This is a genomic window from Telluribacter roseus (genome assembly GCF_017355915.2).
Taxonomy (GTDB): domain Bacteria; phylum Bacteroidota; class Bacteroidia; order Cytophagales; family Spirosomataceae; genus Telluribacter.
The window spans coordinates 252,529-310,199 of the sequence record NZ_JAFEUV020000003.1; the positions used below are offsets into that span (position 1 = coordinate 252,529).

The 57,671-nt window shown below is 52.8% G+C and carries 49 protein-coding genes and 1 pseudogene (2 of these 50 only partly in view); 21 read left to right on the forward strand and 29 right to left on the reverse strand.

Going from position 1 to position 57,671, the window contains the following annotated elements:
* Positions 1 to 121 carry the start of a chemotaxis protein CheB gene (locus tag JTN23_RS07230; protein ID WP_247233422.1) on the reverse strand. The gene continues 4,355 nt to the left of window position 1, outside the view, so only the first 121 of its 4,476 coding nucleotides appear in the window; it begins with the start codon at positions 119 to 121; its stop codon lies off the left edge, out of view.
* Between the two features lie 554 nt (positions 122 to 675).
* On the opposite strand from JTN23_RS07230, the gene JTN23_RS07235 reads away from it, so the two are divergent.
* The 5 genes from JTN23_RS07235 to JTN23_RS07255 all read left to right on the forward strand — a co-directional run bounded on the left by JTN23_RS07235 (position 676) and on the right by JTN23_RS07255 (position 5,215).
* Complete coding sequence (locus JTN23_RS07235) at positions 676 to 936, forward strand: hypothetical protein (protein ID WP_247233423.1); 261 nt, start codon at positions 676 to 678, stop codon at positions 934 to 936.
* 186 nt (positions 937 to 1,122) lie between these two features.
* On the forward strand, positions 1,123 to 1,734 hold the full coding sequence (locus JTN23_RS07240; RefSeq protein ID WP_247233425.1) for an EF-hand domain-containing protein: 612 nt from the start codon (positions 1,123 to 1,125) through the stop codon (positions 1,732 to 1,734).
* 219 nt (positions 1,735 to 1,953) lie between these two features.
* Complete coding sequence (locus JTN23_RS07245; protein ID WP_247233427.1) at positions 1,954 to 4,425, forward strand: glycoside hydrolase family 2 TIM barrel-domain containing protein; 2,472 nt, start codon at positions 1,954 to 1,956, stop codon at positions 4,423 to 4,425.
* 75 nt (positions 4,426 to 4,500) lie between these two features.
* Positions 4,501 to 4,731, forward strand: a complete 231-nt coding sequence (locus tag JTN23_RS07250) for a hypothetical protein (protein ID WP_247233429.1) — start codon at positions 4,501 to 4,503, stop codon at positions 4,729 to 4,731.
* Positions 4,732 to 4,852: 121 nt separating this feature from the next.
* Positions 4,853 to 5,215 (forward strand): hypothetical protein, encoded by a 363-nt coding sequence (locus tag JTN23_RS07255; protein WP_247233431.1) that lies wholly within the window; start codon positions 4,853 to 4,855, stop codon positions 5,213 to 5,215.
* Between the two features lie 41 nt (positions 5,216 to 5,256).
* On the opposite strand, the gene tnpA is transcribed toward JTN23_RS07255, so the two are convergent.
* From tnpA to JTN23_RS07270, 3 genes are all read right to left on the reverse strand, one after another.
* Positions 5,257 to 5,736, reverse strand: a complete 480-nt coding sequence (tnpA, locus tag JTN23_RS07260; RefSeq protein ID WP_247233432.1) for an IS200/IS605 family transposase — start codon at positions 5,734 to 5,736, stop codon at positions 5,257 to 5,259.
* Between the two features lie 470 nt (positions 5,737 to 6,206).
* Complete coding sequence (locus tag JTN23_RS07265; RefSeq protein ID WP_247233434.1) at positions 6,207 to 7,226, reverse strand: patatin-like phospholipase family protein; 1,020 nt, start codon at positions 7,224 to 7,226, stop codon at positions 6,207 to 6,209.
* A 30-nt stretch (positions 7,227 to 7,256) separates the two neighbouring features.
* Positions 7,257 to 7,802, reverse strand: coding sequence for a hypothetical protein (locus tag JTN23_RS07270; RefSeq protein WP_247233436.1), 546 nt, complete (start codon positions 7,800 to 7,802; stop codon positions 7,257 to 7,259).
* A 420-nt stretch (positions 7,803 to 8,222) separates the two neighbouring features.
* Here JTN23_RS07270 and JTN23_RS07275 point away from each other — a divergent pair, with 420 nt between their 5' ends.
* From JTN23_RS07275 to JTN23_RS07290, 4 genes are all read left to right on the forward strand, one after another.
* On the forward strand, positions 8,223 to 8,708 hold the full coding sequence (locus JTN23_RS07275) for a hypothetical protein (protein WP_247233438.1): 486 nt from the start codon (positions 8,223 to 8,225) through the stop codon (positions 8,706 to 8,708).
* Positions 8,709 to 8,844: 136 nt separating this feature from the next.
* Positions 8,845 to 9,675, forward strand: a complete 831-nt coding sequence (locus JTN23_RS07280) for an endonuclease/exonuclease/phosphatase family protein (RefSeq protein WP_247233440.1) — start codon at positions 8,845 to 8,847, stop codon at positions 9,673 to 9,675.
* 253 nt (positions 9,676 to 9,928) lie between these two features.
* The gene (locus JTN23_RS07285) at positions 9,929 to 11,710 is read left to right on the forward strand and encodes a restriction endonuclease (protein ID WP_247233441.1); all 1,782 of its coding nucleotides are present in this window, start codon (positions 9,929 to 9,931) and stop codon (positions 11,708 to 11,710) included.
* Positions 11,711 to 12,000: 290 nt separating this feature from the next.
* Positions 12,001 to 15,360 carry a S41 family peptidase gene (locus JTN23_RS07290; RefSeq protein WP_247233443.1) on the forward strand — a complete coding sequence of 1,120 codons (3,360 nt, stop codon included), beginning with the start codon at positions 12,001 to 12,003 and terminating at the stop codon, positions 15,358 to 15,360.
* Positions 15,361 to 15,544: 184 nt separating this feature from the next.
* On the opposite strand, the gene JTN23_RS07295 is transcribed toward JTN23_RS07290, so the two are convergent.
* Positions 15,545 to 16,399 (reverse strand): NmrA/HSCARG family protein, encoded by an 855-nt coding sequence (locus JTN23_RS07295; protein WP_247233445.1) that lies wholly within the window; start codon positions 16,397 to 16,399, stop codon positions 15,545 to 15,547.
* A gap of 144 nt (positions 16,400 to 16,543) precedes the next feature.
* Between JTN23_RS07295 and JTN23_RS07300 the strand changes: the two genes are divergently transcribed.
* Both JTN23_RS07300 and JTN23_RS07305 read left to right on the forward strand, forming a co-directional pair.
* Positions 16,544 to 17,527, forward strand: coding sequence for an AraC family transcriptional regulator (locus JTN23_RS07300; protein ID WP_247233446.1), 984 nt, complete (start codon positions 16,544 to 16,546; stop codon positions 17,525 to 17,527).
* 552 nt (positions 17,528 to 18,079) lie between these two features.
* Complete coding sequence (locus tag JTN23_RS07305; RefSeq protein ID WP_247233447.1) at positions 18,080 to 18,901, forward strand: EF-hand domain-containing protein; 822 nt, start codon at positions 18,080 to 18,082, stop codon at positions 18,899 to 18,901.
* A 162-nt stretch (positions 18,902 to 19,063) separates the two neighbouring features.
* Here the strand turns inward: JTN23_RS07305 and JTN23_RS07310 are convergent, their stop codons facing one another.
* Together JTN23_RS07310 and JTN23_RS07315 are read right to left on the reverse strand one after the other, a co-directional pair.
* A complete protein-coding gene (locus JTN23_RS07310) occupies positions 19,064 to 19,507 on the reverse strand; it encodes a response regulator (RefSeq protein ID WP_247233448.1) in 444 nt (147 codons plus the stop codon).
* A 160-nt stretch (positions 19,508 to 19,667) separates the two neighbouring features.
* Positions 19,668 to 21,221, reverse strand: a complete 1,554-nt coding sequence (locus JTN23_RS07315) for a glycoside hydrolase family 32 protein (RefSeq protein ID WP_247233449.1) — start codon at positions 21,219 to 21,221, stop codon at positions 19,668 to 19,670.
* A 220-nt stretch (positions 21,222 to 21,441) separates the two neighbouring features.
* Here JTN23_RS07315 and JTN23_RS07320 point away from each other — a divergent pair, with 220 nt between their 5' ends.
* Together JTN23_RS07320 and JTN23_RS07325 are read left to right on the forward strand one after the other, a co-directional pair.
* On the forward strand, positions 21,442 to 22,029 hold the full coding sequence (locus tag JTN23_RS07320) for a hypothetical protein (RefSeq protein WP_247233450.1): 588 nt from the start codon (positions 21,442 to 21,444) through the stop codon (positions 22,027 to 22,029).
* 79 nt (positions 22,030 to 22,108) lie between these two features.
* Positions 22,109 to 23,660, forward strand: a pseudogene (locus tag JTN23_RS07325) (calcineurin-like phosphoesterase C-terminal domain-containing protein).
* A 58-nt stretch (positions 23,661 to 23,718) separates the two neighbouring features.
* Here the strand turns inward: JTN23_RS07325 and JTN23_RS07330 are convergent.
* From JTN23_RS07330 to JTN23_RS07355, 6 genes are all read right to left on the reverse strand, one after another.
* Positions 23,719 to 24,177, reverse strand: a complete 459-nt coding sequence (locus JTN23_RS07330; RefSeq protein ID WP_247233451.1) for a hypothetical protein — start codon at positions 24,175 to 24,177, stop codon at positions 23,719 to 23,721.
* A gap of 327 nt (positions 24,178 to 24,504) precedes the next feature.
* Complete coding sequence (locus JTN23_RS07335; protein WP_247233452.1) at positions 24,505 to 26,310, reverse strand: RagB/SusD family nutrient uptake outer membrane protein; 1,806 nt, start codon at positions 26,308 to 26,310, stop codon at positions 24,505 to 24,507.
* A 24-nt stretch (positions 26,311 to 26,334) separates the two neighbouring features.
* Positions 26,335 to 29,967, reverse strand: coding sequence for a TonB-dependent receptor (locus JTN23_RS07340; protein WP_247233453.1), 3,633 nt, complete (start codon positions 29,965 to 29,967; stop codon positions 26,335 to 26,337).
* Positions 29,968 to 30,155: 188 nt separating this feature from the next.
* Positions 30,156 to 31,277, reverse strand: a complete 1,122-nt coding sequence (locus tag JTN23_RS07345) for a FecR family protein (protein ID WP_247233455.1) — start codon at positions 31,275 to 31,277, stop codon at positions 30,156 to 30,158.
* A 98-nt stretch (positions 31,278 to 31,375) separates the two neighbouring features.
* Positions 31,376 to 31,990, reverse strand: a complete 615-nt coding sequence (locus JTN23_RS07350; protein ID WP_247233456.1) for an RNA polymerase sigma factor — start codon at positions 31,988 to 31,990, stop codon at positions 31,376 to 31,378.
* 296 nt (positions 31,991 to 32,286) lie between these two features.
* Entirely contained in the window at positions 32,287 to 33,231 is a 945-nt protein-coding gene (locus JTN23_RS07355) for a lytic transglycosylase domain-containing protein (protein ID WP_247233457.1), read from the reverse strand.
* A gap of 310 nt (positions 33,232 to 33,541) precedes the next feature.
* Here JTN23_RS07355 and JTN23_RS07360 point away from each other — a divergent pair, with 310 nt between their 5' ends.
* The gene (locus tag JTN23_RS07360) at positions 33,542 to 34,426 is read left to right on the forward strand and encodes a PA4824 family protein (protein WP_247233458.1); all 885 of its coding nucleotides are present in this window, start codon (positions 33,542 to 33,544) and stop codon (positions 34,424 to 34,426) included.
* A gap of 113 nt (positions 34,427 to 34,539) precedes the next feature.
* Here the strand turns inward: JTN23_RS07360 and JTN23_RS07365 are convergent, their stop codons facing one another.
* Entirely contained in the window at positions 34,540 to 34,923 is a 384-nt protein-coding gene (locus JTN23_RS07365) for a DUF3037 domain-containing protein (protein ID WP_247233459.1), read from the reverse strand.
* The gene (locus JTN23_RS07370; protein WP_247233460.1) at positions 34,901 to 35,701 is read right to left on the reverse strand and encodes a HipA family kinase; all 801 of its coding nucleotides are present in this window, start codon (positions 35,699 to 35,701) and stop codon (positions 34,901 to 34,903) included. Before JTN23_RS07370 ends, JTN23_RS07365 begins: the two co-directional genes overlap by 23 nt.
* 315 nt (positions 35,702 to 36,016) lie before the next feature.
* Between JTN23_RS07370 and JTN23_RS07375 the strand changes: the two genes are divergently transcribed.
* Positions 36,017 to 37,039 carry a L,D-transpeptidase gene (locus JTN23_RS07375; RefSeq protein WP_247233461.1) on the forward strand — a complete coding sequence of 341 codons (1,023 nt, stop codon included), beginning with the start codon at positions 36,017 to 36,019 and terminating at the stop codon, positions 37,037 to 37,039.
* A 74-nt stretch (positions 37,040 to 37,113) separates the two neighbouring features.
* Here the strand turns inward: JTN23_RS07375 and JTN23_RS07380 are convergent, their stop codons facing one another.
* The 4 genes from JTN23_RS07380 to JTN23_RS07395 form a co-directional block, all read right to left on the reverse strand.
* Positions 37,114 to 38,544, reverse strand: a complete 1,431-nt coding sequence (locus tag JTN23_RS07380; RefSeq protein ID WP_247233463.1) for a serine hydrolase domain-containing protein — start codon at positions 38,542 to 38,544, stop codon at positions 37,114 to 37,116.
* 33 nt (positions 38,545 to 38,577) lie between these two features.
* Positions 38,578 to 39,018 carry a MarR family winged helix-turn-helix transcriptional regulator gene (locus JTN23_RS07385; RefSeq protein ID WP_247233465.1) on the reverse strand — a complete coding sequence of 147 codons (441 nt, stop codon included), beginning with the start codon at positions 39,016 to 39,018 and terminating at the stop codon, positions 38,578 to 38,580.
* A gap of 171 nt (positions 39,019 to 39,189) precedes the next feature.
* Positions 39,190 to 41,394, reverse strand: a complete 2,205-nt coding sequence (locus JTN23_RS07390) for a xanthine dehydrogenase family protein molybdopterin-binding subunit (protein WP_247233466.1) — start codon at positions 41,392 to 41,394, stop codon at positions 39,190 to 39,192.
* Between the two features lie 24 nt (positions 41,395 to 41,418).
* Positions 41,419 to 41,886, reverse strand: coding sequence for a (2Fe-2S)-binding protein (locus JTN23_RS07395; protein ID WP_247233467.1), 468 nt, complete (start codon positions 41,884 to 41,886; stop codon positions 41,419 to 41,421).
* 468 nt (positions 41,887 to 42,354) lie between these two features.
* Here JTN23_RS07395 and JTN23_RS07400 point away from each other — a divergent pair, with 468 nt between their 5' ends.
* Together JTN23_RS07400 and JTN23_RS07405 are read left to right on the forward strand one after the other, a co-directional pair.
* Positions 42,355 to 42,618: a perphorin family protein gene (locus JTN23_RS07400; RefSeq protein WP_247233468.1), complete on the forward strand. Its 264-nt coding sequence runs from the start codon at positions 42,355 to 42,357 to the stop codon at positions 42,616 to 42,618.
* A 255-nt stretch (positions 42,619 to 42,873) separates the two neighbouring features.
* Positions 42,874 to 43,584, forward strand: coding sequence for a hypothetical protein (locus JTN23_RS07405; RefSeq protein WP_247233469.1), 711 nt, complete (start codon positions 42,874 to 42,876; stop codon positions 43,582 to 43,584).
* A gap of 56 nt (positions 43,585 to 43,640) precedes the next feature.
* On the opposite strand, the gene JTN23_RS07410 is transcribed toward JTN23_RS07405, so the two are convergent.
* Positions 43,641 to 44,087 (reverse strand): DinB family protein, encoded by a 447-nt coding sequence (locus JTN23_RS07410; RefSeq protein ID WP_247233470.1) that lies wholly within the window; start codon positions 44,085 to 44,087, stop codon positions 43,641 to 43,643.
* Between the two features lie 276 nt (positions 44,088 to 44,363).
* Between JTN23_RS07410 and JTN23_RS07415 the strand changes: the two genes are divergently transcribed.
* Positions 44,364 to 45,128 carry a M48 family metallopeptidase gene (locus JTN23_RS07415; RefSeq protein WP_247233471.1) on the forward strand — a complete coding sequence of 255 codons (765 nt, stop codon included), beginning with the start codon at positions 44,364 to 44,366 and terminating at the stop codon, positions 45,126 to 45,128.
* A 123-nt stretch (positions 45,129 to 45,251) separates the two neighbouring features.
* Here JTN23_RS07415 and JTN23_RS07420 read toward each other — a convergent pair whose 3' ends face one another.
* The 3 genes from JTN23_RS07420 to JTN23_RS07430 form a co-directional block, all read right to left on the reverse strand.
* Positions 45,252 to 45,923 carry a hypothetical protein gene (locus tag JTN23_RS07420; RefSeq protein ID WP_247233472.1) on the reverse strand — a complete coding sequence of 224 codons (672 nt, stop codon included), beginning with the start codon at positions 45,921 to 45,923 and terminating at the stop codon, positions 45,252 to 45,254.
* Positions 45,924 to 46,036: 113 nt separating this feature from the next.
* Positions 46,037 to 46,909 (reverse strand): UTP--glucose-1-phosphate uridylyltransferase GalU, encoded by an 873-nt coding sequence (galU, locus tag JTN23_RS07425; protein WP_247233473.1) that lies wholly within the window; start codon positions 46,907 to 46,909, stop codon positions 46,037 to 46,039.
* Positions 46,910 to 47,165: 256 nt separating this feature from the next.
* Positions 47,166 to 48,161, reverse strand: a complete 996-nt coding sequence (locus JTN23_RS07430; protein WP_247233474.1) for a mevalonate kinase family protein — start codon at positions 48,159 to 48,161, stop codon at positions 47,166 to 47,168.
* Between the two features lie 575 nt (positions 48,162 to 48,736).
* Here JTN23_RS07430 and JTN23_RS07435 point away from each other — a divergent pair.
* Entirely contained in the window at positions 48,737 to 49,465 is a 729-nt protein-coding gene (locus JTN23_RS07435; protein WP_247233475.1) for a glycosyltransferase family 2 protein, read from the forward strand.
* Between the two features lie 75 nt (positions 49,466 to 49,540).
* On the opposite strand, the gene JTN23_RS07440 is transcribed toward JTN23_RS07435, so the two are convergent.
* The 6 genes from JTN23_RS07440 to atpA form a co-directional block, all read right to left on the reverse strand.
* Complete coding sequence (locus JTN23_RS07440) at positions 49,541 to 50,539, reverse strand: c-type cytochrome (RefSeq protein ID WP_247233476.1); 999 nt, start codon at positions 50,537 to 50,539, stop codon at positions 49,541 to 49,543.
* A gap of 159 nt (positions 50,540 to 50,698) precedes the next feature.
* The gene (locus tag JTN23_RS07445; RefSeq protein ID WP_247233477.1) at positions 50,699 to 51,238 is read right to left on the reverse strand and encodes a YceI family protein; all 540 of its coding nucleotides are present in this window, start codon (positions 51,236 to 51,238) and stop codon (positions 50,699 to 50,701) included.
* A gap of 150 nt (positions 51,239 to 51,388) precedes the next feature.
* On the reverse strand, positions 51,389 to 51,577 hold the full coding sequence (locus JTN23_RS07450) for a hypothetical protein (RefSeq protein ID WP_247233478.1): 189 nt from the start codon (positions 51,575 to 51,577) through the stop codon (positions 51,389 to 51,391).
* A 202-nt stretch (positions 51,578 to 51,779) separates the two neighbouring features.
* On the reverse strand, positions 51,780 to 52,511 hold the full coding sequence (locus JTN23_RS07455; protein WP_247233480.1) for an outer membrane lipoprotein-sorting protein: 732 nt from the start codon (positions 52,509 to 52,511) through the stop codon (positions 51,780 to 51,782).
* Positions 52,512 to 52,744: 233 nt separating this feature from the next.
* Positions 52,745 to 53,632 (reverse strand): ATP synthase F1 subunit gamma, encoded by an 888-nt coding sequence (gene atpG / locus JTN23_RS07460; protein WP_247233482.1) that lies wholly within the window; start codon positions 53,630 to 53,632, stop codon positions 52,745 to 52,747.
* A 101-nt stretch (positions 53,633 to 53,733) separates the two neighbouring features.
* Positions 53,734 to 55,314, reverse strand: coding sequence for a F0F1 ATP synthase subunit alpha (atpA, locus tag JTN23_RS07465; RefSeq protein ID WP_247233484.1), 1,581 nt, complete (start codon positions 55,312 to 55,314; stop codon positions 53,734 to 53,736).
* Positions 55,315 to 55,623: 309 nt separating this feature from the next.
* On the opposite strand from atpA, the gene bamJ reads away from it, so the two are divergent.
* On the forward strand, positions 55,624 to 56,361 hold the full coding sequence (gene bamJ / locus JTN23_RS07470) for a BamJ family beta-barrel-assembly machinery protein (RefSeq protein ID WP_247233485.1): 738 nt from the start codon (positions 55,624 to 55,626) through the stop codon (positions 56,359 to 56,361).
* 11 nt (positions 56,362 to 56,372) lie between these two features.
* On the forward strand, positions 56,373 to 57,671 hold the 5' portion of the coding sequence (locus tag JTN23_RS07475) for a carboxy terminal-processing peptidase (RefSeq protein ID WP_247233488.1). Its footprint extends 810 nt past the window's final position; 1,299 of the gene's 2,109 nt are visible here — the first part of the coding sequence; its start codon is at positions 56,373 to 56,375; its stop codon lies beyond the right edge, outside the window.

A 57,671-nucleotide genomic window follows, 5' to 3' on the forward strand; every position in this document is an offset into this window, starting at 1 on the left:
GCCCGCCGGCCGAAGCACCGATGGCTGCCACCGGAAATGGCCTGGGAGGAGCCACTTCTCTGTTTTGTTTTCCTTGGGCGGTACCTGCTTCCTCCGCCGATTCTTTATGTTCTTCTGACATTCAAATCTATCTAAAGGTAACAGGCGCTTAGAGAGTAGGTCACTTAGTAATCACTGCGTGCAGGAGTGCCCTGCCGGAGAGATATTGACTAAGAGTGTAGCAGGGCCGGACAGCTTCCGGTTGGTTTCCTAAGGTCTAAGCGTATCTAATCTATATACTAAGCGCACAAAAAGAGTATAAGAGCAGATCAACTCTGCTATATACCTGAATACTGCAATCGGAGAGAGGAGGAGGAACCTGTAAATATACTATAAAAACCAGACCTGTCAACAGAAAAAGACAGCGATTATCCGGGCGAGACCAGGGCAGAGATGTGGTAACAGGAATAGGAATAGGAATAGGAATAGGAAGTGGTAACAGGAATAGGAATAGGAATAGGAATAGGGCGCTCCCGGTCCCCCGCTGTGGTGGTACATACAGGTAATCCCGGTGTGGGGCTGTGGCAAATTGGGTATATCTGGCATCGGGTATATAAGCCTCATGTACAGGTCCAAAACCTCCGTGTGGCGAATAGAGTTAAGGGAGAGGTCAATTAACTTAAAACTAGTACTCCAATGGCAACGATGGTTCACTTAGACGGTACTGATTTCATGATCAACCTGGATCATGTGGTGGGTATCAAACGGATTCACAAGGACGGTAAATACGGTATACAGTTCATAACCATTGATTCCAGAAAGGACGTCTGGGAGTTCAGAACCCAGGATCTGAGGGACGAAACCTTTATCTCGCTGATCCATACTGATCAGGGACGGGTATTCAAGTCAGGCGATGAGGAGGTAGAGCCGGGCCAGCCGGTCGTGGGGCTCTCCTGACCCCGCCATGACTGACCCATACGGGCCGGTACCGGTACTGCCCGGAGGCTTAGGCACTATTTTTTGGTATATACTAACAGATACTTAATGGGTTAGCAGCAGCGGGGCTTAATCAAGGAGAAATCCACCATACCGGCTGCATGCAGGAACACCTGAAAATAAATGTTAGACAAAAAATGAAAGATCATGAATAGGCCAGAAAAAAGTGTGTTGAGAGTGGTTGTGAACGGACTTTGCCTTTTTGGGCTGATGGGAATGTTTGCGTGTTCAAATAATAAAGGAAGCGAAGAAAGCGAGATGGCCTCGGAGGGCGCTGCTACCGCCGAATCCTGGGACAACGAACGGTTTTACAATGATTTTTCTTCGAACAACTACTTTAAGGTATGGGACCAAAACGGGGACACCTTCCTGGATGATAATGAGTACCTTCAGGGGGAATACCGAAACTACGATACCAACCGGGACAACCAGGTAGACCAGGAGGAATGGCGTACCGCCCACGGTGTATACGGACGTGATACAGTAGGCTGGGCCGACTGGGATATTGATGCCAGCAAATTCCTGGATGACCAGGAGTACGGTGCCGGCTTCAACCGGGCCGGTTGGGTTCGGGCCTGGGACAGCGATGGTGACGGCCGGTTGAGTGACCGGGAGTTCAGCGCTGGTATGTTCAAGCAGTTTGACCGGAATGGTGATGGTCAACTCGATGCCGAGGAGCGTCGGGCCTTCCAGAACTACCAGCAAAGATGGGGTGGATCTGCTAACGGAGGCGGTACTACTACCACACCCAGCAAGTAATACCTTATACGTACCTGATTAAATACACTTCAGACGCCCAGGCTCCACCGGAGTCCGGGCGTTTGGCTTTGTACAGGAGTAAGACTACTACTAAAGGTCTCCGCCTCACCTGAGACTACGTGATTAGATAGCTGCTACAAAGTATAGTTGGGTAAAATCTGCTTTTCTTAAAAAAGTCGCCTGCCCGGTAGCAGGTACCTGGTAGCTAGTCTTGTACGTATGAAAAAAATATTAGTAGGTTGTCTGTTATTGGTTTCATTTGGCCTTTTTGCCCAGAGTTATACGCTTCCCACCGCCGCCCGTACCATTCCCTTTAATAACGGCTGGCTGTTTATAAAGGACAGTACCGCGCGGGCCGAGCAGCCGGGCCACAACGACGCCCACTGGCGCCGGGTAGACCTGCCCCACGACTGGAGCATCGAAGACCTGCCCAACCAGCGGCCCGGTCAGGTCTTCGGCCCCTTTGACCGCTCTAGTATTGGCGCGCACAACACGGGATTCACCGTGGGCGGCACGGGCTGGTACCGCAAGCGATTCAGGACCGGGCCGGCCCAGCAGAACAAGCGGATTACCATCCATTTTGACGGAGTACACATGAACTCCGACGTATGGCTCAACGGCCACCACCTGGGTTTTCACCCCTATGGCTATACGCCCTTCCACTACGACCTGACTCCCTACCTCCGGCCCGCCGGCCAGGACAATGTACTGGCGGTACGGGTACGCAATTGGGGCAAAAACTCCCGCTGGTACAGCGGCTCGGGTATCTACCGGCACGTGTGGCTTACGGCTACCGATCCGGTACACGTGGCTCCGGGGGGCGTATTCGTCACCACGCCTGAGGTATCGGAGCAGCAGGCTACGGTACAGGTGCAGGCCCAGATTACCAATCAGCAAACTACTACAAGTACCATTACCCTTACGACCACGCTGGTAGCTCCGGATGGTAAAACCGTAGGGCGGAGCCAGCGCAGCCTGACCCTTGACGCGAATGCCTCCGCTACCGATACCCAGCGCCTCACGCTCACCAACCCGGTCCTGTGGTCGGTGGATAGTCCCCGGCTGGATAGTCCCGGGCTGGATGGCCCCGGGCTGTACAAGGCCATTACCGAAGTCAGATCCGGTAGCCGCGTACTCGACCGCGTCGAGACCCCTTTCGGCGTCCGGAGCATCCGGTTCAGTAGTACGGAGGGCTTCCTGCTCAACGGCAAACGGCTCCTGCTCAAGGGCGGCTGTATCCACCACGACAACGGCCCGCTGGGCGCGGTAGCCATTGACCGGGCCGAGGAGCGCAAGATTGAAATCCTGAAAAAGAACGGCTTCAATGCCATCCGCTCCAGCCATAATCCGCCCTCGCAGGCTCTGCTCGACGCCTGCGACCGCCTGGGCATGCTGGTGATCAACGAGGCCTTTGATATGTGGCAGGTCCCCAAAAATCCGCAGGACTACCACCTGTATTTTAAAGAGTGGTGGCAGAAAGACCTCGAGGCCCTTATCCTGCGTGACCGCAACCATCCTTCGGTCATCCTATGGAGCATCGGCAACGAGATACCCGAGCGGGTAGATAGTACCGGCCTGCGCATCACCCGCCAATTGATCGACCTGGCCCACCGGCTGGACCCGACGCGCCCGACTACCGAAGCCATCTGCGGGTTCTGGGAACCCATGAACAAGGGCAGGCAGTGGCGTGACACCGCTCCGGCCTTTGCCCTGCTGGATGTGGGAGGCTACAACTACATGTGGCAGCACTACGAGTCTGACCACCAGCAACACCCCGACCGGATCATGCTCGGGACGGAGTCATTTGCTAAGGAAGCACTCGAAAACTGGAATAAGGTAGAGAAGCACCCGTATGTGATCGGCGATTTTGTGTGGACGGCCATGGACTACCTGGGCGAAGCCTCCATCGGGCATACCGTCCTGAGCAACCAGAAGGACAGCCCCATCCTGGGGTGGCCGTGGTTTAACGGCTGGTGCGGGGACATTGACCTCATTGGCCACAAAAAGCCGCAGTCGTACTACCGTGATGTGGTATGGCGGCAGAGTCCCATTGCCCTGGCGGTACACCAGCCCATCCCGGAGGGCCTGACGGAAGTAGTCAGCAAGTGGGGTTGGCCCGAGGAGCTACCCAGCTGGACCTGGCCCGGCGCCGAAGGCAAACCCCTGCAGGTGCGGGTATTTTCGAGGGCACCCCGGGTACGCCTGACCCTCAACGGCAAGCCTATCGGAGAGCAGGCCATCGCCGACACCAGCATTACGGCCCTCTTTGAGGTACCCTACCAGCCGGGCGTCCTGAAAGCCGTGAATGTAGTGGATGGAAAAGAAACCGAATCGGTAGTACTGACCACGGTGGGTGCCCCAAAGCAGCTGCGGCTCACGGCCGACCGCCCCACCATCCGGGCCAGCCGCAACGACCTGTCGTACGTGACGGTGGAGGTAGTGGATGAGCAGGGGCAGGTAGTACCCGGCGCCGAGGTACCCGTGCAGTTTGCGCTGAGCGGAGCCGGTGAACTGGCCGCCGTCGGCAACGCCAATCCTACCGACGTCTCGAGCTTCCAGAAGCCGCAGAAGAATACCTTCCGGGGCAGAGCGCTGGCCATTATCCGTCCTGTCGAAAAGCCGGGCACCATTACCCTCAAAGCCACGGCACCCGGACTGGCACCAGCCACCCTTACGGTCACTACGAAGTAAGGAGCCTCCGGTGATAACACTTTGGGCCGCAAACGGATTGTATAGGTATATAGCCACCTTTAAATACATATAGCGATGCAGGACCAGGATAAGCCTAAGGATAAAGAGGAGGAGCGCGTAGAGTCCACCAAAGGTCAGGAAGCCGACTCTGCCGGTACTCCTGCGAACGCCGATCAGGGAAGTAGTGTGGAGAGTGCCGATATACTACTGTCCAGCCGCATCCAGCGCGGCATATTCGGCGCTAACGATGTGGATTACGAGGACCTGAAGCGTGAAGAAGAGGAGAACCCCGAGAAGGACGCTTAGTGGCGGTACTTTATTACAACTAAGGTACTTAGGTAGCCGCCGGATTTTACCGTACGGTAGCTACCTACCAACAGGTTTTGCTTTACTTGCCGGTACTCATCCACCATAACACCAACTACCCATGAAGCGATTGTACTATCTGCTTTGGCTGGGGCTGTTCTTCGCGGCCTCCTGTACCCGACAAGATAAAGACGTCTTTCCCCGGGACTCTACCTACTTCCTGGGCGCCTGGGAAGTAAGTAACAAAGTCAATGTAGAGAGTAGTGGCTCTTTCAGAGCAATACTTACCTTTTTAGAGAACGAAACCTTCACGACCAATCTCAATACAGATACAGGTCCCTTAACTTACAAGTGGTCGTATGACGAGTCCAACCAGGAGCTAACTCTTAAAGATGAAGCCTATCAGGTGGTCCTGATGGAGAAGAACCAATTTTCTATCAGATCCTCTTATTCGGGAAACGTTCTTAGCTATATCCGAAAGTAGCGCCTGATGCAAATGGTGGTGTTGTCACCGCCAGAAGGTGTTTACTCCTGAGTATGGTACGGTACCAGCTCTTCAAAAAGGTACTGCGGATCGTACTGTACCCCAAATTTTTCCAATAGCCCAATGTACTCCTCCCGGAAGGTCTCCTTGCGGTGGTGTGCCTCCTGATTCTGTATGTAGCGGTACACCCGGTCGATGTGGGAGCGGCTGTACGAGAAAGCCCCGTAGCCCACCTGCCACTCGAAGCGGCTGGGGAGCAGTCTGCTTTCATTCACCCACTTGGACGACTTCGCTTTAGCCTGCTGCATTACCTCCGAAAGCGCTACGGTAGGTTTGAGGCCAAAGAAGCAGTGGACGTGGTCTTCAACGCCGTTGACGATGATGGTTTTGCAGCCCGTTTCATTGATGAGGTTGCCAATGACCGCCATCAACTGCTCCTTCCATTCCTTATGAATGATTGCCTCGCGGTACTTCACCGCAAACACCGCCTGTATGTAGAGTTGTGTGTAGCTGTTCGGCATAGTGCATAGTGGTGGGTAATCAATGTAGAACCTCAGAATCTACCATGAGGTTTATGCATTGGCCCCTGAATGTCCCAGCCTACCCCTGACTAAACTCAGGGTGTACCACATCGGACGTTTCTACAAGATTGGTCGTGCCTCTGGCACAAGAGCGTCCAGCCTACCCCCTGACTCAACTCAGGGGGTACCACATCGCTCGTGCCTCTGGCACTACCCGTTACCCTACATCATCCGTTTCTACAAGATTGGGCGTGCCTCTGGCACTCTGACGTGATCCACAGTGCCAGAGGCACGAGCGATACAGCAAGCCGGGAGTTCAGTCCCGGCACGTGGCGGGGTATAGCATTACCTACCACTATCCACAGTGCCGTAGGCACGAGCGATACAGCAAGCCGGGAGTTTAGTCCCGGCACGTGGCGGAGCACGGCACGAACGATATACGCCAGACCCGGACTTCAGTCCGGGCTACCTTAAATCGTCGGGTCCTGAACCGGGGCCGGGGCTAACGCCTCGAAGAAAGCCCTGGCTTCGGCAAATCCTCGCTGGCGCATCAGCTCCATGGCAGCCGGGTCAAACAGGAGGCCACCCGGTCCGCCGCCCTCCAGCATGCGTTGCGGACGGATCTCGTGGATCGTCGTGACCGCTGTATTCGTAAAGGGATTACCGGCCTGGGCCAGGGCGTTGTCCACTACCCCGGCCGGTACACCACTGGCCAGTAGCCGGTTGCGGATAGCCTGCAGGTACTGGTTGCCCCGCTGGTAGAGGCGGGCCAGACGGTAGTCATTCTGCCCCACATCCTCGCTGAACATATCTATCGTGCGTTCCAGGATCTGGGACGCTTTGGTAAGTGGGGCCGGCTGGGGAGGTAGGGTTTCGGGCGTGAGAGTGATGGAGATAATGGTATCGGCTCCCGCGTCGATGGCGGCCTGCAGGGGAGTCACTTCGCGTACCCCGCCATCCACGTACTGCTGGCCCCGGATCTCCACCGGCTGCATAAATACCGGCTGGCAGCTCGACGCCAGCATGGCCCCCCGCAGAAGGTTGGCGCTGCTGATTGACTCCACATCGTAGTCGCCGCCCACCCGCAGGGGCTGCGTAGCCCAGTATACCAGGCGCTCCGTCTGCAGACTTACCGTCGTGATAAATACAGACACGCCCCGGCGCTGAATCTGCGCAAAATGAGCATCCGTGACAGTTCGGTCGATCAGCCTCTTCAGGGGCTGGGCGTCGTGCAGCGATATACTCCGGGCCAGGTTGGTAATCCCTCCCAGTATAAGTACATCGTTCTGGCGCGTGGTGGTATACAGCCGGCGCAGCAACTGCAACTCACCACAGGCAGCCAGCGGAACAATGAGCGAGCCCGTACTGGTACCGCAGTAGATATCAAACTGGTCGACGGGGCGCACATGGTTCTGGATGTATTCCAGCGCCCCCACCGCGAAGGCCCCGCGCGAGCCGCCTCCGCTGACTACTAGTGCCGTTTTTGCCATGGTTATAGGATGTTAAAAATCATAGAGTACTTATTCAGTCACGGGAGTAAATGGTTGGATTCGGGGCTTGGTCGGGTTAAACGATACGCCGAACTGGAAGTAGGTAACCGGCTGCCGCTGATCCCGGTGTAGTTTGAGTGATATACCAAAGAGGTCATCCAGCTCCAGTCCCACGCCGCCCCCCAGCCATTGGCGGCTGCTTTCGGCTCCGCTGCGCGTACCAAACAGGTACTCTCCCAGCAGGTGGATGTTGTACGACGAGGCCGTCAGTACCCGGGGGCCCTCCAGTACCTTCAGCGTCACCCGGGGGCCACCCAGCCACCCAAACTGGCTCCCCTGGTAGAAGCCCCCACCGGTCGCCCCGGCCCGCAGCAACCCTGGTACCACCGTATACTGCGGAGCGATCTGAAGGGTAGCCAGGTACAGCTTGGGGCTGCCCTGAGGCTGATTAAATCCGCTGCCCGCTTCAACCCATACCCAGGGGGAGCCGTTGCTCTTCGGGAAGCTCTGCGCCGTAGCCCGCCGGGGAGCAGCCAGCCACAGGCTCAGTACCGTTACGTAAATAAGTGCTTTCATACAGTCAGGAGATATGATACCAGTACGTGTTTCAAAACCTATAAGCGGGAAGTGCCGGGCCTGATCTTGCATCAGTACAGTAAAATCAACCAGAAAGCTTTCAGAGTGTTACCAGCCCAGTACAGGTACATCGTGTAATGGCTGGTACAGATAAAGGTAGTATCCGTTTTGGTGGTAGTAAGTTACACAGATAGTCTGAGTATCCGAAGGAGTTTTTAGTGAGTGGTAGGGGAGAGGCTCGCCCTGTTTTAGTACTCATAAGGGCAGGGAGGAGGTACATATCAGCTACCGCGCTCCTGCCCAACCCTAAAAATTCTGGATCAGCGTAGGAGTGCCCTGTGGTTACTGCGTATATTGGCGGCGTTTTAACCGGGGGCGGGCTTACAGGCAGTCCCCATCCCTCCATCAAACCTGCTATCTATGCTCAAGACTACGACGCTGCTATTCGTATTACTACTCCTGTTAAGTGGCTCCCGCTGTACATCCCATAAAGAAGAGGTAGAGCCGGTCAAAGAATCCAGTTGTTTTGAGGGCAAGTGGGGCAATGACTATCTGCTGTGTGGCCCCGAGAACAGCGGCCGACCGGGAAGAGGCAGCCTCGCTAAACGGAAGGAAGAAGAACTGTGGCTCACCTTCTCCGCCGATAATAAGGGCGTATTTCACTTCTATGATTGCCAGAATAAGACCCGCTTCCGCGACGGCATCCCCTTCGTCTACACCCTCAACGGCAACCAGATTACCTTTCAATGGCAGGGTGACACTGAGGAGGTACATACGTACGGGGCCATCTTTCACTTCCGCGATACCTTTCAGTACGAGTGCCGCAACGATACGCTCTTCTTTACCGATGGGCTCATGAAAAACACCATGTACAACGGCGCTTCCTACTTTGTCCGCCGCGAATAACCCGGACGTGTGCATCCAACCCAGGAGCCTCCCTAGAGGAGGAACTGAGGCGGCCGCCGCGTGGGAGGTCTAAACTATACAAATACAAATTCCCTATAAATCCCTAAACCCAATTCTCCTAATCAAAGTACCTTGTATGAATTTCAGAAGTCAATCCATTGCTTTGGCACTGGCCGCCTGGGTCAGCCTCTTCACCGGACTCACCACCGCCCAATCCTCCGCTGCCAAAGCGCAGCCTCCGGTGCTGAAAGTAATGACCTACAACATCCGCATCGCCAGTCCGCCTGCCAAGGGGTGGGGCGTGCAGGACCTACCCGCCACGGCGGCGGTCATCAACCGGACCCAGCCCGATCTGGTGGCCCTGCAGGAAGTGGATGTATTTACCGACCGCTCCGGCAAAAACTCCCACCAGGCGCGGGAACTGGCCGAACTTACCGGCATGCACTACCACTTTGCCAAAGCCGTCGACCGCAGCAACGGCGACTACGGCGTAGCCATTCTTTCCCGCTATCCGATCCGGAAGGCCGAGAGCTACCGGTTGACGTACCTGACCAACCACCCCGAGGCGGAGATCCGGGCGGCGGCAGTGGTCACCGTCAAAACGCCCCTGGGTAAGGTAGTATTCATCTCCGCGCACCTGGACCACATCAGCGACCAGGACCGCGCCCACCAGATCCAGCAGCTCAACGACATCATCCGGAAGTACCGCAAGTACCCCGTGATCCTGGGAGCGGACCTGAATGCCCGTCCCGCCAATCCGGTACTCAAAGGGCTGGAGGCGAACTTTGAACTACCCTGCACCGACTGCCCCCTGACCTTCCCGGCCGACCAGCCCGACCGTACCCTCGACTACCTGATGCTAAGCCGGAAGGCCACCCAGAAGTTTAAAAGGCTGTCCTACCAGGTCGTCCCTGAACCCTACGCGTCGGATCACCTGCCGCTGATGATGGAGATTAGTAGGAAGTGAGGTAAAATATGTTGATTAAGTTTGATGCCTTTACTGCTGTTAATAGCAGTAAAGGCTAAGCTCCATTCCCCGTATTGATGCCTAAGATACCGTTTGATAAAATTATGAAGTATAGAGGCAGTGCTGGAGGGCAACTGCGTATATTCGGGGATGTCATAGTAGGTCTTGGCCCCTTTGGCTTTTTCTAATACATCATTAAATAACATAACTTAAAAGCAAAATTATCGAGTTGTTCTACCACTCTACATAAGCTATGGAAAGTAAGAAAATTACTAAAAACCACAGGAAAGAGTATTCCTCACGAGGAAATGTAAAGCATTATCTTGAAGTTTGGCATCATGGCCTTAATGAATATCGTGAGTTTAGCTCATCAGACTACGATGTTCTGATGAATAAGGTAGATGCCTACGTATTGAAGCTAGAAGAAAAGTGGAAGAATCTTAAAGAAAAGCAGAACCTATTGCTTTCTAAGGAATCTAGTTTACGAGAGGCGGAGAAGAGAACCAAATCAGCCCAAGCTGATTTACGTGCAATGGATGAGCTTCTGCTATCTACCTTGGATATAGACGATGCTATTAATTGGGACTCATTAAAAGATAAAACAATATTTAATGAGCCTAATCCACAATACTCACTAGACAAGCAGATCAATAAAGTTGATAAGCCAAGAGCTTATGTTGAGAAAGAGCTTCCAGTAAAGCCAGATTTAGAATTTATAAAATATAAGCCAAAGTTTTCCCTAGTGGATATGATATTCCCTTTTTTGAAAAAGAAGAAGGTGGAAAGGGTAGATGCTTTATATAAAAATGATTTATCAAGTTGGGAGCAAAAGGTGCATGAGATAAGTCAAGAAAACGAAGAGGGTAGGAGGCAATATGAAATAGATGTAAAGAAGTATGAAAAAGAGGTTGAGCGAGTGAAGCAAAAAAATAAGTTGGAGTGTAAGGACTGGATGGAACGGGAACAGAAGTTTTATGAAAAGCAGAATTTATATAATTTGAAAGTTGATAAGCTAAAAGCAGATTATCACAATCAAGTACCTGCTGCAATAATAGAGGCTTGTGAAATAGTCCTATCTAACTCTCTTTATCCTGACTTTATCAATAAGAACTTTGAGATTGATTACAATCCGGAAAATAAAATTCTAATTGTTGAATACTCTTTGCCTGCTCCTGAACTTCTACCGACTATTCAAGAAGTAAAGTTTATGAAGAATGAGCTCAAAGAGTATCACGTATCAGAAAGTCAAAAAACGAAAAATTATGATTCTGTTATTTACAAATTGACTTTACGTACTATACATGAACTCTTTGAGGCAGATGAGGTCGATGCTTTGAATGCAGTTACTTTTAATGGATGGGTTAATTCTATTGATAAGTCGACAGGTCGGCGTGTCAATAATTGTATCGTTTCAATACAAGTAAAAAAAGATGAATTTGAGAAAGTTGACCTTCAACATGTTGATCCAAAGGCTTGCTTTAAAAGCTTAAAGGGGGTAGGTAGTAGTAAGCTCACTGGATTATCTGCTGTTCAGCCTATATTAAAGATTGATAAAAGTGATAAGAGATTTGTGCCTCATTATGATGTAGCAGATAGCCTTGATGATACTACTAATATTGCAAGTATGGGATGGGAAGACTTCGAACATTTGATTAGAGAGGTTTTTGAAAAAGAATTTAATCAAAGTGGTGGAGAGGTTAAAGTAACACAGGCTAGCAAAGATGGTGGTGTAGATGTTATTGCTTTCGACCCAGATCCGATAAGAGGAGGGAAAATTGTTATTCAAGCAAAAAGATATACAAATACGGTTGGGGTCTCAGCAGTTAGAGACTTGTACGGAACGGTAATGAATGAAGGAGCAACAAAAGGTATTCTTGTGACTACTGCAGATTATGGACCTGATGCTTATGAGTTTTCAAAGGGTAAGCCAATTACCTTAATGAACGGCGCTAATTTGCTTTACCTGCTGGAAAAGCATGGTCATAAGGCGAAAATTGACATTAGGGAGGCTAAGCTTCTTATGAAAGGGCAATAATTTTGTTTAGAAAGATGCCTCTTAAGGCATCTTTCTAGCTTTTAACTTATTCTATAAAGAGTATATATTTAATTAATATTTTGATTCGTTTTTGTTGATTATACCATTGGAATGTCTAATTTATTGATATTACAGATTGCATTTATTTATTAAGCTTACACTTCGTTCCGCCCATTCTTTCTTCCCCTAATTATCTTCTCCTACCTATTGCTTCCCCTTTACCTTTGTAGTACTATTGCGCTGAGAGTAAGGAAGTAGCGCATTTTTAGCCATCAATAACCATGAACCACATGAAAAGTATCGCCCGCCGGAGCCATAGGCCCGGCCGCGCCCGTCTGGCATCCCTGAGGCTGCTGCGGGCGTTTTCTGTTTTTGCCCTGTGTGGCCTGCTTAGTCAGGCACAAGCCTTTGCGCAAGGAACGCGGCTGCTCCAGCAGCCTACCCTGAGTAGTACCCACATAGCCTTCGTGTACGGCGGCGACCTGTGGGTGACGGACCTGAACGGGCAGGGACTACGCCGCCTCACGAGTACCCCCGCCGTGGAGCGTGACCCCTCTTTTTCGCCTGATGGCAAGCTGGTGGCCTTTACCTCCAACCGCTCGGGCAGCAACGCAGTCTATACCGTACCCGTAGAAGGTGGTGACGCCACCCGCCTCACCTGGCACCCCAGCGGCTCCTCCGTCCGCGGCTGGACGCCCGACGGCAGGCAGGTACTGTATGCCTCGTCGCGCGATGCCGCCCCCACCGCCTACGAGCGCCTGTGGACGGTACCGACTACGGGTGGACCCTCGACGATGCTGACGCAGCAGTGGGGCTTCGATGCCTCCTACGCCCCCGACGGACAGCGGCTGGTCCTCGACCGCATGGACCGCTGGGATGCGGAGTGGCGCGGGTACCGGGGCGGCCAGAATACCCCCCTGATCATCCTGAACCTCAAGGACCGCTCGGAGGAGCTGCTCCCCAACGCCTCGACGGTAGACGTACAGCCGCTGTGGCTGGGCGAAACCATCTACTTCCTGTCGGACCGCGACGGTACCACTAACATCTGGTCGTACGCTCCGGCCACCAAAGCCATTAAACAAATAACCTCCCTGAAAGGCAGCGATATCAAGTCACTGGCCGGAACGGCCCAGCAACTGGCCTACGAGCGGGACGGCTACCTGTACCTGCTCAATCCCGCGACGGGTGCCAGCCGCCAGCTTCCTATCACCATTCAGGGGGATTTTCCCTGGGCGGCTACGAAGTGGGAGGATGTGACGAAGTCGGCCCGCTCGGCTTCGCTGTCACCCGCGGGTAAGCGGGCTATCATGGAGGCCAGGGGAGAGATATTTACGGTACCGGTCGAGAACGGCGATGCCCGCAACATTACCCAAAGCTCCGGCACCGCCGATCGCGCCCCCATCTGGTCGCCCAGCGGCAACGAGATCGCCTGGTTTTCGGATCAGGGTCGCAAGGGCTATAGCCTGATGATTGCCGCTCAGGATGGTATGTCGAAGCCCCGTTCTATCTCCATCGGTGAGTCGAAGATGGCCTGGGAGCCGTGCTGGTCGCCCGATGGCAAGTACATAGCCTTTGTGGATGATGATGTACGGGTACGGGTCGTGGACCTGAAAGCCGGTACGGTACGCACGGTGGATGTGGGCGGTACCAACCTCGAGCGCGGCGACATGGGGCTGACCTGGTCGCCCGACTCGCAGTGGCTGGCGTACAGCAAGAGCGGGAAGAACAATTTCAGAGGTATCCACCTGTGGTCGCAGAAAAGTGCCAAAACGCAGCCCATCACCAACCCTATGGCCGATGCCTTTGCCCCGATCTGGGACCTGGACAAAAAGCACCTGTACTTCCTGGCCAGTACCGATAGGGCCCTGGGTTCCGGCTGGGCCAACACCAGCTCCATGACCGCCCGCCCCGAGTACGCGGTCTACGTGGTGAACCTGCGCAAGGAAGACCCGTCGCCCTTCAAGCCTAAAAGTGATGAGGAAGAGGTAAAAGAAGAAAAGCCCGCCGTAGCCATGCAGAAGCCGGAGGATAAGCCCAAAGGCAAGGCGGCTAAAGGCAAAGGCTCCAAAGAAACCGCCGCCAAAGACTCCACCGCTCAAAAGCTGGACGTAGTACAGGTGGACTTTGATGGCATCGAGCGCCGGACCATGGCGCTGCCCCTGCCCAGGCGCAACTACCCGCTGCTGATCAATGGCCCGGCCGGTACGGTATTTATCGGGGAGCAGAAGCCCAATACTCCGGGCCTCACGCTGCAGAAGTTTAAGCTGGACGACCGCGAGGCCAAGGAGTACGTAGGAGGAGCCAGCCAGATATCGGTCACCGCCGACGGTACCAAGATGCTCGCCAAGGTAGGTAACAGCTGGAAGATGATGGATACCAACAAGCCCAGCGGCTCGGACGGCAAGGAAGTAAAAGTAAACCTGCAGATGAAGCTGGACCGGAGCGAAGAGTGGCAGCAGATGTTTGAGGAGGCCTGGCGCTACGAGCGGGACTACTTCTACGACCCCAACATGCACGGCCGCAACTGGCAGGAGGTATACGAGCGCTACGCGCCGCTGGTACCCTACATCAAGCACCGCGCCGACCTTACCACCATCCTCGACCAGGTCAACGGTGAGCTGTCGGTAGGGCACAGCTTTGTATTTGGCGGCGACTACCCCGAGGTGGATAAGCATTCGGTAGGGCTGCTGGGGGCAGATCTGGTAGCGGACAACAAGCGCTGGAAGATCAAACGCATCTACACCACCGAAAGCTGGAATCCCGAACTATCCAGTCCGCTTGACCGTCCAGGTATCAATGTGCAGGAGGGCTACTACCTCGTGGGCATCAACGGGCAGGAAATGACCGCTGCCGACGATCCGTACCGCATGCTGGATGGTACCGTAGACCGGCAGACGGTGTTGCATATCAACAAGACACCCCAGTTTGAAGGAGCGTGGAAAGAGATCGTGAAGCCTATCGGCAATGAGAATGCCCTGCGCCAACGGGCCTGGGTGGAGGACAACCGCCGCCTGGTCGACAAGCTCTCCAACGGTAAGCTGGCCTATATATGGGTACCCAATACGGGCGGCAATGGCTTTGTGTCCTTCAACCGCTACTACTTTGCGCAGCAGGACAAGGAAGGCGCTGTGATCGACGAGCGCTACAACGGAGGTGGTCTGCTGGACGACTACATGGTAGACCTGATGACGCGCAGCCTGCGGGCTTCCCTCACCAACGAGGTACCCAACGGCGCACCCATTCGCCTGCCGGCCGGTATCATCGGGCCCAAGGTACTACTCATCAACGAGCTGGCCGGCTCGGGCGGGGACTTCTTCCCGTGGGTGTTCCGGCAGCAGAAGGTAGGTCCGCTCATCGGTGCCCGCACCTGGGGAGGCCTGGTGAAGTCGTCGGTACACTACCCGCTGGTGGATGGAGGAGCTCTCACCGCCCCGGACAACGCCGTATTTGATCCGATCAACAAAAAGTGGGTGGCTGAAAACGAAGGCGTAGCGCCCGACATTGAGGTACGCCAGGATACGAAGTCGCTGGACAGTGGCCGCGATCCGCAGCTGGAACGGGCCGTGCAGGAAGCCCTGCGCCTGCTGGAGCAGAAGGGTACCCTCAATGTCACGGTACCGGCCTACTCCACCCCGGCGGTGCATAAGTGAGGGGCTTATCCCGGACCTGTGTGGACACAGGCCCAGATACGTAATGTAGGCCCGTGGGGACACGGGCCACGGACGCTCCGTAAAAAATGTAACAGCCTACTTAACTATTTCAATCACTCATCATATAATCAAAAGCACCCCTGCCGGCATAGGGCTGGCAGGGGTGCTTTGTTTGTGCGAAGTACTAGACCAGCTCTTTGTGGGTCTCCACGTAGGTACGGAAGCTGGTGAGCTGCGGGTAGATCTGCCGGGTTTCGTCTAGCCCGAACTGCCAGGGGCGGGTCCTGTTCCACTGCATCTGCCTATAAAATTCGCGACCAGCCAGCCAGAGCATCCAGGGGTGTACCTTGAAGCGGGACTTGTTTTTGCCGGTCACCTCCTGCACAATGGCTTTCATTTCTTCACCGGACAGGATATCGCTGGATACATGAATGGCTCGGTTTCGGTATTGGTCGGGATGGGCAATGACCTCCGCGGCTACGGCGCCCAGGTCGTCCATGGCTATGAAGTGGTGCCCCGGCACGTGGTCGTCCAGGACGCCCCGCAGCATGGAGATGAAGCCATCGTACTTGGGATCAAACACACTGTCCATAAAAAACACCGTACGCAGGAACGTGTAGGGGAGGCCACTGGCCCGTATCTTCTCTTCGATGTGCCACTTGGACTCGATGTGGGGTACCCCTTTGGCGCTATCGGCCCCGGCAATGGAGCTTTGGACAAAATGCCTGACTCCGACCTGGCGGGCGGCGTCGATCATGTGCAGGGCCTGGCGTTGCTCGCCTTCCAGCCCTACACCTTTCTCCCAGTAGTTCTGCATCGAGAACACCGCGTCGCAGCCCCGCAGGGCCTGCACCAGGCTGTCGGGTTGTTCGAGATCGCCCTTTACAATAATGGCTCCCATCCGGCCCAGAGCCTCAGCCTTGGGATTTTCAGGATTACGGGTGAGGGCGCGGACGATAAAGCCCCGCTTCAGCAGGTGGCGCGCTACGGCATTGCCCTGTGAGCCGGTGGCTCCGGTTACTAGTACTGTCTTTGTCATGGCTTTCGTATTTTATGAGTTAATTAAAATTTTGAGGTGCCGGTCTATTCCGTCTTGTTTTTACTAATTATCTTGATACAAATTTCAGCATAACTCCGAGCCCGGTAATAGACAGTACACGCCAATCTTACCCCATTTGATGCCATGAAGGTGCAGAACTCCATCCTGCGGTTGATCATATACGGAGCTGTTAAGCACGGTGCCAACTTTCAGCAGTTGTGTCAGCGTGTGGGCATTGATCCCACGGAGCTGAATGACGCCGAAAAACTCACCCACTGGGAGATTTCGGCCGGTGCCTGGGACCATGCGCTGGACATGACGGGTGATCCGCTGCTGGCCCTGCACATGGGCGAAGATCCTAATTTTGCGGGTCTGGGGATGCTGGGCTACCTGATGCAAAGCTGCTCCACGCTGGAGGAAGCCCTCACCGTGCTGGTAAAGTACAACAATACGGTATCTACCATCTTTACGTTTTCCACCGAAAGCCACGGGACAGAATACTACTTTTACTACGAGCCGGTACCTACCTACCGCAACAAGTACCCCGAGAGCTGTCGGCAGGCGGTAGAGCTGATGATGGCCTCGATCACCACGGGATTTCGAGTCTTTGCGGATAAGAAGGTCTCTCCCCTGCGCGCGGAGCTGGCCTACCCCAGGCGGTCGCCGCAGGAGTACGAACGGGTACTGCAGACCCGGGTGGTATTCGGAGCTGACCGCAATAGCCTGGTGTACCGGCAGGAAGATATAGCTGCTCCCACCATTACCTACGACAAGTCGCTGTATTCGTTCTTTAACCTGCTGCTGACCGAAAAGCAGAACGCACTGGCGGTACAAAAATCCCTGGCGGATGAGATCAAAGAGGTACTTCTGAGTCAGTTTGGCGGGCAGGTACCTCCCATCGAGGTAGTAGCGGCCCACCTGAATATGAGCCTGCGGACGTTTCAGCGAAGGCTGTCCGAGGAGAAGGTCACCTACCGCCAGGTAAGCAGCGAGCTCCGCAAAGAGCTGGCGCTGTCGCTGATGAGCAACCGCCAGTCCCGAAAGGCCGAGGTAGCCCAGCTACTCGGCTACGCTGACCTGAGCAGCTTCCAGCGGGCCTACCGCAACTGGACGCAACCTTCCGCCTAGTCTGTTCCTGCTTCCAGCTATTTTTACTTTCATACGTATAAGGGGCTGTGTTCTGTAACTTCCTGTTCGTTAGATAAATATATAACGTGCTGTGCTCCACAACGCTGGGCAACCGTTGTACCATAAGGTGACATTTTGAGGCTTTTCGACCACAATATTCTGCCGGATCAGTGTCAGCGGCGGGCACCAATCAGGGTGGGTGCTAAGGGGGCGGGAGCCTGCTTTTCTGGTGCTGAGGAGGGGATGGAGCCCAATTAGCAGCTTTTCGTGCACTTGCTGCTGTAGGTTCGTAGTCGTGGCACTACTGGCTATGGCCGGATCCTGGTACGCAGGTACTATTTTTTATCATTTTTCTACTGTGTTGCTGTCAGTACAAAGCAGTAACCGGGTGAAAGCCAATAATTAACTTTTGGTTCGCCTGATTAAAGGTAGTGGTAGCGAGCAGTTATAATCTGTCAGGGCGGAAAAGGATCAGTGAGGCGGATGCATGCATCTAAGTGTGCAACGGTGTATTGGACCACCACTACCAATAGTAATGTAAAACCATAAAAAATGAAAAGTATGAACAAGCAGGAAAAGAGTGTTCGGAAAATGATCATTAATGGGATTTGTCTTTTCTTTTTGGTGGGGGCCGTTGCCTGTAACTCTTCAGAAAAGCAGGGAGATACCGCATCAGAACAAATGTCTCAGGAAGGTAGTGATGCGGCAGCCGGAAATACTGCTGGCGGTACCTGGGATAGTAACCGCTTTAACACCACTTTTGCTTCTAACAACCGATATGGGGAGTGGGACGCAAACCGTGATAGCTACCTGGATGAGAATGAGTATACCCGGGGCTTCTACCGTACCTGGGACACCAACCGGGATAACAAAGTAGATCAGAACGAGTGGAATACTGCCTCCAGGGACTTTGGAATGCAGAACCAGACCTGGGACAAATGGGACTCCAACCGGGATGGATCTCTGGACGAGAAAGAGTACCGAACAGGCTTTAACCAGAGTGGCTGGTACCGTGAGTGGGACGGCGATGGAGATAAGCGTCTGAGCCAGCAGGAATATAGTACGGGTCTGTTTGGCCGCTGGGACCGAAACGGTGACAGTATGCTGGATGAAAACGAATACACCCCATATAATACCTACTATGGTAACGGTGGAACTGGTAATGGTATGAATAACGGTACTGGAACCGGCACCGGGACAGGTACGGGTACTGATAGAACCGGCACCGGCAATAATGGTACGGGTAATACAGGAACCGGAACTGGTAATGGAAATGGAACTGGTACCGGAACGGGTACTGGCAACGGAACCGGAACTGGTAATGGTACCGGAACGGGTACTGGCACCGGTAACAGACCTGGTAGTGGAAGCTAAGCCGGATTTCCGGCCGACGCACGGGACAATTTATAATCTATACTAGTGTATCCAATATAGATTATAACAACCCAATCCATTTATAGAAGAGGGAGGCCCGAACTTTAACCGGTTCGGGTCTCCCTCTTTATTTTGTTACTACATACATCAGAAGCCTTTGCGCTACTCTGTACCGGAGTTTGTCTGGTGTGCATCTCCAAAGTATTGTTTCAGAGCAGTATGATTTTTTAATCTATTAATCTTGATGTTTGTCAGAGGCTTTGTGATGTAGGAAATGCAGGCAGAATAGCTTTTGGCCTTTATGGCGTCTTCTATGAACAACGAGTTGGAAAGCACACAGATACGGGTAGCGGGGAATCGGGGCTGAAAACGTTGGGAATACTCATCCAGAAACTCCCAGCCCGTCATAATGGGCATGTTGATGTCCATGATAATAAGCTCCGGCGCGTCACCGTCACCGGCACTAAGCTTTTCGAAGTAATCAATCGCTTCCTGACCATTCGTAATACTGATGATATTTTCGACAAACTGGTGCTTGAGCATAAACCGGTTAATGATGAACAGGGTAAGTTCATCATCGTCAATGATGAGTAAATTCTTAATCACAGGGCAGGTGGGTTAGGTACTATTTTAACCATAGGCATAGAAACCGCTATACCGGCAGGCAGGCAAAAGTAGCGACAAAGCAGTAGGATAAAAGTGATATTGGTCACTGTTCCTAACAAATAGAGGATAGGGATATCTCTCCTCACAATCACGGAAAGTGCTACTTCCGGGCTGCCCTTAGCGGGTACGCCCTGCTCTCCTGCATCTGCGTAGTACCTTTGGAAACTAGCTCTACTTTGGTATAATCTTCGTTCGGGAAGAAGATACCCGTCATGACGGCTTTGCCCCCATTGGCGAATACCTCCACCGAGGCTACATCCAGCAGGAGGTGGAGCTTAAGCTTACTATCCTGTATGATGAGCGGGGCCTTGTGTACACCGGCAAAGGTATTCTTGAAGTCCAGCTTGCCCGATTGGGTGCGGTCGATGTACAGCTCTTTATTAGCTACTGAGTACCCCAGGTCAAGGTGCTCGCCTTTGGAATTGGAGAACCTGAGTACCACCTCCTGAGCCCGGGCCACATCCAGGTCCAGATCCAGTTCCAGCAGGGAGGGGTTCAGGCCGTACTGGCCGCTGAGGTCGAGGGTTCCGCTTACCTCCTGGGCCTTCAGGCGGGTGGTGCCGGTACGTAGCTTCTGCATCTCCCTGACGGGTACGTTGGCCAGTCGTACACCCGCTTCGGTCTGGATCAGGCTGAGTTCGCGGGGTACCGTCATGGCGCTGCGCCAGGTAGAGGTAGGTACCTCGTTAGCATAGAGCCAATTGCTCATCCAGCCCAGGAACAGCCTGCGGCCGTCGGAAGCCGGTACATGGGCCCAGGTAACGCCGGCGTAGTTGTCGGTCCCGTAGTCGAGCCAGAGGGTCGTCTGGGGCGGGTTGTCGCTGGTAAAGGTCCGGCCGTCGAAATGGCCGATAAAGTACTGCGTAGCCGAGCCACCATTAGGGCCACCCGGATTAATACTCACCAGCAGAACCCACTTCTGCTGTCCGTTGATGGTCAGCGGAAACAGATCTGGGCACTCCCACACGCCGCCGTGGCCGCCGGCGTTCTTGCCGAACTCGCTCAGCTTGGTCCAGTCTTTCAGGTTGTCGGAGCTGTAAAACTCGATATGATCCAGCACCGCCAGCGTCATGATCCATTTATTAGCCTTTTCGTTCCAAGCTACCTTCGGGTCGCGGAAGTCTTTTATACCCGGATTTTTCAGCACCGGATTTCGCTCGTATTTTTTCCAGGTGCGGCCCTTGTCCAGGCTGTACGCAAGGCCCTGGGTCTGGTAGTCGTTACGTCCGGTTTTCTCCATAGCGGCATTGTGGTAGGTATAGATGGCTACCATAGGCGGGTTGTCGCGGGTACCCAGGCCGGAGGTATTGTTTGCATCCACTACCGCGCTCCCCGAGAAGATGGTACCTAGTGAGTCGGGATAGAGGGCGATGGGCAGGTGCTCCCAGTGTACCATGTCGCGGCTCACGGCGTGGCCCCAGTGCATCGGCCCCCAGACGGTACTTTCAGGGTGGTGCTGGTAAAACAGGTGGTACTCTTCATCGTGGTACACCATACCATTGGGGTCGTTCATCCATTGGGCGGGCGGTGTAAAATGGAACAACGGGCGGTGCTGCTCCCGGGCTGTGGTGGAGCTGGTCGTGTTTCGGGTGGTAGCGCAGCCAGCCACCAGCAGAGCCGCCACCACGTACGACAACAGGGTATATCTATGCATTGAGATTGAGAGGTAATGGTTTCGGGTCCTGTGGGTAGGACCTGTACAAGAATGTAAAGCCGGAAACAGGATGTAAGGTTTTGGGAAGAGGAGCCGAACGAGGGCCGGAGGGGGGTGAGGGCGCTGGCAAAGTAAATGAATAAAACTGTACGGGCCTGTTAGCTGTTAACCAGGTACCCTATCTTTGGGTACATATACAGATGGTGCTAAACTACTTTTTATGTTCAGATTACTACAATGGATGGTCTGCCTGCTACTGATCAGTACCTGCGCGTATGGTCAGACGGTGGATGAGCGGCTGGCGGAAGTCCAGGGGCTGTGGCAGACCAACAAGGATGGCTTTCTTCAGTACAAGAGGACTATACCCCTTACGGGACTTTCTAAAGAGATCATTCACCAGCGCGCCAAAGAGTACTACCTGGATAACCAGTACGATAAACTGGATGAACGGGCAGCCGGTCCGGTGGTAGTGCTGGGAGCTGCAGGTCTCTTCAAAAATGTGCAGGTAACGGAAAACGGAGGTGTCAGGTCTACGGTGGACGCAACGCACTTCCTGCACGTATGGGTAGAAGAGGGCAAAGCGGAAGTTGTCATTACCTGTCTTCAGTATATCTTTCAGATTGGCTCGGGGAGCGACGCTGGCCATGATGAGGTACTGATCTCTACGCTGTTTCCGGTCAATCCGCAGGCGCCCCGGAGTGACAAAATCATCGGGGCCTTCTTAGGTACCACCCGAAGTGCCACCGCCCGGCTGGAGGAGATAGAGAAAAAAATGAAGGCCCCTCTGCGCTCAATACCGCAGGAATAGGGGGTAGCCGTATAGCCCGAATACGCGCGGGACAAGTAGACTATACGAAGCATAGCTTCACATAGAATCACTACTTGTTATGAAACACCTGCTTTTGACTTTCCTATACCTGGCGCTGTTGGGTACTACGGCTTATGCCCAGACCCACGCTTCCGGGACCGTATTCAATGATATAAACAAAAACAGGGTACTTGATCGAGGCGAGCCACCCCTGGCGGGTGTATGTGTATCCAATGGGCGGGAGGTAGTCCGAACCGGAAAAGATGGCCGTTGGACCCTGCCTTCTGGAGACGACACCGGATTTTTTGTGATCAAGCCGGCCGGTTATATGACTCCGGTCAACGCCGACATGATTCCGCAGCACTACTACATGCACAAGCCAGCGGGATCACCCCCGCTAGAGGTAGCTGGAGTTGCCCCCACCGGCAAACTACCCACCTCCATTGACTTCCCGCTCTGGCCGCAGCAGGAAGAGAATAAGTTTACAGCGCTGGTATTCGGGGATACGCAGGCTCGGGGTATGAAGGAGGTCAACTACATAACCCATGATGTAGTAGAAGAGTGTATCGGTACCGAGGCTACGCTGGGAATCAGTTTGGGCGATATTGTAGCCGATGATCCTAATCTCTTTCAGGAAATCAACCAAAGCATAGCGCAGATCGGGATTCCGTGGTACAATGTATTCGGCAACCATGACTTCAACCGCGGAGCCCGGGATGACCGCCATACCGACGAGACGTTTGAGCGTTACTATGGCCCCAGTACCTATGCCTTCGAGTACGGACAGGTGGTATTCATCTCACTGAAGAATGTCTACTTCAATCCCGAAGGCAAATACAGAGCCCACTTTACGGAGCAGCAGCTGGACTTTGTCCGGAACTACCTGGCTCTTGTACCCAACGACAGGCTGGTGGTACTGGTTATGCATGCTCCCATTGTTTCCTGCGACAACCGGAAGGAGCTGTTTGACATCCTGAAAGCCCGCCCGTATACCTTATCCATAGCCGGCCATACGCACACCATGGCGCATGTATTCGCCGACGAAAAGCTGGACTGGCACGGGCCAAGGCCTCACCATCATTTTATCAATGCCACGGTATGCGGGAGCTGGTGGTGCGGGATCAGGGATGAAACCGGTATTCCGCACGCTACTATGAACGATGGCGCACCCAATGGCTATTCGCTGCTCACTTTTGACGGCAACAGCTACTCCATCCGGTTCAAGGCAGCCCGCCGACTACCAGATGAACATCTACCTGCCGGATGATGTACCTCAGGCCGGGCTGGACACCACTTCGCTGGTTGTCAATGTATTTGCAGGCTCCTCCCGTTCCAGGGTAGAGATGAAAGTAAAAGGGCGTTCGGACTGGCACGAGCTGGCCTATACCCCCATGCACGATCCGGGCGTAGCGGCCATGCAGGTTTACAACCCTTTTCTGGAAACCAAAATCAACGGTACCGCACTGGACACCGTTTTTGGCTGGCAGATGGACCGACCGGAGATGTCATACCACATGTGGAAAGGAAAGCTGCCGGGAGGTCTCCCGGCAGGTACCCATCTGCTCCTAATCCGAACTACGGATATGTTCGGGCAGGTCTATACCGGGCAACGGATTTTCCGCGTCAGGTAGGGACACAGCCCCCGGCATGAAAGCGTATATGTACACTGTACTTACTGAAACGCTTACCCTACGCTACCACCGCCTCTTCTGATTTTTTAACAGAAGTTGTAAAGCTCAGCCGCAGGAACAGCAGGATGTACAGCAGGTCAATGAACACCGGTACTACCGAGCCGGGGCCCTGGTAGAGGGCGCTGCCGAAGGGGTTGTCAGAGGTGCGTACATCCAGCGTGAAGTACACGCAGTGCATCAGCACCAGTACCCGGGCTACCCACACCTGCTTCACCGGATTTTCGGCCAGGATGCCGATCATAGTGATCAGTACTCCGATCATAAACATGTGCAGAAACACCCAGAACATGGCGTCGTGGTAGTGGGGAGAGGCGAGGGTTTGGGCGGGTACATTGAACTCCGCCATCTTTTCCATGACGCCTCCGATCAGCATGGTACTGGCGAGGAACATGTCCAGGATACCTACAGTCAAACAGGTGGCTTTGAATCCGGGCAGAAATTTTCTAAGTGTAGTCATAGTAGTGGTATAGAGTGAGGTGAGAAACAGGGGACCTTCTCCGAAAGGGAGGAGGGGCTAAAGTACAAGAGCAGCCGATTTAAAAAGTCGGCTGCTCTTATTTTTTAACTGATACTCCTTATTGCTTTTTCTTCCTGTGGTCCGGAGGTACTTTGGATAGCCACAAAATAGCTCACAACAGGCCGGTAAGTAGTAGGAGGGGCCTCATGCCGAAGGAGTGGTTCAGAGGGAGTAGTAAAAGCGTAATCAGAGAATAACAGGAGTACCTAACAAAAAGAGGCAGTGCGATGACTGCCTCTTCTGTTAGATGTGGATATAGAATAGCTATTAATTGTATCCTGGGTTCTGGCTCAGTACCGAATTACCTCCCGAGCGGCTCAGGTCCAGCTGACGCTGAGGGATGGGGAAGTATTCGTTCTTACCTCTGATGAAGCGTCCGCCGCGTACATCGGTGGTAAGGGTACCCTCGTAGTTGAAGTACGCATTGAGGGTAGGCTCTGCGATATCCCAACGCACCAGGTCAAAGAAACGGTGGCCTTCCATAGCCAGCTCAAGCTTGCGCTCGAAGTAGATGGCTCTGAGAGCGCCTTCTTTACCCATCTGAGAGAACGCACCCGCCGGGTACACGCTGATCTTGTAGTTAGCAGCCGGCGTATTGGTGTAGCCCGCCAGCGGATTAGCCGGGTTAGCATAGGTGTATACGTAGTTGACAGGGTTGGCAGCGCGGGCACGTACCTGGTTAACGTAGGTCTGTGCCTGCTCCAGGTTACCCAGTTGGGCCTCTACTTCGGCAGCCATCAGCAGTACATCAGCAAAGCGGATCACGTTCCAGTTGATAGCGGTACCAGGTGCCCATGAGTGCTGATCAGCGTACAGATCCTGAGTAGCCTGCATGTAGATGTTCTTCTTGGGTGAGTAAGGACCCGCGTAGGTCTGGCCAGGGCTACGAACCCAGTCAGCGCCAGGGTGGTTACCCCAGTCCAGATAAGGAATACCACGACGGCCAATGGTCCAGTCGATACGGGGATCCAGCGGACCGGCATCCGTAGTGAAAGGCTGGTTAGAAGCTACACCCTGGTCATTCTTGACAGGCTGGTTGTTGTAACTCTCAACAATAGGTAGTCCGGTCTCGTCAGTACGGTAGGAGTTAGCCAGGTCGTGCGAAGGCTGGAAGAAGCCGCAGCAGCGGAAGGGGCTGTTTCCGTAGGGGAAGTTCAGCATATCACCCTGGTTAGCGTTGGCGATGGTGTTGGTACCATCGTTAGCTACCATCTGAATCTGGAATACCGACTCCGAGTTGTTCTCGGTAGCGGCGTTGAAATTATCATGGAATTTCGTTACCAGCGCGTACTTCAGGCCGTTGCTGGTCACACCCTGGTTGATCACCTGATCGAACAGAGGCTTGGCTTCTGCGTATTCCTTCTGGTACAGGTGGGTCTTGGCCAGGTAGGTAGCCGCCGCCCATTTGTTTACGCGTCCTACGTCCTGCTGCGTAGCGGGCAGGTTGTCCATCGCAAATTTGAAATCAGCTTCGATTTTAGGCCAGATGTCCTCGGTGTTGGACACGTAGCTGGCAGCCGCTGTTTCGACGGTTTCGTCGATCCAGGGTACATTGTTCCACATTTTCTTCAGCTCGAAGTAGTAGTGTCCGCGCAGGAAGCGAGCCTGGGCCGCAAAGCTGGCACGCTCGGCTTCGGTAACCTCGGTAGTCTGAGCGAGTACACGCAGTACCGAGTTGGTACGGTTTACACCTTCGTACAGTACGCGCCACTTGCTGTTGAAGAATCCGTTGCTGGCATCAGACGTAAACTTGGCAATCGCATCAATGGCAGGCTGGTCACTACCGTCGCTACCCTTGTGGGCATCACCACCGGCTATGCTGCCGTACACCCAGTTGCTGGGGGAGGCTTCCCAGGCGTTGGTACCCGCCAGGTTCAGAGCGCCTCCGTTGTTGAACTGACCGTCCAGCGCGGCATAGGCTCCGTTGAGCAGGGCATCCACTCCACTGCGGGTGGCAAGTACCTGGTCGCTCAGGGCACCCTGAGCAGGTATATCAAGACTTTCTTTGCAGGAGTCGAGGGTTAGACTTATGGTCGTAACCGCCAGGACTGCTATATATTTCTGAAATCTCATAATTAGATTAAGTAGGATAAAAAATTAGAACGTTACATTCAGACCGAACAGGAACTGACGCTGGTTGGGATACACCCCTTCGTCGATACCAAATGAGGTAGTTGACGAGAAAGACTGGTTGAGGCTACCACCGGCGCTGTTGTTGGTGTTGGCAGTTGTACCGATTTCGGGATCCAGACCTGAGTACTTGGTGATAGTAAACAGGTTGGCTGCCTGTAGGTATACCCGCAGACGCTCTACACCCAGTTTCTTGAGTGAACCAGCGGGCAGTGTATAACCAAGCTGTGCATTCTTGGCACGCAGGTAGGAGCCATTCTCTACGAAGTACGAGTTAGGTACACTGGCCGAGCTGAATGAACCGACTGTTTCCTGGATAGGAGCCTTGGCATTGGGGTTCTCAGGAGTCCATGAGTCGTACAGCGCCGTGCGGCTCTTGGCACCCTGGAAGTTGGCGTTGAAGTCAGTCCACCATCTTACGTTGTTCCAGATATCGTTACCCTGCGTACCGTAGAAGAAGATGCTGAAATCAAACTGCTTGTAGGTAGCACCCAGGTTCAGACCGTAGCTGAAGTCAGGGTTAGGGTTACCGATAAAGGTACGGTCTTCGTCGGTGATCTGTCCGTCGCCGTTGATGTCGGCGTAGCGGAAACGACCTACGGCTACGTCATTCTGGTATACGGCATTGGCATTACCGGAAGCCTGCTGAGCCTGTGCATTGGCTGTGTTGATCTCTTCCTGCGAGTTCCAGAAACCATCTACTTTGTAGCCGTAGAACTGACCAATCGAGTGGCCTACCGCGTTGCGCACAATGTAGCTACCGTTGAAACGACGTCCTTCCTGATCGAAGTAGTCGATACCTTCGGCCAGTGAAACAATCTTGTTGTTGTAAGTAGTGAACGTAAGGGTAGCGTTCAGTTTCAGATCGCTGGTGATGTCGAAGCTGCTGGAAGCGGCCAGGTCCACCCCGGTGTTACGCATACGGGCTACGTTTACAGAAGGAGGTGTTCCCTGTCCGGCCGTACCGGCGAGTTCGAGCGTGTACAGCAGGTCACGTACTTCTTTGTGGTAGTAATCGGCAGTGATATCCAGTTTACCTTTCCACAGGCTGGCGTCAAAACCAATGTTCGAGTTGATGTTCTTTTCCCAGCGGGCATTGGGGTTACCGATGCGGTTGCGCTGGAAGCCCAGCTGCGTCAGTGAGTTAGAGCCGGTGATGGCGTAGTACGACGAGGTACGGTTACCACCGTAGGTAGTGTAGGCGTTAGCCGGGTCTACGTTGAGCTGGTTACCCATGATACCATAACCCCCGCGGATTTTCAGGTCGCTCAGCCAGTTGATGTCCTGCATGAAGTCCTCTTCCGACAGACGCCATCCCGCACTGATTGCCGGGAACCATCCGTACTGGTAGTTCATGAAGCGTGACGAACCATCGCGACGGATCGTAGCGCCGAGCAGGTACTTGTCTTTCAGGGTATAGTCCAGACGACCGATCAGCGAGAACAGTGCGTCAGCGTAGCGGTTGCTGTAGTTGGTAGGCGTACCGGCACCGGTCGACAGGTTAGTAAAGTTAGGGTCAAACGAGAAGTAGTTCTGCGTAGTACCCCCTACGTTACGGCCCTGGTTCTGGTAGGCTTCGGTACCTACTACCACCCGTACATCGTGGATGTCGTTGAACAGGTGCTGGTACTGTACGGTGTTGGTCCAGGTCCAGTTGTAGCCACTGAAGGTATTCTCGGTATAGGAGTTGGTAGTTGTATTCTCCTGGTTTTCGTAAGCAGGATAAGCAAACGAGTTGAAGTTACCCATGAATACCTCTCCCCCGAAGCTGGTACGGGCGGTGAAGTCTTTCAGGAAGTCAATCTCGGCGTACATGTTACCGAACAGACGGTTGTTCATACCACGGTTGTTAGCCGTACGCTCCTGAATAGCCACCGGGTTAAGTGCGTTACCCAATCCCTGACCGAAACCACCGGCGTAGTTGCCCATGATGTCACGTACCGGGATGATCGGCTGCTGACGGAACGCGTGACCAATGGAGCTACCTTCCTGCAGAGCGTTGATACGTGGGTTGTCTGTTACCGAGAACGCCAGGTTTTCACCTATACGGATGTTTTCGCGAACGTTGTACTGGCTGTTTGAGCGGATGGTATAACGCTTCAGATAGGTGTTGCTGAGTGTACCCTGCTGGTTGAAGTAGTTGAACGAGAACAGGTAGTTACCCTGCGGGGTACCACCACTCACGGCGATGTTGTGGCTGGTCATAGGAGCCGGCTTGAAGATCTCGTGGAACCAGTCAGTACCTTCCTTGTTGGCCCGTGTAATACGGTAGAACTGGTTGTACTGATCAACGCTGGTATAGAACGGGTTCAGGTTGTAACGGGAAGGATCCACCGAAGGATCGCCTTCTTTAGCGCCCTGAGGAGCGATATAGTCGGGCAGAACAGGCGTAGGTCCGCTGCCGTACAGAGGGTCGTTGATTACCGCGTTGGGGTTGGAGTTACGGATCGCGTTGAATTTGAGCTGAGCCGTTTCCTGAGGATTCAGCAGGTCCCATACGTTGCCGCTCTTGGGGAACTGCATACCGGTATAGGTATCGTACTGTACCTTCACCTTACCTGTACCACGACGGGTAGTGATGATGATTACCCCGTTAGCCGCGCGTGAACCGTAGATAGACGCCGCACCGGCATCTTTCAGTACCTGCATAGAGGCTACGTCGTTCGGGTTGATGTCGTTGATGTTCTGGGTAGGTACACCATCCACTACGTAGAGAGGCTGGTTGTTACCGAATGTATTCAGACCACGGATACGTACCTGAGGAGCTTCACCGGGCTGACCCGATCCCAGTACGGTAACCCCGGAAGCACGTCCCTGCAGCTGGTTGGTAACCTGCGCAGTAGGCTGCGACTGGAGTTCCTGTACGTCTACTACGGCTACGGCACCGGTCAGGTCTTTCTTACGCTGGGTACCATACCCCACTACTACCACTTCGTTCAGTGACTTTACGTCCGAACCCAGTTTGATATCGGGTATAGTAGTACGGTTGTTGATTTCGATTTCCTGCGTTGAATAGCCAATTGACGAAACGATCAGGGTACCATTACCATCAGGAACGTTCAGGGAGAAGTTTCCTTCGATATCGGTAGCGGTACCAATGCTCGTGCCTTTCAGCAGTACGGTAGCGCCGGGTAGTCCTTCGCCTTTCTCGTCAGTTACGCGGCCCTTTACGGTAATGGGGGCGTTGGCTTTGCTGACGTTTGGGCTTGTCACCTGCTCGCCGGGCTTCGCGTTATCAGCGGCCCGCTTCAGGATGATGGTGTTGCCGCCCAGCTCGTACGTGATCGCCGCCGGACTCAGTACCTTATTCAGTACATCCGAAAGCTTCTCGTTGGCCACTTTGAGTGTGCCTATGCGTTGTTGGGTGAAGATGCGCGGGTTGTACATAAACTTCACGTCTGCTTCTTCACCGATGCGTTTGATTGCCTCCTCTATCGTCGGGTTAGCCAGTTGTATACTCACTCTCTGGTTGAGTAACTCCTGCCCGTATGAGTCTTTTGCCTGTGTAATCGTCGCAAACGCTGTTACTACGAAAAACAGGTAGAAACTGACTTTCATAATTTTGAGCAGCCGTTGCTGCATTTGTATTCGAATTTTCATAAATTTGGTTTGGTTGTCGGTTTTCATCGGCAATAAAATTCCCTTACCCCCACCGGGGTGCTTTTGGAAGAGAGCATGTAGGGGATTGATCACGAGTCAGTGATGTTGCAGCATTGCTGACTCATTTTTTTGTAGGTCTTTTTACATTGATTGGTTTTTAGGCATAGGCAACAACAGGTGTTTAGGTTTTATCTACATCCTTTACTACTTATTATTATTTTTCCATCCATTTGCTCATACTGAGCGTCCAGCGTTCTGCATATCATGGAGAGCTTTTCGAACAGCGGCTCGTCGTCCAGTGAGGCCGTCAGGTAGCAGTTCTTCATGACCTCCTCGTCAAATACTATCTCCACGCCGTAGGCCTTTTCCAGCGAGGCGAATACCCGGCTGATGGGCGTTCCGCTGAACTCGAACATTGCCCGCTGTATGGGCATGTCCAGGATCGTGGGTGTATCCACCAGCGACCTCAGGAGACGCCCTTCGTCCTGGTCAAATACTACCCGCTGATTGGGCGTCAGCACCAGGCCGGCTAGCTGCTTCGACTGCTGCTTTTCAACCCTTTCCTTATCTGAGCGGGTGAATACCGATACTTTACCGGTTTTGACAATAACATTGACCTGATCGTTGCCGCTGGCCTTCACCGTAAAGCTCGTGCCCAGTACCTTCGTGATCAGGTTATTGGCGTATACAAAAAACGGCTTCTCCGGATTTTTGGCTACTTCAAAGAAAGCCTCCCCCGTTAGGTACACTTCCCGCTGCGCGTGCTGGTTGAAGTTGCGGGGAAAGCTGATCCGGCTGTTAGGCAGCAGCAGTACCGAACTTCCATCCGTAAGCATGACCAGCTGGTTGTCCGACGAGGTATTGGTGATCTCTTCCAGGGGAGTAGCCGCCTGGCTTACCAGCTCCTGGTAGATACGGGCCGACGGATTGGTCGTACGCTGGTACTGGTCCCAACCCAGCCAGGCCATTCCGATCAGCACCATGGCTGCCGCCCACCACCAGACGGGGTAGGTTAGTCGGCGCACCGGCGGGGTAGCTGCGGCAGGTGGGGAGGCTACGGCAGGCCGGGTGGCCTGGGTAATCTGCCGGATGTTCTGCCGGACTCTGGCCGGAGGTAAGGTAAAAGTGTCTCCCTGTAGGGCCAGCAGGGCTTCTCTGGCTTTGTGATAGACAGGCGCTTTGTCAGGATACAGCAGCGGAAACTGCTCCCACCATTGAGCTACTTCGGGAGTAGCCCCTCCGAATACCCACATCCGGAAAGAGTCATCCTCAAGAAAATCCCGTAGCTCCGAATGGTTAAATGTTTTCATTGAAAAACGCTATTTATCTGCCTCTCTATACAGACAATTAGCCAGGTCGATTTACATACCCTCCATTTTAGACTTTTTTTTAATTTTTTTTGAAGCTTTTAGAGAAAGGGCCCAAATACGTATAATAATAGCACGGGAATAGTGGAATCTTCCCAGTGCTCCCTCAGAAACGTAAGGGCCTTATGGAGGTGATTAGAGACCGACTGGCGGTTAATAGTCATGATATGGGCGATCTGGTCCACGTCCAGGCCTTCGAAGTAGCGTAGGTACAGGGCTTCCTGCTGCCGGATGGGCAGCTGGTTAACGACATGCTTAATCTTATGAACAGTGAGCTGCTCTTTTTCCAGCAGAAACAGCACATCCTGGAAGTTCTGCTCGGAGGGTAGTTCCGAGGCCTCATCTTCCGAAACCCAGCCGCGACGATGCACGCGCTGCAGCTCCAGAAGCATCTTGTGCCGGAACGACTTGAACAGGTACTTACGGATGGAATCAGTAGCACTCAGCGACAGGCGCTTCTCCCACAGGTATACAAACAGATCGTGCAGGCAGTCCTCAATCAGGCCTACGTCTTTGGTAAACCGGGTACCAAAGCGGAATAAAATGTCGTAATGACGCTCGATGATCTGCTCAAATGCTTCATGATTTCCTTCCTTAAACTGTTGCCATAATTGCTGATCAAAAGGACTATCGTTAAGAGGAGCAGTTTCAATCATATTAAATCCTACAATATCGCTTTCAGTGTGCCTAATAAAATGCCAAGTTAACAAATCCTTAAACTCCTAAGATACTCCCAAACGAGGTTAATGGCCTATTTTGGGGATTATGCGGCGCTTTAGGCATATGTTACAAAAAGTTACAAACAAAGTACAAAACGTAGTTGGACCGTACGGTCCTTTTAGGACTGACGTAGGTGCCGCATTGTACTTTACCAGTTATGTGTACATACCCAACGGCTATGTAACCACCGGTATTGTATCATTAGTTCTTTTTACGACCCCTCATTTAGCTATTAATCAGCGGCCTCTTCACCCCGGTCGGGTACCCGTATTTCGTAGCCCTTGGCACTGGCGGGCAGATAGTAGTTGGAGGTGTTACTGAACCACGGATTAAGTTCCCGCAGTTCCTTATAGGTAGAGTTGTGCTGCTTGGCGAAGTCGATAAGGTTGATGCCCTTTTCTACCCGCACGGTCTTGAACCGGTAAGGCTTGTACTGGTCTTCGGGACGTATAAAGTACCCGTAGGCCTGCGGGTTTTCCATGATGAGCTTGAAGGCAATGAGCCGGTATACGTAGCGGGCGGTTTCGGGGTTGAGGTACAGGTCCCAGAAGTTGTTGGTCTTCTGTACGTCCAGTACCCCCTTTACGCCACTTACGCCCCGGTTGTACGAAGCGGCCACCAGCGACCAGCTGTTGAGGTTGCGGTAGGCCCACTTCAGGTAGCGGCTGGCCGCCTCGGTAGCCAGCTTGGGGTCCTTGCGCATATCCACGTCGCTGTTGATGGTCAGGCCGTAGTCGCGGGCGGTAGCCGGCATAAACTGCCACATGCCTACGGCGCCGGCGTAGGAGCGGGCCGTATTCTGAAACTCACTTTCGGCTACGGCCAGGTAGATAAAGTCGGTAGGTACGCCATTTTCCTGCAGGGTCTTCTCGATCAGGGGGCGCCAGCGCTCGATGCGTTTAAGGATAAATATAGTGTTGGAGTGGCGAAAGGTATTGATGATCAGTTCCTGCTCCAGCCCTTCGCGCACGTCATCCCGTTCCAGGGGGACTCTTTCGCCGGCAAAGGTCAGGTCCTTCGGAATGGGAGGCATGCTTACGTACTGGGGGCGGTCCGGAGCGTCAGTACCAAAGTTGGCCTTTGTAACTACAGAGTCTTTTTGTTCCGACCCGGAAGACTTATCCCTGGAGCTGCAGCTGATACAGAAAAGTAACCCAAAAAAGAATATATAACGCATCGTATACAAGAAGAGTAAGTGGTAAAAATTAACTAAGGCCGGAGGCTTTTGTTCATGGCGTTTACTCTATAGTCGCGGAAAGACGGAAGCGGCCGGACGAAAACAGGAGCCTGCCGGGAAAGCCTACCGGAGCTAAAACAGCTCAGATTTCGGCCGCGGGAGTGTATTAGAAAAACCTTAAAGTTGCTCAGGAGGGGTAACCATTGAAAATGGGCCGAGTTACTTAATGAACAATGAGCGCATAGGAGCAGGGACGGCCGATGAACGGAGCTGCCTAAAGGTTTGTGAGGGATTCAGTAATGATAGAATTATGAAGTGGAGTATACTTACCATTTTCCTAACGGTACTTTACCAGGTTGCGGCAGGTCAGGACACAACCCATACTTTTTCCTACGCTTCCGGTACCTTCCTCGCTTCGGCTGATGATCGCCTGCCTGATACCTATACCCGTATTCTGAACCGGGAGTGGCAGCAATGGCGTCAGGAGAACCTTGAACCCCAGGTACGTCCCTTCATCACCGACGACGCCCGCGTGGTAGGAGCCCGGCTGGCCCAGCTGGAAACCTGGTTCAGGGGGGATCGTGAAGCGAGCCAGCAATGGGTAATGGCGGCCTACGGACCTAACAACAGGCTTGAGGTATCCATCGGGGGCGTGTTTGGGATAGAGCGGCACGAGGAGAATCGGGGAGGTACATTTGCCTACGCGCTGCCTCTGCTGCAGGCCAAGTACCTGATCCGGCCGTACGCCCCCGGCCGAGGCCCCGGCTTCGGTATCGTGGCGGGTAGTTTTCTGCCAGCCGGCAAGGGCTCGTTCCGACCCACGGGCTACGGTACCTTTAGCTTCGCGACCATCTCGCAGTGCTTCGGTGAAGAAGAAAATGTGCTCCTGCACCTGAACACCGGATTCAACTACCTGCACGTGGATGGAGCCAACGAGGTACTGCCCACCTGGGGATTCGGTACCCAGATCAAAACCATCGGAGGCTTTCATCTGGTGGGGGAGATCTTCTCCGGTGACCCCTATGTACCCGGAGCCGGTATGTCGTACCAGGCGGGCTACCGGCACTTCTTTAGCGATTTATTTCAGATAGATATGACATTCGGCAAGGGACTGGCGGGGGCTAATCCGCTACCGCTATGGTTCAGTGCCGGTGCAAGAATAGTGTTCACTCATTTTCAAAAGAAGGCGTACTAGCTGGGGTGGCCTTGTGCCGCATAGGCTAGTGAGTCCGCAGCGCCAGCGCTGCGGACTTTTATTTTGTAGTAGTGTAAGTACAATGATAAGTACCTCTTGTGGTGAGGCCGGGGCTACTGAACCAACTGGCTGTACAGTCGGTCAAGTGTATCGGGGGCACTGTCACACAGGCCCGGATGCACCGCCGAGGTCTGTACGATGGTACTGCGCGCAGCCGTTAGCCAGCGGAAGCGCCCGGCTATGGGTAGCTGACCGATGGGACCGCCCTCGCGGCGTCCGGCACAGATGCGCTCGAAAGCCCGCAGGCGTTCTTTCAGCTCGGGCAGGTCTATCTCCGGCGAAAAGGCCCGCAGCCGCTGCTCGTTCAGTTCGTAGCGCGTTTGCAGAAATCCCTGCGAAGAACAGTAGAGGATGACGCCAACATTCATAAACTCCTCGCGTTCGACCCGCGGTACTACTCGTATGACGGCGTATTCAAATAATTGCTTTTCTGGCATCCTTTGCTCCGTTGACAAAAATTTCTGAATGGGCGAGGCGGGTGGTCAGAAACTGCACGTACACCTGCCGTTGTTCCTCGGGCTCACCTTCCAGTAGCCACTGATCGGGCACCAAAGATACAATAGATCTGATTTTCTCTTCGGTAAGTACCTGCCTAAACTCCGCGTCGACCGCGTCGAGCTCCGTAGCCAGGGGCAGCAGTACGTGGTCTTTGATCTGGGGGAAGGGGCGTCGGGCCTGCTCTTCCCACGGCTGACCTGTATGGTGAAAGTACAGCGCAGCACCGTGGTCGATCAGCCAGAGCTCCCGGTGCCACATCAGCATATTGGTATTGCGGGCGGTGCGGTCTACATTGGTTGCCAGGCAGTCCAGCCACACGATCTGCGAGGCCAGCCGCGCATCTACCGTAGTGACCAGTGGGTCAAACGTGATGGCGCCCGACAGGTAGTGGAGCGCCAGGTTGAGTCCCTCGCTGGCCCGCAGCAGGTCCTGGATCTCCTCGTCGGGCTCAGTACGGCCAAAAGCCTCATTGAGCTCAGCGAATACTATCTCGGGTATGCGGAAGCCCAGCAGGCGGGCGATCTCGCCGACGATTAGCTCGGCGACCAGTACCTTGGGGCCTTGCCCGGCCCCTCTGAACTTGAGGACGTACAGAAAGTCGTCGTCGGCCTCGGCAATGGCCGGCAGGGAACCACCTTCGCGCAACGGCGTGACGTAGCGGGTCACCTGCACGGTTCGGAGTTCGGGTTGGTAACTACTCACAGGGGTATCATTCATCTTGTACAACTCCGGATGCTACCGGCAGTAACTTACTAACCAGTTCCGGCGGGAGTTGTCCTGAAAGGTAGGGCAATTTTCTGATAAAACCGGACGTCGCCTCACCCTCGGCCTAATACTTAGTCGCCGGAAGAGCCGTCCTGTCTTCCCGAAATGTGCAATTATTTACCAGCCTTCTTCTTCATGACACCTTTAAAAATGCCAGGAACGTATGGCGCGCTTTTTTCTCTGTACAAAATGAAAAGGGCCTTAACAGGCTTGAATGGGTGCTTCCGGAGAGAGAGCATGCAGGGTGAGGACTAAATGCAATGAGCCATGAAAATCAATCACAAAGTAAAAAATACAATAAAGATCTTATTCGTCGCGGTACTGGCGGTAGTAGCTGTCAGCTACAGGAGCAACCAGAGTCAGCAGGTTGTTTCGCCGATGTATGCGCTTAGTGGTAACGATATGTCCAGTGAGGCTGATACGTTTAGTACAACTGATACATTGGGTACCGATAGCCTGACAGGTAGTCTGGTGGATAGTATACCGGCAGAGCCCGCCTGGATGGCGGTGGAGCCGACGGATATCCGCTACCGTTGGATAAAGAACAGTGACTCATTGAGAAAGAACCTGAGCGGAACCGCCCGTAAGCTGGTACTGGCCCTGAACCGGATCAGTGAAAACCGCCTCCGACGGGTGGACTCGCTGATCGTACCGGATACCGTAGCTTATGACTACATGGCTTACTCGCCTTTTCCCTGGCGGCTGGAACGGGCAGCAGAAATAGACAAGATTATCTTCTTTGACTACCGCATACAGGCTTTTGGCGCCTACGAGCAAGGAAGACTGGTGCACTGGGGACCCGTTAGTATGGGAGGCAAGAAAAGCCTGACGCCAACGGGGCAATACCATACCAACTACCGGACCCGCCAAAAGGTAAGTACTGTAGACAGTGAGTGGGTATTGGACTGGTACTTCAACATTATCAACTCCGAGGGTATAGCCATCCATGAGTACAGTCTGCCGGGCTACCCGGCCAGCCACGGTTGTTTACGTTTGATTGAGCGCGACGCCCGCTGGGTCTACGATTGGGCCAGTCAGTGGAGACTTTCGGCAGATAGAAACCGGGTGATTGCCCACGGTACGCCGGTAGTGATCTATGGGGAGTACCCTTTCGGAAGCCCTCGCCCCTGGTTTGAGGTAGTACAGGACCCGAAGGCCATTGATGTACCGGTCGCTACCCTGGATAGCCTTTTGGATAAGTACCTGCCTAAGGTACTGGAGCGGCAGACGGTGCGTGACTCAGTACTGGTAGCCCGAAGGGATACTGTACAGGGGCTGATGAGTCTATAAAATTAGATTTAGCCCAAAGCAGAAAAGCAGCCCTATAAGGTTGCTTTTCTTGTATAGTATGCAATTGGGTACTACTAGTTGGCAGTCGCCTGTAGTGAATTGATATTTTTCAGGGCGCCCATGTTAGACGGATTCAGGTACAGCAGCATGGCGTAGCACTTGCGGGCATTGGCCTTGTCGTTCTGCAGAGTGTATACGTGTCCTAGTACATCCCAGGCAACTTCGTAGTTCGGATATTTTTCGGTAGTATAGGTAAGGATCTGCGTAGCCAGTTTCAGTTCAGCTTTATCGGCAAGGGCGCGGCTTAGCAGTACCAGGTCACGCTGGCGCAGGGTGTAGTTATTCTGGGTAAGTACCTCTTCCATACGTGGCTTCAGCGACTCCCAGCCCTGCGCCTGTATCTGCTGATAGATGAAGTTGCTGGTGGGCATCCGGATAGGTTCCACCTTCTGGCCATACAGGCAGTTGATCAGATTATCCGTTATAAGGGAGGCGGCAGGTCCCTGATTGGAGGCGAGCACGAGCGTATAACCGTCAGGAAGCATGTTCAGTCCTGCGGAGAATCCCCATACATTCCCTCCTTTACCCACTACCTTCCGGCCGGCAGTTTCGGATATTTCCCAACCCAGTCCCATTTTGCATTGAAGCATATCCAATTGTCCATACTCTTTTAGCATCAAAGCCTCCATGCGAGTGCTCAGAATCTTGTGCGTACGGATGGCTTCGCTGAATTTGAAAAGATCCAATGGAGTAGAGAAAAGTCCACCATCCGGATAGGGCATAGGGTCAGTAGCACTAACGTCCTGGTACTCGCCCATGGGGGTATAGAAATACCCTGAGGCTTTATTGGCAGAGGCTTCGCCGGGAAGCAGACGTTTGGTGCTGGTCATGCCGGCGGGACTGAAAATATGTTTTTGGAAATAGTCTAGCCAGTACATTCCGCTCTGCTTTTCAATGATCCGCCCCAGTACTACAAAGGCTGAGTTGGAGTAGGCATTGCCCTTGCCCGGTGTTTCAAAGTCCAGCGGTAGCGTAGCAATCAGCTTTACCAGCGCGTCCAGCGAATGGTCCTTGCTGCCGTCAAAGCCGGGAGCCCGCATGTACAACCCCAATCCGGACTGGTGGGTTAGTAAGTGCGTAATTGTGATCTTATCAGCATTAGGCAGATTATACTCCGGTAAGTAAGTCTGTATGGGTTCATTCAGCGACAGTTCGCCCCGGTCCACGAGTTGCATGATAGCTACGGAGGTGAACATCTTACCAATGGAGCCTACATTGTGCAGATCGGTAGGGGCGGCGGGTACCTTATTGGCTACGTTGGCCATGCCAAAAGCTTTGTTATACAAGACTTCTCCATTGTGGGCTAGTAGTACGGTACCCATGTATTGCTGGGCCTTTTCGTAGGCTTTCAGGAGGGAGTCCAGGCGCTGGACCATTCGGGTGTCCTGAGCCAATACAGTTTGCAGGGACAAAAGGAGTGCGGCGGCAAGTAATTTAATTTTCATGGCTAATAGATGTTTACGTTGATTGGCGGCTACTTACTGACAGTTGTTTATGATTTTGGCTAACAGATGCTTGGCGGCTTTGATATCTGATTCATTGATCCCTTCCAGAGCCTGAGACCGGTTCCGTTCACTTACTTTCTGGACCGCCTCCAGTACCTGTTTTCCCTCTTCAGTAAGCGTGACTACAAAGCGGCGGCGGTCCGTGGTGGAGAGCTCACGGTGCAGAATCCCCTTGCTGACCAACAGATCAATAATACGGGTAAGGGAAGCGGTGTCCTTGAAGACAGCCTCGGCTATTTCGTGCTGGGTCGCTTCTGGATGCTGCGCCAGGGCATTCAGTACCAGCCACTGATCAATGGTGATGTTCAGACCAGCCTCGTTGATGTTGCGTTGCGCAAACTGGCGGTACGTCTTGATGCTTTTGTCCAGAAAATAAAAGATCGTCTGATCTATCTGTACGGATGTATCTACCATGGCTTACTATTTCAGTTGTTATTGTTGATACAAATGTAATTGATATTTATAATATTGATGTATCAACTAAATATTTTTAAAATAAATTTCTGTAATAACCAGAGTGTAGCTATGCTGTGAATAGTTAAAGTATTGATATGTAGATAACTTAATATAAAAATTGCTTTCTCCTTAACCCGCTACCTCCTCCGGCCGGACGGGCAGGTGCCGGATGCGTTTGCCGCTGGCGCGGTAGATAGCGTTGACAAGGGCCGCTGCTGTAGGGCCCTGCGCGGCTTCGCCGGCACCAAGGGGCTCGTCGTGGGGGCGGGGGATTAGGGTTATCTCTACGGTAGGTACGTCGCTGTACCGGAAGATGGGGTAGGAGGTCCAGTCGCGGCTGCTGACGTGCTGCTGGTTAAAGAGTACCTCTTCTTTGAGCGTCCAGCTCGCCGCCTGCACCATACCGCCCTCCGTCTGGTTGATGATGCCGTCGGGGTTAATAACTTCGCCCGCGTCGATGACGGCCCACATCCTCTCTACCTGTACCTGACCGCTGGCCTTGTCCACGGCTACCTGAGCGGCTACGGCGCAGTAGGTAGCGGTGTTCTTATAGCGGGAGAACGCTACCCCTATTCCTTCGTTAGGTCCGGTTTTGACAGATCGTACTATTTCTTTCAGTTTCTGCATCACGGCTACGGCCCGCTCGTCGGTAGAGTGCATGATGCGGAAGTCCAGCGGGTCTTTCTTCGCCTTTACCGACAGCTCATCCATGAATGACTCGATAGCGAATACATTGCCATAGGCCCCCAGGCTCCGCAGCGCCGACACCCGCAGCGGCCCCTCGAAGGTATGGACGTCTATCTTGTAGTTGGGAATGGCGTAGTAGGGCTCGGAGTTGCGGAAGGCACCTCCGGCGTAGCCCGAGCCGGGCGGGTTGAAAGGCTTCGCCAGGTACCGCGCCGCCAGCAGATTACCCGGATTACCACCGGGGCGGGAACTGTGCGAGTCGGACCAGAGGGCGTAGCGCCAGTGGGTGATCCGGCCCGCGTCGTCCAGGCGTGCTTCGGCTTCCAGGCGCATGGCGCTGCCGTAGGGCTCCCAGGCGTGCTCGTCCTCCCGCATCCACTGCATCCTGACGGGCTTGCCGGGGTAGGCCACGGCGACCAGCGCCGCATCGGCGGCTACATCATCGGCCCCGTTGTGGCCGTAGCAACCCGATCCGGGTACGCCCTTGAGGTGTACCTTGTCCGGGTCCATGTTGAGCATTTTGGCAATGGCGTCGCGCAGCGGGTACACACCCTGCGTGTGGGTCCATACGTGCAGGGTATCCCCCTCGTACAGCGCCACGGCGCAGGAGGGGCCAATGGAGCCGTGCATCTGGTACGGCTTGAAGTAGCTGGCCCGCAGCGTGCGGCCGTCCGGCTGGTCCAGCGGGCTAACAGTACCCTGGCTCTTGACGTTCTGGCTCCGGGTGGGGAGCGTTTTGATATAGGCTTCCAGGTCCTGCCCCGTGGGGAGTGGCTCGGTACGCGACCAGCGGGCGTGCTCGCGTGCCTGTTGCTGAGCCTGTACCGCCTGGTACTCCTGCTCCGTGACTACTGCCACAAAGCTTCCGTTGACCACCGTCTTCAGCAGACCGGGTACTTTAAAGGTACTCTGATCAAAGCTTTCCAGCCGGGCGCGGTAAGCAGGGGGCCGCACTACCCGCGCGTGTACCATGCCCGGCAGCCGGAGGTCGTGTACGTACACCGATTCACCCCGTACCATCTGCTCTATGTCGGTGCGGTGGATGGGCTTGCCCACGTAGCGGTACTCATTTTTGGGTTTCAGCTTTACCGAGGGCTTTACTTCTTCTTCCAGCTGTTTTCCATTCAGGAGCTCAGCAAAAGTCAGTACCTGACCGGTACCTCTCCGGCTGATCTTTCCCTGAGTTATCTGTAATTGCTCCGGCTGGGTACTCCAGTGTCGGTCGGCCAGTTCCAGCAGGCGCTGGCGGGCGGCGGCCGCCGCGTGGCGTACGGCCATGGCGCTGTGCTCGATGGAGCCGCTACCGGCGGTGTAGCCTTCATTAGGCGTGCGGCCGGTTTCGGCCAGGTGTACTTCTACCTGCCCCAGGTCCAGATCCAGCTCCTCGGCCGCTACCTGCGCGATAGCCGTCCGGATGCCCTGTCCCAGCTCCATCTTACCCGTCAATACCCGGACACGACCATCGGCCAGTACTTCCAGCCAGGCATTGATCCGGTCTTCCAGAGCCAGACTACCGGGTAGGGCCGGGGTAGAGGGAGTAGCTTCCGCCCAGCGGGTACCCGTCAGCGAGAAGCCGATGGTGAGGCAGCCGAGGCTGTTGATGAACTTCCGGCGCGACTGTTGCGGATTATAAGCTGATTCTTTCATAGCAGGTGGAGTGGGGGGACAGGCTTAGGATTCCTTCGCGGCTCTTCGGATGGCTTTCATGATGCGCGTCTGGGTACCGCAGCGGCAGAGGTTACGCTCCATACCCGCCCGTATGGCCGCATCGTCGGGTTGCTTGTTGGCTTCCAGCAGGGCTACAGCGGCCATGACCATACCGTTGAGGCAGTAGCCGCATTGCGCAGCCTGCTCCTCCACAAAGGCCCGCTGTACCGGATGCAACGTACCGTCGGGGCGGGTGAGGCCCTCGAGGGTGGTAATCTTCCGGCCTTCCATGGACTCGACGGGTATCTTACAACTGGGCATAGCCACACCGTCCAGCAGTACCATGCAGGCCCCGCATACCTCATGTCCGCAGCCGTACTTGGGGCCGTTCAGCTCCAGCTGGTTGCGCAGTACGTACAGCAGGGGTGTAACTGGGTCTATCCGCACGGTATGCTGCTTTCCGTTGACGTGTAGCGTGAGGTCTTTTTCCATGGGCGGGGGATTTAGGAAGTACTATACAGATAACAACCTGTGCCTCTGTTTATTGTTGAAAAGCCAGCGTGAGCGTGGATTTACCTCCTGTTTAGCCCCATCCTGACCGTACAATAAATGTTTACCATGCTTTTAGGTAGTAGTTAGTGAAATGCAACTAGGGTTGGATTAAAAGCGATAATTTGCCTCCGCGGAGATAGCCTAAAATCCGATACAGACAGAGTAGGCATAGCTATACCCCCTTATCCAATGCTATTTAAAAGAAAGCCCCTTCTGCTGAGAAAACAACTCCGACCCCTCTTCCTATTTCTAATCACCACTGGTACCAGCCTTACTCACTGGGCCTGCGATCCCTGTTCAATGAATAGCGGGGGAATTTTTTATCAGAGCTCAGAGGGTACCTGGCAACTGGTACGTGTGGAGTCACCAACCAGAATACAGACACAGTTTCCAGAACCGCAGACGCTGATGATTGCTCTTGAAGCAGATCGTAGAGGTAACTCTGTGACCCGTGAAACGCTCCGCAGCGATACCACTACCGTAGAAAGGCTGGAATGGGATGTGTTGGATGCGAATTGTCGTAAGCAAAGCTTCGTTGTTATCTATGATAACCAGCTACGACGGAAGTACTGGTTGAGCAAGGGGTCGCAGACGCTACGGGCAACGGGTTACGTAGACGAGTTAGGTGGTAAGGCCGATACGCTCATGTACTTCTATGAGCGGGTACCGTGAAGGGGGGAGGAGATAATATTTGTGTGACTAACCGCTGATTAAAACGTCAGCCATGGGGCAAAACCATGACGATTGGAAATGGTTACTACAAGGAGTCGTCCAGAGCAGTAAGGCAGAAGTATCAGCTAGTAGGCAAACGGTCGATCGAATAGCTATTTTAAAAAGTCTGCGATGCGACTCCATCCACTCCTTGTATTGATCGGCATCAATGCTTTGTTAAGCGGTTGTTCCCGTGTTAACACAGGTTCTGAAATCATGGAGCTTGACAGGATCTACCGGGTGCGAGCCGGACAAACCCTGTATGTCAGCAATAGCGAGGGCCAGGTGACGGCCAAACGCCTGAATCGGGCTGCTGATGCCGCACTCTACCAGCGGGAGGATACCCTATACGCGGCTTTTGTTCCTCAAACATTACCACCTGCCGACGCTGATCCGCATACACTCGACCAGGCTGATTCGGCACTGGTCATGTTTGTAAGCTATAATCTTAAGCAGCAGAATGCCGAGGAGATCAGTCCCTGGTTTTACTATCAGATGACCTCCTTTGATATTGACCTGTTTACTACTCCCTTCAAGTACCGGTTTAGTACAGCCGGAATGCCGGGATCTCTTTCAACTAGTGCAAATATCGGGGTATATACGGGTATACGCTATGACCTGGGCCGCTACCGCAACCTCTACTTCAGAGGACAGCAACGGTCAGACATGGAGTCGTTCAGCTTTGGGATGGGTACTATAGCCAGCATCAGCTCGGTACCTATTAATGAATATACTACCTCGGGCCTTGTACCCTACGAATACGACGCCCTGGGCCTTAACTATGGATTGGCTGGTATTGTAGGCTATAAAAACGTAACAACCGGCCTCGCCCTAGGCTTTGAGAATCTGGCGGATCGTAACAACAAACATTGGATATACCGGCAAAAGCCCTGGTTAGGTATTTTCGTAGGTATCAATATCAATTAAGTGGGGGATGCTAAACAGCCCATCTGACTACGTGTACTGATAGTGAATAAGACCAACTACCCCGCCAACGCCTGCCGGATCTGCTCCAGGTGGTGGGCATTGTGCCAGGCTATCTTCTCGAACTCATCTTTCAGGGTACGCAGGCCCGTTTCGCTGTGGACGAAGGTCTTACTGGCGGAGGTGTCGTAATGGTACTTAGCCAGGTGGATGACGCCCTCCCGTACTGAGGCGTAGATGCTTTTGTTGACCGCCAGCGGAAAGGTAGCGTAGTCCAGGTGCTGGCTCCACCTGTCCTGATCAAAGGCCCAGACTACCGGCTTCGGCTCCGCAATCACGCGCCGGACCCGCTCGTAAAGCACCGTTTCGGCATCGGCCAGGTGGTTGAGGAGCTGCCGGACGTTCCACTTACCGGGGGCGTAGGATCTGACAAGGTCCTCCTCGGGCAGGTCAAAAAGGGGCAATGTCTGCTGGCGGGTAGCTTCCAGTTGTTCGAGCAGAGGCATAGTTGTGGTAGGTTTGAGATGGCAGGCAATTCCATAAATATACATAAAATTGTGTCGAAATGGCTGTTCCCACTTTGGTGACTTGTAGAGATAAAGTACCAGGCGGCTAATGTAATATGTGGTGTAACTACTTGTTGTACAACGGTATATAAGTAGCCGGTAGGGGTGGTGTAATGTAAAATTTATGTTCTGGCATTAAACTTTTATATAAGGGTTATGTCCAACTGATGAATTACCTGAAAAGGACATTCTGGTACTTAACCAAACTTTTAGAACATGAAACGAATCGCAAGCATATTCATACTGGTAGGTGGGTTGTTGACCATGCCCGAGACCTACGCGCAGAACGGTGCCGCCCACGCCGCACAGGCCGGAGTTGATGCCATTACTTCCTTTACTCTGACTAATGCCCAGGTGGCGCAGTACTCACGGCAGGCGGTCCAGCAGATGGACGCCCAGAATCCGGTAGCCGGTCCCAACGATCCTTATACCAAGCGACTGAACCGTATAGTAGGCCGTCACCGTACCGTAAGTGGTATACCCATCAACTATAAAGTATATCTGGTGCCCGAAGTGAACGCCTTTGCCACCGCCGATGGTAGTGTGCGGGTATTCAAAGGACTAATGGACATTATGACTGACCAGGAGATTCTGGCGATCATTGGCCACGAGATTGGCCACGTAGTCAACAAAGACTCTCATGACGCCATGAAGAGCGCACTTCGTCGCTCGGCAGTACGCCACGCGGTGGCTTCGCAGGGAGGTACTTTGGGTGAGTTATCAAGATCGCAGATCGGTGGAGTAGCTGATTACATGCTCGGAGCATCATTCAGCCGTAAACAGGAAACCGAGGCGGATGATTACAGCTATGAGTTCCTGAAGAAAAACGGGTATAGTGTACTGCCCCTGGCTACCTCTTTCGAGAAGCTTTCCAAGGCCGGGGGAGGAAAAGGAGTGCCCCAGTTCCTCTCTACCCACCCCGACAGCAAGACCCGCGCCGCCCGTATCCGGGATCGCGCCCGCAAAGAGGGAAGAAGGTAAGTAGTTGTTAGGTATTAGTAGTTAGGTTTTAGCTATTAGTTTATTCATAAAGAAGCCGGTACTACCCAGGCAGGTAGTACCGGCTTTTTGTCATTTAGAACCGATAATTTTATATAAAAGGTCTTAAAATGATACTCCGGTCACTACCTGCAGCGTACTCGTCTGTACTTCTTTGAAAGGGGAGTGGCTTGTGCCGGAGTTATCCAGGCGGTAACTGCTAACGCTCTGATTGACCCGAACCGTGATGGGGATGCGTACCGAGCCCAACGGGAGTTCGGCACCGACGCCAGCCAGCAGTGCTACGCTGCCCCGGGGGGAAGCAGACACAAGATCCGTTTCGTAGGGAAGGTTACGGCAGGGTGTTGCAAAGGGACAGATAATTGTATAGCCTTTGTACTGATGTTTTATTGCGACTCTGTACCCGGCACCCACTTCTACAAAGGGGCGAAAGCGGGAGTGGCTGGATAGCTGAAAGCGAAGCAGGATAGGTAGGTTGATGGACTGATGGATCAGTTCGTTACTCAACTCTCCGCTACGATTGTGGTAGTGGGCCTTCTCCCAATGGGGCTGGAAGTGCAGGGATAGTCTGGGCGCGTTTTTGAAAAGCGGGTAGTTGAGGTCTACACCAACCAGTCCTCCGCCTACACCGCGCCAGGGCGCCTCAGATTGGTAGGTACCCAGGAGGCTTTTCCCTACTACTACGCCTACTTTTACATCACGTTCCTGGGGAGTTTGAGAAAATGCCGGATAGCCAGCCAGCGCCGCCATCCATACGAAAAGCAGAATTTTGTTCATAGAGTGGGTTTTGTGTGAGGTGGGGGATCAAACGTAGCAGGTACTTTACCAGAAGGCCTGTTCCACTCCTTGAGGGTAGAACAGGCCTTTGCGATATCTTATGATTGTTCTTTCTACACTTCCTGCGCAGCCAGCAGCTCTTCCAGGAACTTCCGGAACGGCGCGGCAAACTCCTTACGCTTAAGGGCAAACTCAACGGTAGTCTTCAGGAAGTCGAGCTTGTTGCCAATGTCGTGGCGCTTACCCTCGATCAGGTGCGAGTAGATGTTCTCACGCTTGAGCAACAGGAGCAGCGAGTCGGTAAGCTGGATCTCGTTGTTCTTGCCCTTGGGCGTCTGCTCGATGGCCTGGAATATCTCGGGCGACAGCACATAACGTCCGGCAATGGCGAGGCTGGAAGGCGCTGACTCTACAGCAGGCTTCTCTACCAGTGTATTCAGCTCCATGATGGTGTCGCTCAGAGAGGCTCCGCCTACGATGCCGTAGCGATTGACCTTATCGGCCGGTACCTGCTCTACGGCTATCACTGATCCACCGTACTGCTCGTAGGTATCCACCAGCTGCTGCGTCACGGGTATCACCGAGTCCATGATGGTATCGCCCAGCAGTACCGCGAAAGGTTCGTTACCTACGTGGTGGCGGGCGTAGTAGATGGCATCACCGAGGCCATTGGCTTCCTTCTGACGCACGAAATGTACATTGGCCATGTCGGCCAGGCGGCGCATTTCGTTGTACCAGGCCTGGTCTTCCTTCTCTTCCAGGCGGGCTTCCAGCTCGAAGTTGCGGTCGAAGTGGTCTTCGATGGCACGCTTGCCTTTGCCCGATATAATCAGAATATCTTCAATACCCGAGTCTACCGCTTCCTGCACGACGTACTGAATAGTAGGAATATCTATAATAGGAAGCATCTCTTTGGGCATGGACTTCGTCGCGGGCAGAAAGCGGGTACCGAGTCCGGCGGCGGGTATAACGGCTTTGCGAATCATTTTTTAAGGTGTGTTAGTTAGTTTGAGGTAATAAAGGAGGAAAGCAGGAAGGGAGAAAAGTAAATGCTTTGTATTTCTCTTCCTTGCATCCGCCGTTTTTTAACTTAATTACTATTTAAGGTTTCTAGATTGAATTATCCTTTACAAAAGTTTCTATTATCCCTTTTGTCCTTCCAACTTTTCGTTCTTCGGTTTGTGCTATTCACTACTACATTTCCTTTCGTACCTTTCCTCCTTTCTCACCCTTTCTCCTGCATTAAACTATATACGGCCGGATGACGCGGGCGTTGTATCTCTTCAGCTCCACGAAGAGGCGGTTGAGCATTTCATCGTCGCGGTAGGTACCTATGATGGTACCCCCCGAGCCGGCAAACTTGGCGGATGCGCCGCAGGCGCGGGCAGCCCGGATGAGCTGCTTATTGGTATCTGATACGTTGTAGATCGTGCAGCGCAGGTCGAAGTTCCTGTTCATCAGGTCGTGCAGGTCGTCGGGGCGGCCGTCCAGCAGGGCGGTACGGGCCTGTTCGGCCAGGTTAGCTATCTGCCCCATGGTCTGTACTACATCGGTGTCGCCCCGGTCGAAGCGCGCCCGAACATCGCTGTGTACCTTACCCGATACCTTGCTGAGCTGGGTGTTGTAGGCCACGTACAGCTTGGGCAACAGGGCCGGGTCAATACGCTCGTACTCACCGTATCCGCGCTGGGTCAGTAGTTCCTTATCGAAGTTCATGTACACGCAGCCCTCGTAGCACTGGATCACCCGGTCCTGCAGACCGGCCGCAATACCCAGCTCCTCCGACTCGCACGACAGCACCAGGCAGGGGAGTATCTCGAGGGGGATGTCTACCCGATAAAACTGCATCAGCCCCCGGAACAGCGCCACCAGAATAGCACTGGATCCCGACATACCTACCTGGCGGGGAATGGACGAGCGGTAGCGAACGGTGAAGTTGCGGTTGGGCAGGCGAATGCCCTGCTCTTCGCAGTAGTCGCCAAATCGCTTGATACCCGCTTTGATGAGTGGAATGCCTCCGTTGTACCCCAGCATGCTGACTGAGTCGCGCAGGTGGTAGATACTCTTGAAGGTACTGCCATCCTGAGGCTCTGGCTCTATGTGGAGCTCAGGGGACTCATACAGGGAGATGGATGCGCCAAAATTGCGTACTGAAATGGATAGGGTTTTGCCAAAAAAACCATCAGATGGGTTGCCCAACAGACCGGCCCGGGCGTAGGCTCGCTTCTCTATAATCAATGGTAAATCAGTTTTTTTGCCAATAATACTACTAAATGACGATAGATGCTTTCCCTTCCCTTATACCGTAGGATAAAAAGCCGTTGTACTTTTGCCGTAAGTTTAAGCAAAAAAAGGAGGAATAGCGCTCAGTGGAGGGATGGAAGGTAACATTTTACTTTTTATTCCATAATTTTGCCCTGCATAGATCAAAGTTATGTACCACACACTACTCCTGCTGATACCTGGAAGTTATTGTAAGCCAGGAAGGAGTAGGAGCACATACAGTGCTTTTTTTCTTAAACTATGTCTGAATTATTTCTCTATCTCGACAAGTCCCCCCTGCGGAGTGGATGCTCACGGAGAAATACCCACCCCTACAAAGAGACGATTGTCATTGCTTCGGAACGTATCCTTTGCTCTGGATTTCTCTTTGCTGTACCCCCAGTTACTCTCTTTTCTTTACCTGATATTTCTGGCCTTAGTGTAACGTATCCGGGATAGGTATGTCCTGCTGATAAGGACTGCGTTGTGTAGGTGGTAAGGTAGAGTTGAGGTTGCTGGAATACTAAATGATGTTTCCAATATATCTGTGTATGAATACTATTAAGAAGCTGTCCATAATTATTCCCGCTTATAATGAAGGTAAAACGATTACTACGGTTCTGGATAAAGTAAGGTATGTGCAATTGATCCACTCCATTGCTAAGGAAATCATCATTGTGAATGACTGCTCACAGGATAATACCGAAGAGCAGGTGCTGGCCTATCAAAGACTGCACCAGGAAACGCTGGACATCAGGTATTTCAAACACGACGTAAACAGAGGCAAGGGAGCGGCTTTGCGCACAGGTTTTCAGCAGGCTACCGGTGATGTATGCATCGTGCAGGATGCGGACCTGGAGTATGACCCTCATGAGTTTAACCTGTTGCTGAAGCCCATGATCGATGGATTTGCGGATGTAGTGTACGGCTCACGTTTTATGGGCGGACGCCCGCACCGGATCCTGTTTTTCTGGCACACCATCGGTAACAAGTTCCTGACGTTTGTGTCCAATATGGCTACCAATCTGAACTTGACGGACATGGAGACCTGCTACAAGATGTTTGATACCAAGCTGCTGCAAGGAATTAAACTGGAGGAAAACCGCTTTGGATTTGAGCCGGAGGTAACCGCCAAGATCGCCCGCGTTAAGGGGATCCGTATCTACGAAATAGGCGTGTCGTACTATGGACGTACCTACGCCGAGGGCAAGAAAATAAACTGGAAGGACGGGTTCCGTGCCCTGTACTGTATCTTGAAGTACGGCTTCCTCAGAATGTAAAAACCGTATAGTAGCAATAAAGCCCCTCCAGCTTCTTTTGTAAGCTGGAGGGGCTTTATTGTAGGGGAGAGATGGCTACTTCATTGCTACGGGATCAAGGATAGAGAACTTCTCTACTTTGTTGTTTACCGGCTTCACGGTACGCAGGTACGCATAGATAGCTTTCAGATCCTCCTCCTTCATGTTTGCATACATGATCCAGGGCATGTTGGTCTGGAAGTCTTTCTCACCCACTGTCGCTGGTTTAAAAGAGCTGTCGGCGTAGGCCTTAAACCGGGCTACAAACGCTTCTTCGCTCCAGTTGCCTAGGCCGGTTGCCTTGTCGGGGGTCAGGTTGGCAGTGCGTACTACGCGTCCGTTGCCCATGCCCATTTCCCAGCCACCGGCCAGGTCCATGCCCTCGATCTTGTTGCCCTGGGCATCGGGCTTGGTATGGCACTCAAAGCAGCCTGCTATGTTGATCAGATAACGACCATACGCTACTTTGTCACTTGGGTCGGGACGCTTGCCTCCGGGGGCATTCTGAGGAATGGTATTCAGGATGAAGTTGAAGGGGAACGAAGGATTGGACTCGGGTACCTCGCTGTCGATGGGCTGGAGACTTCTCAGGTACGCTATAACATCTTTGATATCTTCGGGGTCAGCCTCGGCGTAGTACTTATAGGGCATAACCGGAAATATGGTCTTGCCGTGCTTGTTGACACCGGTGGTAATGGTGCGGTATATTTCACCGTCGGTCCAGTCTTTCAGGCGGGCTGGAGTAATATTGCGTGAATAAAACGTACCGGGGAAGCCCAGAGTCTCATCGAACACTTCACCACCGGCGCCATAGGTATTCATTTTGAGCGGACCAGCAAACTTCGTAAAATCTCTCTGGCTATGGCAGTCCATACATACCATTACGTTGTTGGCCAGGTACCGTCCGTGTTCGATGCGTTCGGGAGTTGCCTGGACGGTTAGCACGGGAGCATCATCTACGTCGGGCAGGACGTAAGTAGTGTAAGCCGCCGCTCCCGCGACAACTATTACCACAAGGGCCAGAAACCAGCCGGCGATTTTTAAAAGTGTTTTCATTCAGAATGATGGTTAAGGTGGTAAAGAGGCAGGAATAATGGTATTATTCAGCAGTATCGTATTGATTAATAAAGATATAGATACTAATAAACAAAAAAAAGCACGGCCCTCAGAGCCGTGCTTTTTTTTATTAAGCGGTAGATTATTATGTAGGTATGGTTACTGCTTTGCTACCTGTACGTTGATTACCAGCTTCACTTCGTCAGCTACTACCACGCCACCTGCTTCGGTTACGGCGTGCCAGGTCAGCCCAAAGTCCTTGCGGTTAATCTTGCCATTGATCTCAAATCCTGCCTTGTTGTTGCCGTAGAAGTCGACCATGCTGCCACCGTACTCAGCAGTAAGTACTACTGGCTTAGTGACACCCTTAATGGTCATATCTCCCGTGATCTTGTAGGTATCACCACCGGTTTTTTCAACGGCAGTTGATACGAAAGTAAGTTTTGGGTGGTTTTCGGCATCAAAGAAATCCGCCGAGCGCAGGTGCTGGTCGCGCTGCTCCTGGTTGGTATCAATGCTGGCTACATCCGCCGAGAACTGGATCTGGGCCGTAGTGAAATCTTCACCTTCGGTTTCGACGGTACCTTCGAACTGCTTGAAAGATCCGGTTACGGTAGAGATAACCAGGTGCTTTACCTTAAACTGAATTTCGGAGTGGGTGGGATCAATAGCCCAGGTAGTTTTTACTGCAGCTTCCATAGTAGTGTTAAGTAAATTTTTTAGAAAATTGCGTATGTTTTTACATTTAATGTATATACATATAATGTTGCTATTATAGTTCCGCTTGATCAAAAAAAAACCGCACCGTGTAAGTGCGGGATTATATGGAATTGAAAATGAGAAAGAAAACTATTCTTTTTCATCAGTGGTATTTTCTTCGTCATTATCCTCATTGTCCCTACTACTGTGGTTGATACTAGGATCCTCCGCTGGAGGAGTAGTAGGGACAGTATTAGTAGGATAGGAAGTAAAAACAGGTGCCTCAAAGGCTTCCTTCTCAACACCTGGTATGGCTGGTTCTCCTCTTCTGCGTACCATAATCGTATTTTTTTTAGTTTAACAACTATTTGCCTTGTATAGCTAAACAATCATTCCACGCATACGGGGCCTGCCTATGCCTGCCAAATGGGGAATTACTTCTATCCCTGTGGATTAGGGGCACAACAGGCCTATTCAAACAGAAAGCACCGGCTCTCTGAGCCGGTGCTTGTACTACTGTTGAATACGATAAGAGCTAGTATCAGTTCTTAGGCATTGCAAAGATGCTTTCGTCTATCTTGGGGTTCACCTGCACGGATTTCACTACCATGGTAATGGCACCAGGCATAGCGGGCGACTCGATTTCGGCCGAGAAAGGATAAGTAATGCCATCCACCTTCTTGAAGTTAGACTGGGACATCTTGGTTTCTACATCCTGGCCATTTACGTTTGCTTTGACCAGCGTGCGAACGATGTAGTACGTATCTTTAGAGATGTAGTTGGTGAGGGTAACACCATTGGCGTTGGTAACTTTTACCAGATACACCGGAGCGCCTTCCAGCGTCTCCTGCCCTATGAGCTCGGCCTTATATCCCTTAGCCTTGTAGTTGTAGAGGCCGGTCAGATCAACCTGTCCTGACATAGCTTTGACCATCTCATCGGGTAGGGGCGTAGCAGTACTCTGTCCCGTCATAGGGTTGATGGTCCAGCCGGTAGTACCATCCAGCGCCTGGATGACCTTCGTACCCTGGATATCGGTTTCGCTACGGAAGCCGCGCTGCTGTACAATGGTTGTAGTGGTAGGTATTTCCATGCCCATCACCTGCATGGCCGCGTCTATTTTCATACTCTTCAAATTGGATAATTTGGCGGCTCCTCCCATAGCCTCCACGTGTTTATTGATGATTTCGTCCACATTCTGAGCCGAAGCGCCAGTGAAAACCAGGGCGATAAGAGCCACTACAAGCGCCCGGAAAATCTTTTGATTAGCCATAAAGTAATTAGGTATAGTAAAAGTTAGGTTGACAGAGCTCCAAGGCTCTGCTGCTTAGGTAAAACGCTTTTATAAAGGTAGCATTATACAGGAGTCAGAATAACATTGCCTGATGTTAAATTATTCAACTAGTTTGTTTGAAAGCTAAGGGGGCCAGAGCCAGGATGTGCGGAAACAAAAACGGGACGGATCTGTAAGACCCGCCCCGTTATAAGATATACTCTTCTGAGCTATTAAGCTGATAGTGCTTCGGCACCCCCTACGATTTCGAGGATTTCCTTCGTAATTGCCGCCTGACGGGTACGGTTGTACACGAGGCGCAGCTCCTTCAGTAGCTCCTGAGCGTTATCGGTAGCTTTATCCATCGCTGTCATGCGAGCTCCGTGTTCCGAAGCATTGGACTCAAGTACCGCCCGATACAGCTGAATTTTCAGTGTCTTGGGGATCAGTTCACTCACTATCTGGGCCTCCGAAGGCTCGAATATATAGCTGACATTGGATGCCTGCGTGCTGGTAGTATCTTCCTGAGCCGAAGCAATCGGCAGGAAAGGCTCCGTGCGGATAATCTGAGTAGCTACGTTTTTGAACTCGTTGTACACCAGTTCGACCGCATCATAACGTCCCTGCGAGAAGGAGTTCATGATATCCTCGGCAACTTCCTTTACGGCTACGAAGCTAAGGCGGGTGAAGACATCCGCGTAGCGGGTATCAACCTTGAAGCCACGACGTGCCATGGCTTCTCCTCCTTTTTTACCGATAGCCAGGATCTCGACATTGCCCCGGCCTGCCTGCTCGGCATACTGGGTTCTGATACGTTCAATAGTCGCCTTGATAATATTGCTATTAAAGGCACCGGCTAGTCCGCGGTCGGAAGTAACTACTACAAACAGTACATTCTCAACCGGACGTACTCTGGAAAAGGGGCTTTCGGTGGCGGTTTCGGTACCGGCCGATACCGTAGCCAGCATCTCACCTAATTTTTGCGCGTAAGGGCGCATCTGAAATATACTATCCTGAGCTCGCCGCAGTTTGGCCGCTGACACCATCTTCATTGCTTTGGTGATCTGCTGCGTAGAATTGACCGAGACGATCCGGTTACGTACTTCTTTTAAGCTTGCCATACGTAGACTAAAAGTGGAAGGCTAAAGCAGAAGAGAGCGAAATGCAGGATTGCACGTACCACTCTCTTCTGGCTATTGTCTTATATATTAGGTTTTTCTAATTAGGCTGCGTACTTGGTCGCAACGTCCTTTGCTACTCTCTCAAGAACCCCGGTGATGGTATCGTCAAACTTACCAGCACGCAGTGCAGACAGCGTATCGCTATGCTGAGCAGCCAGTACAGCCAGGAAGTCTTTTTCGAACTCACGAACCTGAGCTACGGGTACTCTATCCATCAGACCTTTGGTAGAAGCGTAGATGATAGCCACCTGCTGCTCAACGGTTACTGGTGAGTACTGAGGCTGCTTCAGAACCTCGAGGTTACGGCGTCCCCGGTCGATTGCCAGCTTGGTAGCGGCATCAAGATCCGAACCGAACTTAGCGAAAGCTTCCAGCTCACGGAACTGAGCCTGATCCAGCTTCAGCGTACCGGCCACCTTCTTCATTGACTTGATCTGAGCGTTACCACCCACGCGTGATACCGAAATACCTACGTTGATAGCGGGACGGATACCTGCGTTAAACAGGTTGGACTCAAGGAAGATCTGACCGTCCGTAATCGAGATTACGTTGGTAGGGATATAGGCAGATACGTCACCAGCCTGGGTTTCAATGATCGGAAGAGCCGTCAGTGAACCACCTCCTCTAACCTTACCAGCCAGTGAAGGTGGCAGGTCGTTCATTTCGCGAGCGATGGAGTCATCAGCAACGATCTTAGCGGCACGCTCCAGCAGGCGGCTGTGCAGGTAGAATACGTCACCAGGGTACGCCTCACGTCCGGGAGGACGACGCAGCAGCAGAGATACCTCACGGTAAGCTACCGCCTGCTTGGAAAGGTCATCATATACAACCAGGGCAGGGCGTCCGGTATCGCGGAAGTACTCACCGATGGCAGCACCCGTAAACGGAGCAAAGAACTGCATAGGTGAAGGATCAGAAGCCGCAGCAGCTACGATTACAGTGTAATCCATAGCTCCGTAACGACGAAGTGTAGCTTCGATCTGCTTGATCGTAGAAGCTTTCTGACCACAGGCTACGTAGATACAGAATACAGGCTGTCCTTTATCGTAGAATTCTTTCTGGTTGATGATCGCGTCAATCGCAACGGCAGTCTTACCAGTCTGGCGGTCACCGATGATCAATTCGCGCTGGCCGCGGCCGATAGGAATCATAGCATCGATCGCCTTGATACCTGTCTGCAGGGGCTCATTTACGGGCTGACGGTAGATAACACCCGGTGCCTTACGCTCCAGAGGCATCTCGTACAGCTCTCCCTGGAGAGGACCCATACCATCGATAGGCTCAGCCAGAGTATTTACTACACGACCCACGATCTGATCACCTACTCTTACGGAAGCAATCTCGTTGGTACGCTTTACAGTGTCACCTTCTTTAATCTCACTATAGTCGCCCAATAGTACGGCTCCTACGTTATCCTCTTCGAGGTTTAGGGCCAGGGCTTTCAGTCCATTTTCGAATACAAGCAGCTCACCGGCTTGTACTTTTGAAAGGCCATAGATACGCGCAACCCCGTCACCGACCTGGAGTACCGTACCTACCTCTTCGAGTTCGGCCTCTGTTTTAGCGCCCGCAAGCTGCTCGCGCAAGATAGCCGAAACTTCGTCTGGTCTTACAGATATCATAGTATAATTGACTTATTTTAAGTGTAGAAGAAACTTACCCAAAAGTGCCGCAAATTTACGGCATTATTTTCTTATAATAGACATTAACTACAAAAAACATTGGTGTTAAAAATTAGATTTTTCTTAGTTAATCTCCGGACCCCCGCTTATCCGTCCCAAAAACCGCCAATCAACACTAATTATCACTTAACCAAACTTTTTTAGGTACAAACTGTGTTTTTTAAGTAATTGATTTCGTTTTTTACCAATCAATTACAAATCTATTTTTTATCGATTTAAAAAATCCGAATGTACATCAATTTGAAAGCAATGCTTGCCACAGTAGCCTGCGCTACCTTGCTGGCTACAAATGGGATAGCACAGACTACCAAGAAAACAACCAAACCTGCACCCACCAAACCTGCAACTACTGCTCCCAAGGCTGCAACAGCCAGTGCTACTCCGACTCTCAAGACCAACGTTGATTCTGTGGCGTACGCGATAGGCGTCAGTGTAGCCGGATCAATCAAATCACAGGGACTTTCGGATATTAATACGGAGCACCTGGTAAGGGCTATCAATGAAACACTGAAAGGTGGTACTACCGCCATGACGCCTGAGCAGGCTAACCAGGTCATTGGTGAGTACTTCCAGAAGCAGTCTTCCGTGAAAGGACAGGCTAATAAGCAGGCAGGTGAGAAGTTCCTGGCCGAGAATAAGAAAAGACCTCAAGTAAAGACAACTGAAAGTGGGCTACAGTACGAGGTGATCAAAATGGGGGACGGTCCTAAGCCGGCGGCAACGGATCGCGTAAAGACTCATTATCACGGTACTTTAACCGATGGAACAGTATTTGATAGTTCAGTAGAACGGGGCGAACCAGTAGAGTTCCCGGTCAATGGTGTAATACAAGGCTGGCAGGAAGCTCTACAGCTGATGCCGGTTGGCTCCAAGTGGAAACTGTACCTTCCATCCGAGCTGGCGTACGGTGAACGTGCCGCCGGACCAACGATCGGACCAAATTCTGCTCTCGTCTTCGAAGTGGAATTGTTAGAAATCCTTAAATAGTATTTTTGAATATGAGAAAGTACCTGATCACCCTGATACCTGTGGTGTTGCTGGGATGGCAACAGCGGCCGGTGCTTGAGCACGGCGTAGAACTGTCGCCATCGTCAAGTACTGCTATGGAGGAGGAGTTGCAACCCACCGCGTCTCAGTTTCGCGCGGAGGCATTGGTAACCCGTATTTTAACCAATTATCATTACCGCAAAACGAAGCTGAATGACTCCCTCTCTTCAGTAGTCTTTGACAAGTATCTGGGCGATATTGACCACAACCGGTTGTACTTTCTGGCGTCGGATGTGGCCCAATTTGAAAAACACAGGTACTCATTTGATGATTTTCTGACCAAAGGTGAGCTGCAGGTACCTTACGATATGTACAACCTGTTCCGGAAGCGGTACAAGGAGCGCAGCGAGTATATTCAGAAGCTTCTGAGCCAGCCTAAGCCATTTGACTTCAGTGTCGACGAAACGCTGAATACAGATCGTGAGAAGGTGGCCTGGGCCAAAACGAACGATGAGCTCAACGATATCTGGCGCAAGTACATCAAGAGCGAGGCTCTGGATCTGAAACTGACCGGTAAGGCCGACTCCGCGGTGGTAACTACCCTGCGTGACCGCTACAAGAACCGTGATCGCGGTCTGGAGCGTATCCGCACCGAGCAGGTATTCCAGATGTACATGAATTCCTTTGCCGAGTCGCTTGATCCGCACACCAATTATATGTCGCCTACCTCGGCCGATCGTTTCAAGCAGGACATGAGCCTGTCGCTGGAAGGTATTGGGGCGTTGTTGAGAGAAGAGGACAACTATATCAAAATTGTGGATGTTATTCCCGGCGGTCCCGCTTTTAAGGGCAAGCAGCTGAAGAAGGAAGATCGCATTATTGGTGTGGCTCAGGGAGATGAAGGAAAAATGACTGATATTGTGGGTTGGTTTGTGGATGATGCTGTCAAACTGATCAAGGGACCCAAAGGAACTGTAGTACGTCTGCAGGTACTTCCGGTCAACGCACTGCCTAATACTCCTCCCAAGGAGATTCGTCTGGTGCGTGAAAAAGTAAAACTGGAAGAGCAGGGTGCCAAGAAAGAGGTAGTGACCATCAACCAGGGCAACCACAACTATAAGATTGGAGTAATCGATATCCCTACCTTCTACCGTGACTTTGAAGGAGCGCAGCAGCGCGAGAAGGAGTTCTCGAGTACTACCCGTGACGTACAGAAGCTGATCGACGAGCTGAAGGCTGAGAAAGTAGACGGTATCGTGATAGACTTGCGTAACAACGGAGGTGGATCGCTGACCGAAGCTATTTCATTG

What these genes read in the sequence shown, in the direction of transcription:
- JTN23_RS07235 (WP_247233423.1), top strand. Translation starts at nt 676, where the DNA reads ATGGCAACGATGGTTCACTTAGACGGTACTGATTTCATGATCAACCTG.
- JTN23_RS07240 (WP_247233425.1), top strand. Translation starts at nt 1,123, where the DNA reads ATGAATAGGCCAGAAAAAAGTGTGTTGAGAGTGGTTGTGAACGGACTT.
- JTN23_RS07245 (WP_247233427.1), top strand. Translation starts at nt 1,954, where the DNA reads ATGAAAAAAATATTAGTAGGTTGTCTGTTATTGGTTTCATTTGGCCTT.
- JTN23_RS07250 (WP_247233429.1), top strand. Translation starts at nt 4,501, where the DNA reads ATGCAGGACCAGGATAAGCCTAAGGATAAAGAGGAGGAGCGCGTAGAG.
- JTN23_RS07255 (WP_247233431.1), top strand. Translation starts at nt 4,853, where the DNA reads ATGAAGCGATTGTACTATCTGCTTTGGCTGGGGCTGTTCTTCGCGGCC.
- tnpA (WP_247233432.1), bottom strand. Translation starts at nt 5,736, where the DNA reads ATGCCGAACAGCTACACACAACTCTACATACAGGCGGTGTTTGCGGTG.
- JTN23_RS07265 (WP_247233434.1), bottom strand. Translation starts at nt 7,226, where the DNA reads ATGGCAAAAACGGCACTAGTAGTCAGCGGAGGCGGCTCGCGCGGGGCC.
- JTN23_RS07270 (WP_247233436.1), bottom strand. Translation starts at nt 7,802, where the DNA reads ATGAAAGCACTTATTTACGTAACGGTACTGAGCCTGTGGCTGGCTGCT.
- JTN23_RS07275 (WP_247233438.1), top strand. Translation starts at nt 8,223, where the DNA reads ATGCTCAAGACTACGACGCTGCTATTCGTATTACTACTCCTGTTAAGT.
- JTN23_RS07280 (WP_247233440.1), top strand. Translation starts at nt 8,845, where the DNA reads ATGAATTTCAGAAGTCAATCCATTGCTTTGGCACTGGCCGCCTGGGTC.
- JTN23_RS07285 (WP_247233441.1), top strand. Translation starts at nt 9,929, where the DNA reads ATGGAAAGTAAGAAAATTACTAAAAACCACAGGAAAGAGTATTCCTCA.
- JTN23_RS07290 (WP_247233443.1), top strand. Translation starts at nt 12,001, where the DNA reads ATGAAAAGTATCGCCCGCCGGAGCCATAGGCCCGGCCGCGCCCGTCTG.
- JTN23_RS07295 (WP_247233445.1), bottom strand. Translation starts at nt 16,399, where the DNA reads ATGACAAAGACAGTACTAGTAACCGGAGCCACCGGCTCACAGGGCAAT.
- JTN23_RS07300 (WP_247233446.1), top strand. Translation starts at nt 16,544, where the DNA reads ATGAAGGTGCAGAACTCCATCCTGCGGTTGATCATATACGGAGCTGTT.
- JTN23_RS07305 (WP_247233447.1), top strand. Translation starts at nt 18,080, where the DNA reads ATGAAAAGTATGAACAAGCAGGAAAAGAGTGTTCGGAAAATGATCATT.
- JTN23_RS07315 (WP_247233449.1), bottom strand. Translation starts at nt 21,221, where the DNA reads ATGCATAGATATACCCTGTTGTCGTACGTGGTGGCGGCTCTGCTGGTG.
- JTN23_RS07320 (WP_247233450.1), top strand. Translation starts at nt 21,442, where the DNA reads ATGTTCAGATTACTACAATGGATGGTCTGCCTGCTACTGATCAGTACC.
- JTN23_RS07330 (WP_247233451.1), bottom strand. Translation starts at nt 24,177, where the DNA reads ATGACTACACTTAGAAAATTTCTGCCCGGATTCAAAGCCACCTGTTTG.
- JTN23_RS07335 (WP_247233452.1), bottom strand. Translation starts at nt 26,310, where the DNA reads ATGAGATTTCAGAAATATATAGCAGTCCTGGCGGTTACGACCATAAGT.
- JTN23_RS07340 (WP_247233453.1), bottom strand. Translation starts at nt 29,967, where the DNA reads ATGAAAATTCGAATACAAATGCAGCAACGGCTGCTCAAAATTATGAAA.
- JTN23_RS07345 (WP_247233455.1), bottom strand. Translation starts at nt 31,277, where the DNA reads ATGAAAACATTTAACCATTCGGAGCTACGGGATTTTCTTGAGGATGAC.
- JTN23_RS07350 (WP_247233456.1), bottom strand. Translation starts at nt 31,990, where the DNA reads ATGATTGAAACTGCTCCTCTTAACGATAGTCCTTTTGATCAGCAATTA.
- JTN23_RS07355 (WP_247233457.1), bottom strand. Translation starts at nt 33,231, where the DNA reads ATGCGTTATATATTCTTTTTTGGGTTACTTTTCTGTATCAGCTGCAGC.
- JTN23_RS07360 (WP_247233458.1), top strand. Translation starts at nt 33,542, where the DNA reads ATGAAGTGGAGTATACTTACCATTTTCCTAACGGTACTTTACCAGGTT.
- JTN23_RS07365 (WP_247233459.1), bottom strand. Translation starts at nt 34,923, where the DNA reads ATGCCAGAAAAGCAATTATTTGAATACGCCGTCATACGAGTAGTACCG.
- JTN23_RS07370 (WP_247233460.1), bottom strand. Translation starts at nt 35,701, where the DNA reads ATGAATGATACCCCTGTGAGTAGTTACCAACCCGAACTCCGAACCGTG.
- JTN23_RS07375 (WP_247233461.1), top strand. Translation starts at nt 36,017, where the DNA reads ATGAAAATCAATCACAAAGTAAAAAATACAATAAAGATCTTATTCGTC.
- JTN23_RS07380 (WP_247233463.1), bottom strand. Translation starts at nt 38,544, where the DNA reads ATGAAAATTAAATTACTTGCCGCCGCACTCCTTTTGTCCCTGCAAACT.
- JTN23_RS07385 (WP_247233465.1), bottom strand. Translation starts at nt 39,018, where the DNA reads ATGGTAGATACATCCGTACAGATAGATCAGACGATCTTTTATTTTCTG.
- JTN23_RS07390 (WP_247233466.1), bottom strand. Translation starts at nt 41,394, where the DNA reads ATGAAAGAATCAGCTTATAATCCGCAACAGTCGCGCCGGAAGTTCATC.
- JTN23_RS07395 (WP_247233467.1), bottom strand. Translation starts at nt 41,886, where the DNA reads ATGGAAAAAGACCTCACGCTACACGTCAACGGAAAGCAGCATACCGTG.
- JTN23_RS07400 (WP_247233468.1), top strand. Translation starts at nt 42,355, where the DNA reads ATGATTGCTCTTGAAGCAGATCGTAGAGGTAACTCTGTGACCCGTGAA.
- JTN23_RS07405 (WP_247233469.1), top strand. Translation starts at nt 42,874, where the DNA reads ATGGAGCTTGACAGGATCTACCGGGTGCGAGCCGGACAAACCCTGTAT.
- JTN23_RS07410 (WP_247233470.1), bottom strand. Translation starts at nt 44,087, where the DNA reads ATGCCTCTGCTCGAACAACTGGAAGCTACCCGCCAGCAGACATTGCCC.
- JTN23_RS07415 (WP_247233471.1), top strand. Translation starts at nt 44,364, where the DNA reads ATGAAACGAATCGCAAGCATATTCATACTGGTAGGTGGGTTGTTGACC.
- JTN23_RS07420 (WP_247233472.1), bottom strand. Translation starts at nt 45,923, where the DNA reads ATGAACAAAATTCTGCTTTTCGTATGGATGGCGGCGCTGGCTGGCTAT.
- galU (WP_247233473.1), bottom strand. Translation starts at nt 46,909, where the DNA reads ATGATTCGCAAAGCCGTTATACCCGCCGCCGGACTCGGTACCCGCTTT.
- JTN23_RS07435 (WP_247233475.1), top strand. Translation starts at nt 48,737, where the DNA reads ATGAATACTATTAAGAAGCTGTCCATAATTATTCCCGCTTATAATGAA.
- JTN23_RS07440 (WP_247233476.1), bottom strand. Translation starts at nt 50,539, where the DNA reads ATGAAAACACTTTTAAAAATCGCCGGCTGGTTTCTGGCCCTTGTGGTA.
- JTN23_RS07445 (WP_247233477.1), bottom strand. Translation starts at nt 51,238, where the DNA reads ATGGAAGCTGCAGTAAAAACTACCTGGGCTATTGATCCCACCCACTCC.
- JTN23_RS07450 (WP_247233478.1), bottom strand. Translation starts at nt 51,577, where the DNA reads ATGGTACGCAGAAGAGGAGAACCAGCCATACCAGGTGTTGAGAAGGAA.
- JTN23_RS07455 (WP_247233480.1), bottom strand. Translation starts at nt 52,511, where the DNA reads ATGGCTAATCAAAAGATTTTCCGGGCGCTTGTAGTGGCTCTTATCGCC.
- atpG (WP_247233482.1), bottom strand. Translation starts at nt 53,632, where the DNA reads ATGGCAAGCTTAAAAGAAGTACGTAACCGGATCGTCTCGGTCAATTCT.
- atpA (WP_247233484.1), bottom strand. Translation starts at nt 55,314, where the DNA reads ATGATATCTGTAAGACCAGACGAAGTTTCGGCTATCTTGCGCGAGCAG.
- bamJ (WP_247233485.1), top strand. Translation starts at nt 55,624, where the DNA reads ATGCTTGCCACAGTAGCCTGCGCTACCTTGCTGGCTACAAATGGGATA.